The sequence below is a fragment of the Enterobacter cloacae complex sp. P6RS genome (assembly GCF_014982245.1).
Lineage (GTDB): Bacteria > Pseudomonadota > Gammaproteobacteria > Enterobacterales > Enterobacteriaceae > Enterobacter > Enterobacter bugandensis.
This window is the reverse complement of record NZ_JADCLB010000032.1, coordinates 16651-74321: the sequence shown is the minus strand read 5'-3', so window position 1 is coordinate 74321 and position 57671 is coordinate 16651. Positions and strand designations below refer to the sequence as shown.

The window sequence follows — 57671 nt, the reverse complement described above, 5'->3', positions numbered from 1 at the left end:
CACCCGCGAGCGCGTTGAGGCGGTCATGAATCAGCACGGTTTTTCCCCTTCCCGCTCCGCGCGCGCCATGCGCGGGCAGAGCGATAAAGTGGTTGCGATCATCGTTTCGCGTCTGGATTCCCTCTCCGAAAACCTCGCCGTTCAGACCATGCTGCCTGCCTTCTACGAGCAGGGCTATGACCCGATCATGATGGAGAGCCAGTTCTCGCCACAGCTGGTGGAAGAACATCTCGGCATGCTCCAGCGCCGTAACATTGACGGCGTGGTGCTGTTTGGTTTTACCGGCATTGACGAGGAGATGCTGAAACACTGGCAGCCGTCTCTGGTGCTGCTGGCGCGCGATGCCCACGGTTTTGCCTCCGTCTGTTATGACGATGAGGGGGCGATTATCACCCTGATGCAGCGCCTGTACGAAGAAGGCCACCGCCACATCAGCTATCTGGGCGTGCCGCACGCGGACGTTACCACCGGCAAGCGCCGCCACGAGGCCTATCTGGCCTTTTGCAAAAAGCACAATCTTCCTGCCGTGGCCTCCCTGCCGGGGCTGGGCATGAAGCAGGGCTACGAGCAGGTCGCCAGCGTCCTGACGCCGCAGACCACCGCGCTGGTGTGCGCCACGGACACCCTTGCGCTGGGTGCCAGCAAGTATCTGCAGGAGCAGTGCATTGATAACCTGCAGGTGGCGAGCGTCGGCAGCACGCCGCTGATGAAGTTCCTGCACCCTGAAATTATCACCGTCGATCCGGGCTACGCCGAGTCCGGCAGACAGGCCGCCGCGCAGCTGATCGAGCAGATCAACGGGCGGAGCGAGCCGCGCCAGATCGTTATTCCTGCCCGTCTCTCATAACCCCCCTGAATCGTTTATTGTGATCTTCGCCCGATTTCGGGAACGTTCCCATTTTCGCCGTCACGCTGAAGGAGTAGGCTTGCGCTCAGGTCATTACCCCCCTCAACATCTGTCATGAGGTTTCATGATGAGTAAAGTCAAACAAGCAGATATCGATCGGCTGATCGTCCTGGTCGGCGGCCGCGAAAACATCGCCACCGTCAGCCATTGCATTACCCGCCTGCGCTTCGTGCTGAACGATCCGGCCAAGGCCAACCCGAAGGCGATTGAAGAGCTTTCCATGGTGAAAGGTTGCTTCACCAACGCCGGACAGTTCCAGGTGGTGATTGGTACCGAAGTGGGCGATTACTATCAGGCTCTGCTGGCGACCACCGGACACTCTTCTGCCGATAAAGAGCAGGCGAAGAAGGCGGCGCGCCAGAATATGAAGTGGCACGAGCAGCTGATTTCCCACTTTGCAGAAATCTTCTTCCCGCTGCTGCCGGCGCTGATCAGCGGGGGCTTAATTTTGGGCTTCCGTAACGTCATCGGCGATGTGCCGATGAGCGACGGTAAAACCCTGGCGCAGATGTACCCGGCGCTGCAAAGCATCTATGACTTCCTGTGGCTGATTGGCGAAGCGATCTTCTTCTACCTGCCGGTCGGGATCTGCTGGTCCGCGGTGCGCAAGATGGGCGGTACGCCAATTCTCGGTATCGTACTGGGCGTCACGCTGGTCTCTCCGCAGTTAATGAACGCTTACTTACTTGGTCAGCAGGTGCCTGAGGTATGGAACTTCGGCCTGTTTACCATCGCCAAGGTGGGCTATCAGGCGCAGGTCATTCCGGCCCTGCTGGCGGGTCTGGCGCTGGGCTTTATTGAGACGCGTCTGAAGCGCATCGTGCCGGATTACCTCTACCTGGTGGTGGTGCCGGTCTGCTCGCTGATCCTGGCCGTCTTCCTGGCGCACGCTTTTATCGGTCCGTTTGGCCGCATGATCGGCGACGGCGTGGCCTTCGCGGTGCGTCATCTGATGACCGGCAGCTTCGCGCCAATCGGTGCCGCGCTGTTTGGCTTCCTGTATGCCCCGCTGGTGATCACCGGCGTGCACCAGACCACGCTGGCCATCGATATGCAGATGATCCAGAGCCTCGGCGGTACCCCGGTCTGGCCGATTATCGCCCTCTCTAACATCGCACAGGCCTCTGCGGTGACCGGCATCATTATCGTTAGCCGTAAGCACAACGAGCGTGAGATCTCCGTTCCGGCGGCCATCTCCGCCTATCTCGGCGTCACCGAACCGGCGATGTACGGCATCAACCTGAAGTACCGCTTCCCGATGCTCTGCGCGATGATCGGCTCTGGCCTGGCGGGCCTGCTGTGCGGCCTGAACGGCGTGATGGCGAACGGGATTGGCGTCGGCGGCCTGCCGGGGATCCTCTCCATCCAGCCTACTTTCTGGCAGGTGTTTGCCCTGGCCATGGCGGTGGCGATTATCGTCCCCATGGCGCTCACCACCGTGGTTTACCAGCGTAAGTTCCGTCAGGGCACGCTGCAGATTGTTTAACTTCATCTTTCGGGGCGCAATTGCGCCCCTTCGCATTTGCAGGAACGCACTATGAATACCCTTCCTCACTGGTGGCAGAACGGCGTCATCTACCAGATTTACCCAAAGAGTTTTCAGGACACCACCGGCAGCGGCACCGGCGATCTGCGCGGCGTGACGCAGCGGCTGGATTACCTGAAAACCCTCGGCATCGACGCCATCTGGCTGACGCCGTTTTATATTTCCCCGCAGGTGGATAACGGCTACGACGTGGCGAATTACACCGCCATCGACCCGTCCTTTGGCACGCTGGATGACTTTGACGAGCTGGTTGCCGAAGCGCACGAACGCGGCATTCGCATCGTGCTGGATATGGTGTTTAACCATACCTCCACGCAGCACGCCTGGTTCCGCGAGTCGCTGAACAAAGCGAGCCCGTACCGCCAGTTCTACATCTGGCGCGACGGCACGCCGGAGCAGCTCCCCAACAACTGGCGCTCCAAGTTTGGCGGCAACGCCTGGCGCTGGCACGCCGAGAGCGAGCAGTATTATCTTCACCTTTTCGCGCCCGAGCAGGCGGATCTCAACTGGGAAAACCCGGCGGTGCGCGCCGAGCTGAAAAAGGTATGCGAGTTCTGGGCCGATCGCGGCGTGGACGGCTTGCGTCTGGACGTGATTAACCTCATCTCTAAAGATCAAGATTTCCCGGACGACACCATTGGCGACGGTCGCCGCTTCTACACTGACGGCCCGCGCATCCACGAATATCTCCAGGAGATGAGCCGCGACGTCTTCACCCCGCGCAACCTGATGACGGTGGGCGAGATGTCGTCAACCTCGCTGGAGAACTGCCAGCAATACGCGTCGCTCGACGGGCGCGAGCTGTCGATGACCTTTAACTTCCACCACCTGAAGGTGGACTACCCCGGCGGCGAAAAGTGGACGAAGGCAAAGCCGGACTTTGTGGCGCTGAAAACCCTCTTCCGCCACTGGCAGCAGGGCATGCACAACAAAGCCTGGAACGCGCTGTTCTGGTGTAACCACGACCAGCCGCGCATCGTGTCGCGCTTTGGCGACGAAGGGGAATACCGCGTTCACGCTGCAAAGATGCTCGGCATGGTGCTGCACGGCATGCAGGGCACGCCGTATATCTACCAGGGTGAAGAGCTGGGCATGACCAACCCGCACTTCAGCCGCATCACCGACTACCGCGACGTGGAAAGCCTGAACATGTTCGCCGAACTGCGGGCCAATGGCCGTGAGCCGGATGAATTACTGGCGATTCTGGCGAGTAAATCCCGCGATAACGGCCGAACCCCAATGCAGTGGGACGCGTCGCACAATGCGGGCTTTACCGAGGGCGAGCCGTGGATTGGGGTCTGCGATAACTATGAAACCGTGAATGCCCGTACGGCGCTGGACGACCCGGATTCAATGTTCTACACCTATCAATCGCTGATTCGTCTGCGCAAAACCCTCCCGGTGCTGACGTGGGGAGATTATGAAGATCTCCTGCCGGAACACCCTTCCCTGTGGTGCTATCGCCGCCAGTGGCAGGGCCAGACGCTGATGGTGGTGGCAAACCTGAGCCGAGAGCGCCAGCAGTGGCAGCCGGACCCGGTACAGGGCGCATGGCAGGTCGCACTCAGCAACTATGAGGACGTCCCCTCTCGTCCCGATACGCTGCAATTGCGCCCGTTTGAAGCCATCTGGTGGGTGCAGGAATAAACGTCAGGAGATACAGCATGCTGTATCTCCTTTTTTTATGTTTAGCGATACGCTAAATGTACGACGATAACTTTTACATCACGGCGTACCGAAAATAAAAATAGTCCTGCCAATTAAATAACCTCGGCAGGACATGATGAACAAGACAATTATTAAAGTAACGTGTATTAGCGCATTATTATTGAGCACACAGGGATGGTGCGGAAATACGTCCGTCGACCTTCGCTTTGGCCATAATACGCGCTCTGACGTAAATGATTCTCGTATTAAGGTTATGCATCAGGCGGATAACGGTTTTTACTTCTCCGTTGAAGCCGCACAAAACCATAACGACACCTTTTTTGGTGATACCGACCGAAATAATCCCGATGACAAAGGATTAACAGAGGCGGCACAGGAGATTGAAACGCGCTGGCGCTTCAATCTGGGCAATGGCTTTGCCGTTGCGCCTGGCATGGTGACGGTTTTCACCCCCAGTAATACCCACTATCGCCCCTTCATTCAGGGCTGGAAAGCGTTTGATAACGGTCTGAACCTCTCTGCCCGTTACCGTTATAACACCATCAATGACGCGCACAGCGACAAAGAACTCGACGGCAGCGGCTATACCCGCCGTCAGTCACACCAGTTCGACATTTGGTTCGCGTACAATATTGGCAAATTCGGTATGTCCTACAACCCGCGCTTCCGCTGGCAGGATAATGTCGATCAGGGAACCGGGGATGATACCTACTGGGAGCATACCGTTGCGTTCAACTACCAGCTCGACGATGGCTGGACGCCTTACGTCGAGCTGGTGTCACTGGATAAAACCTATATCAACAATGACGGCAACCATGAAAATGATTATGCCGTACGTCTGGGGATAGTGAAGCAGCTCTGACGGCCTGACTACACCGTATCGTGCTGCAGCAGCCTGCAGCCGATACGGTCCACGGCGCTTAACAGTTCAAGCTGGCCCTCCCGCTGATACAGCGATACCGCGTTAATGTCGATCGATAACGGCCAACATAGCGTTGAGATCGACGCCAGCGTCGCCCCCTGACGGGTAATTGCAATAATCTTTAAGCCCTTGCGCAGCGCGTTTCGCGCCATTTCTATCAGCGACTGTGTCTCCCCGGATTTGCTGATCAGCACCAGCGTCCCCTTCGATACCCGTGTCAGCTGGTGCATGTCATTCAAAATAAGATGCGGCAGGCTCGCCAGCGATAAAAAGCGCGACAGGTAGTTGAGGCTGGTAAGCGAGGCGCCGCGTGCGTACAGATAGATATGGCTGGAATGGATGAGCAGCCTGGACACCTCCGCCACAATGTCGTCCGCCTGCGGACCCGCGTCGGGCACTGCAGGCGCCGGGGTAAAATGATCGCGTAAAAAACGATACCGAAGCTCGGTATAGCTTTTATACCCCATTTTTTTACACACACGATTAACGGATGTTGTCGTTGTAAAGGTATCACGGGCAATCTCTTTTGCCGAAATATTAGAAATATTACACGCGTGATGCTGAATGTATTCAAATATCAAGCGTTCACTTCCCTGGAATGAATTCATATATTACACCCTGTTTAATCCCGGCATGATATTAACACAACAGAAAAATAGTCTCTGGAAGGCGCTTCACACATTGCATTTACGCGTATCACGATACGTAATTAGTATTAGCAAACGTTAAAAACTGTTTTAGGTTCTCTTTATACTTTCCCTGTTTTCACATCCAGGGAATTATGACAATGACGAAACAGAAAGTTGTCGCGGTAACGGCGTGCCCGACGGGCATTGCACATACCTTTATGGCGGCGAATAAAATTATTGCATGGGCTAAAGAGCACAATATTGAGGTTAAGGTCGAAACGCAGGGCAGCGACGGCGTTAAAAACCGCTTAACGAAGCAGGATATCGCCTCCGCCACGGCCATTATTCTGGCAACCGACGTCCCCATTCAGGATGCCGAGCGCTTTGAAAACATTCCCCACCTTCAAACCCGCACGCAAGAGCTGATCAAGCATACCGATCGCTATCTGCGTCAGGCGCTTGCCATGGAAAAAAACGTCACGACTGTCGTACATGAAGACGAACTCCAGCCTTCGGCTTACCAGATTTTTATCGGCCATATCATGGCGGCCATCAGCTATATGCTGCCGGTGGTGGTCATGGGCGGGCTGATGATGGCAACGGCCAAAATTACCGGCCAGTTTATTAACATCGACCATTCGCCGTTCAGCGTGCTGGATAAAGTGGGCTTTATGACCATTAAGTTCATGTATCCGGTTTTCGCCATGTATCTGGCGTTTTCCATTGCCGGCAAACCGGCGCTGATCCCCGGACTTATCGGCGGCATCATGTCAGACGAGGTCTACAAGCGCTTCTTTGATATCGAAGGCTTTATGCCGTCCGGCTTTTTCGGCGCGATCGGCATTGGCTTTTTTGTGGGCTATCTGGTGCGCTGGCTGAATGATTCCATTCACGTCCGCCAACAGCTCACCACCATCAAGACCATGCTGGTCGTCCCGCTCATCACCGGCATTACGCTGGTGATGGTCATGGAATATTTGATTAACCCGATTTTCGGCTCGCTTAACCAGCTGATGGTGGTCTTTTTTACCTCGGCAGGTGACACCGGGCGCGGATTCTATTCCGCGATGATCGCCGCAGGCACCGCGTTCGACCTGGGCGGCCCGGTCAACAAGGCGGCAGGCTCAGTCGCGCTCGGCCTGAATGGCATGAGCGAAACGTTTGATCTCACCGCCCGCGAACTCTCCATCGTGATCCCCTCTATTGGCGTCGGCTTTGCCGCGTTCCTCAACGGCCGCTTTGGACTACCGGATGCTTTTAGCCGGGAAGAGAAAACCGTTGGCAGCACCTCGTTGCTGCTTGGCGTGATTGGGATCTCCGAAGGCGCGATCCCGTTCATCCTGAAAAACCCACGTCTGATCCCGGTGTTCATGACCGGTGCCGTTGCCGGCGCGCTGGTCGCCATTGCACTCGGCGTGAAGCAGACGCTGCCGCTGCCGGCCATCTGGGGCTGGCCGCTGGCAACCAACGTGGCGGGCTACCTGGCGAGCGTCTTTATTGGCGCACTGATTTGCGCCCTGGGCGTGCTTTACGTCAGCCCAAAGAACGCCAGCTAAGGGGAAGGTCATGAATCAGATCCACGTCATTGCCCATACGCACTGGGATCAGGAGTGGTATTTCACCCGTCAGGACAGCATGGTGCTGGCATCATATAACTTTGCGGACGTCATCGACACGCTGGAGCAGGACCCGGCTTACAGCTGCTATCACCTTGATGGACAGATGGCGGTGGTAGAAGACTTTCTCGCTATCAATCCCGAGTATCGCACCAGGCTGGAGACGCTGGTCAGAGAGAAAAGGATTTTTGTGGGGCCGTGGTATACCCAGACGGACACCTACAACGTGCATGGCGAATCCATTATCCGCAACCTCAAATACGGCATCTTCTCTGCCCGTAAGCTGGGGCACGCCATGCAGGTTGGGTATCTTCCGGATACCTTCGGCCACAATGCGCAGATGCCCACGATTTTGCAGGGCTGCAATATCGACAACATCGTCTTCTGGCGCGGCATCGATCACGACGGACAGGCGAAAAGCAGCCAGTTCCTCTGGCGCGCGCCGTCAGGGGCGACCGTTATCGCCTGCGCGATGGCGCTCGGTTATGGCGCGGCTAAAAACATCTCTTCAGACGCGAGCCATTTGCAGGGAAAAATCTTCCCGATGGTCAATCTCCTGCGCTCGCGGGCCGGAATAAATGACCTGCTGCTGCCCTGCGGCGGCGATCAGGTCAGCATCGACCCGGCGCTGCCGAAAATCCTGCAGGTCGCCAGCGCACGCTCCCCGGATGAGGACCGGTACGTCATCAGTTCGCTGGAGCGCTACGTCGACATTCTGCGCGCGCAGCGTGAGCAGTTTGAATTCTGGGAAGGAGAGCTGAAATCGCCGCGCTACACCCGCATCCATAAAACGATCGGCTCCGTGCGCTACGACATTAAAAAGAAAAATGATGCAGTTGAGCAGTTCATCCTGCGGCAGCTGGAGCCGACAATCGCCATGGCGCGTCATCAGGGGCTGCCGGTCAACCTCTCGGTGGTCGATACGCTCTGGAAGAAGCTGTTGCGAAGCCATGCTCATGACTCCATCGGCGGCTGTAACAGCGATGCCACCAACCGCGATATTCTGCATCGACTGGAGCAAACCGAACAGCTGTGCCACAGCCTGTGGAATCTGGTGGTGAAAACCCTGGCCGCCGCCTGCGCTCGGGAAGGCGATCTGCTGATTTTTAACCCGCTGGGCACGCAAACGCAGCGCGTGGTGAAAACCACTCTCTATAGCCGCGCTGAAAATATCGCCCTGATGTATCAGGGGCAGGCCATCCCCTTCGACGTCCTGAAAAGAGACGTTTTGCCCGGCGGAACGGCGATCTCCCTTAACGCCGAAGGCGAGTGTGAAACGCCCCTTCCCCCTTATTACCGCTGGCACGTTGCTGTGAAAACACCGGTTCTGCCGCCGGTCGGCTATCTCAGCGTTAACGTTGAAGATGACCCGGCGCCTTTCCGGCAGCCTGAACAGACAACGGGCAGCGAGATAGAGAATGCACATTATCGATTAACGCTGGACGACGGAACGCTAACCCTGCACGACAAACGCAGCGGCAGATGCATCCCCTCGTTCTTTACCCTTGAAGACTGTGCGGATGCGGGCGACAGCTACGATTTCTCACCGCTTGCGGGCGATACGCCGACGCGATGCGACCATTTCACGCTCGTCGGCTGCCTGAAAACGCCGCTTGTCGAAAAGCTGATCGTTGAAGCCACCCTGTTTCTTCCGCCAGATCTCGCCGGACGCCAGGATACTGCCCGAACGCCGTTATCCATTCGTCTGGAGTGCACATTACGCGAAGACGATCCGAACCTGTACGTCGAGGCTTCGCTGGAAAACAGCCACTGCGATCACCGGCTACGTTTACTGATCGGCAGCGATATTCGCACCCGTCATGCTATCGCCTCCCAGCCCTTCGCGATAATCCAGCGCGATACGGGGTGTGAGAGTGGAAACTGGCAGGAGCGCTATCGCGAGATGCCCGTGGATATCGAAACCACCGAAGGCATTATCGCTGTCGCTGAAGCGGGCAAAGCGCTGGTGGTGAATAGCCGCGGTATGAAGGAATTTCAGATTATCGGCCGCGAACCCGCGACGATTGCCCTGACGTTGTTTAAAGCAACGGGCGTGCTCGGGCGCAACGATCTCGACTGGCGACCGGGCCGTGCGTCCGGCATTAATAATACGGTGGTTAAGACCCCCGACGCCCAGTTACTGAAACCGCTGCACTTTTCATTTACCGTCGCGCTGGCCGACAGCGCCGATCATCTCACGCTTCGCCAGCTGGAAAACCAGGCTGCGGGACAGCCTTTCACCTACCAACGGCAATCGTTACACACGCTCGATCACCGTCTTGAGCGCTTTGCGTTGCGTCTGCCCGACCACAGGCTTCCGGCACAATTCTCATTATTGACCCTGCCGGAGCCGCTAGTCCTTTCTGCCCTGCCCCATGCGCAACGGTCGAATGGCACCGTCGTCCGGGTGTTTAACGCCGGGACGCAGCCGGTTCCCGTCCCGGAAAGTCTGGCGGGGCTACGTCAGATCAACTATCTGGAAGAGCCTGTGCCGCCGGTAACGGCAATCCCCCCTTTCGCAACCTGCGATTTTTTGATGGAGGCTTAATATGAACTTGCTTGCATTGACGCACCCCGATCTGGTTTTTATCAACCCGCCGCACCGTACGCCTGAAGCGCTGATCCGCTGGCTCGCTGAACCGCTCGCCAGGCGAAAAATCATCTGCGATGAAGAAACATTCATCCAGAGCGTGTTACAGCGCGAAAGCGAAGGCCCTACCGCGCTGGGTGAAGCGCTCGCCGTTCCGCACGGTAAAACCGAGGCGGTGCAGCAGGCGGCGTTTTGTCTGGCACTCTTTGACGACCCGATACGCTGGCCGGGGCTGGACGGTGATGAAGAGGTCAGAATGGTTTTCCTGCTCGCCATTCCGCCCGCGGAAGCAGGCAGTACCCATATGCAACTGCTGACGACGCTGACCAGTTTATTGACAGAAGATCGAGTGCGCGCGCAGCTTCTGGCGGCGCGCACCCGGGAAGAGGCGATGTCCGCCCTGAGTGCTGAAGAACCTCAAAAACAGGATGCGCCCCCTGACCGCTCCCTTCTCATTCCGGTGATACTGGGCAGTATCGCTACCGCAGCCTTTTTACAGGCAGCATTGAGCTGGGCCTGCGCGGTGAGTTAACCGAACGGCGCTCAGCACGTACCGCGCTGAGCGCTTGTTTTTGTTGAATAATTAATCAGATTTTTCCTGCGCGTATTTACAATTGCTCCAGCGCCCGCCGTTTGTACTCTCGTCTTTTTACTTTGTTCTGAATCAAAAAAATCGCAAACATGTTTGATGCAAATCACTATATGTAGAACTTAAAATGCACGCCGACCCAACATCTTGTATTAATCGTCTACTATTCCAACAACAAGACGGCGCTGACGCTGGCCGGAATTGTGGATAACACGAGCTGGGAACGGGGGAAGTCTTTGGCCTGGCGGGGAATACGTCCGGTGAATACTTCTCCACCTCTGTGGATAACCTGTTTTTAAAAATGGAGTGATCATGACACCGCATGTGATGAAACGTGATGGCTGTAAAGTGCCGTTTAAATCAGAGCGCATCCAGGAAGCCATTCTGCGTGCAGCTAAAGCAGCGGGAGTCGATGACGCAGATTATTGCGCCACCGTCGCAGAAGTCGTTAGCAGCCAGATGACTGAACGCAGCCAGGTCGATATCAACGAGATCCAGACCGCGGTTGAAAACCAGCTGATGGCTGGCCCCTACAAACAGTTAGCCCGCGCCTACATTGAGTATCGCCACGATCGCGACGTGCAGCGTGAGAAGCGCGGTCGCCTGAATCAGGAGATCCGTGGCCTGGTGGAGCAGACCAACTCTGCCCTGCTCAATGAAAACGCCAACAAAGACAGCAAAGTGATCCCGACCCAGCGCGATCTGCTGGCCGGTATCGTCGCCAAACACTATGCCCGCCAGCATCTGCTGCCGCGCGACGTGGTCTCGGCACACGAGCGCGGCGAGATCCACTATCACGACCTTGATTACTCGCCGTTCTTCCCGATGTTCAACTGCATGCTGATCGACCTGAAAGGCATGCTGACCCAGGGCTTTAAAATGGGTAACGCCGAGATTGAACCGCCTAAGTCGATCTCCACGGCGACAGCGGTAACGGCACAGATTATCGCTCAGGTGGCGAGCCACATTTATGGCGGGACCACCATTAACCGCATTGACGAAGTGCTGGCCCCGTTCGTGACGGCGAGCTTCAACAAGCATCGGAAAACTGCCGAAGAGTGGCAGATCCCGGACGCGGACGGCTATGCGCACTCCCGTACCGAAAAAGAGTGCTACGACGCGTTCCAGTCGCTGGAATATGAAGTGAACACGCTGCACACCGCCAACGGGCAGACGCCGTTTGTAACCTTCGGTTTTGGCCTGGGCACCAGCTGGGAATCACGCCTGATCCAGCAGTCCATTCTGCGCAACCGTATTTCCGGCCTCGGCAAGAACCGCAAAACCGCGGTGTTCCCGAAACTGGTGTTCGCCATCCGCGACGGCCTGAACCACAAGTTTGGCGATCCGAACTACGACATCAAACAGCTGGCGCTGGAGTGCGCGAGCAAGCGCATGTACCCGGACATTCTGAACTACGACCAGGTGGTAAAAGTCACCGGCTCGTTTAAAACGCCTATGGGCTGCCGCAGCTTCCTCGGGGTGTACGAGGATGAAAACGGCGAGCAGATCCACGACGGGCGTAACAACCTGGGCGTCATCAGCCTGAACCTGCCGCGCATCGCGCTGGAGGCCAAAGGCAATGAAGCTGAATTCTGGAAACTGCTGGATGAACGCCTGCAGCTGGCGCGTAAGGCGCTGATGACCCGTATCGCACGCCTTGAAGGGGTTAAAGCCCGCGTGGCGCCCATCCTCTATATGGAAGGGGCCTGCGGCGTGCGCCTGAAGGCGGACGATGACGTGTCCGAGATCTTCAAAAACGGCCGCGCGTCGATTTCGCTGGGCTATATCGGCATCCACGAAACCATCAACGCCCTGTCTGGCGACGCGCATATTTACGACAGCGCGGCCCTGCGCGAAAAAGGCATTGCGATTGTCCAGCGCCTGCGCGACGCGGTTGACCAGTGGAAAGAGGAAACTGGCTACGGGTTTAGCCTCTACAGTACGCCGAGCGAGAACCTGTGCGACCGCTTCTGCCGTCTGGACACCGCCGAGTTCGGGATTGTGGAAGGCGTGACCGACAAAGGGTACTACACCAACAGCTTCCACCTCGACGTGGAGAAAAAGGTAAACCCGTACGACAAGATCGACTTCGAAGCGGCCTATCCGCCCATCGCCAGCGGCGGGTTCATCTGCTACGGCGAGTACCCGAACATCCAGCACAACCTGAAGGCGCTGGAAGACGTATGGGATTATAGCTATCAGCACGTGCCGTATTACGGGACCAATACGCCAATCGACGAATGCTACGAGTGTGGCTTTACCGGTGAGTTCGAGTGTACGAGCAAAGGCTTTACCTGCCCGAAATGCGGCAACCACGATGCAGCCCGCGTGTCCGTGACCCGTCGCGTGTGCGGCTATCTCGGCAGCCCGGATGCCCGTCCGTTTAACGCCGGCAAGCAGGAAGAGGTGAAGCGCCGGGTGAAACATCTGGGGAATGGGCAGATCGGTTGAGCCACTGCCACATTTATGCCCGGTGGCGCTACGCTTACCGGGCCTACAATCCGCACTCACACTGTACCCGGCTTGGTTAACCGCTATGAACTACCATCAGTACTACCCCGTCGACATCGTCAACGGCCCCGGTACCCGCTGCACCCTGTTCGTTTCAGGCTGCGTTCATGAGTGCCCAGGCTGCTACAACAAAAGCACCTGGCGCGTAAATTCCGGCATGCCGTTTACCGCCGAAATGGAAGACCGCATCATCGACGACCTGAACGACACGCGCATCAAACGCCAGGGGATTTCGCTCTCCGGCGGCGATCCGCTCCATCCGCAAAACGTGCCGGAGATCCTGAAGCTGGTGAAGCGCATTCACCGCGAGTGTGCGGGAAAAGATATCTGGGTCTGGACGGGATATAAGCTGGAAGAGCTGAATGCTGCTCAGAGGGAAGTCGTGGATTTGATTAACGTGCTGGTGGACGGCAAGTTCGTGCAGGATTTAAAAGACCCGGCCCTGATCTGGCGCGGCAGCAGCAACCAGGTTGTGCATCATTTGCGTTAAACGCTAAAGCCGTTTATTTGCTTCATGATAAACGGCTGATTTCTCTCTCTTTCCGATAGCGATAACAAATACCGTAACTACGTTATCCTGAACCTGATAAACCAAACGATAACCCAGAGATCTGAGTTTTATTTTGTAGCAATCCGGCAGGCCGTGCAGGCGGGCCGATTCAATTCTGGGGTTCACTAAGACGTCAGCAAGTTTCTTTTTAAACTGGCATTTCACCGTATCGCCCAGCTTATGCCACTCCTTTAAAGCCCTCGGGTCGAACTCCAGTTCATAAATCATCCAGACTAACCTTAATTCCCTTTTGTGGATTCGCCAGTCGCTCCCGGACTGTCTGTATCAGTTCATCTTCACTGTCACTGATGGTGACAGTTTTCACCGGCATACGCCCTGTTTCCGCAACGTACTGAAACAGTAACCGCACGGCTTCCGTTGGGGTAATATTGAGTTTTTCCAGCACGGCATACGCCTCATTTTTGAGTTTGTCATCCAGACGGACGTTAAGCGTGGCCATTATGCCTCCAGTAAAATCGAATGTGTAATGCAGTTTAGCATTACATTCGCATTACATCGAATTCTGGATAACGCCTCTCAAAACCTGCTCAAACTCTCCATCGCCTCAGCCTTAAACGCCGCAAAATCCTCGCACTGGCACAGGCGCGTCATCGCGCGTTCTCGCAGGAAAGTGACGAAGATGTCGTAAATCGCCATCGCCTCTTCGTACTCGCTTTTGCTGATGGCGAGCAGGAAGATGACGTGCGCCGTTTCATCCCCCCACTGAATACCCTGCGGAGCCAGCACCGTATAGACCACCGTTTTCTGTGCCAGCAGGCCGAGGGAGTGCGGCAGCGCGATGCCGTCGCCGAGCATGGTGCTGACGATAGCTTCACGCTCAACGACCGAATCCAGAAACTCCGCGCCGACAAAGCCTTCGCGTTCAAGCTGGTCACACAGCTCGCGGAACAGCGTTTGCTGGTCAACAGGCTTGTAGAGAATGCGGAAATGGGCCGCGTCGAAGTATTTCTCCAGCATCCACGGGCGGGTGCGGTCCACCAGCACCAGCTTGCCGATCTGCTCCAATTGATAATCGGTCGGGAACGGGGCGATCGTCACCACCGGTTTAGATTTTTCACTCACGCGGGCGGTGGAGATGACAAAGTCTTCACCGATGGCATCCGCAAGCTCGTATTCGCGCAGAGTGAGCGTGCGCGTCACCTCGATCTGCGGGTATTTGCGCTGGAGCACCGCCTCGATCATGCGCACCATCGCATTACCGGCGTCGCACACCAGCAGCACGCGCGGCTGGCGCTGGTAGCCGATGTTGTAGTGGCGCTCGAGCCCCACGCCGATGTGCAGCACCAGAAAACCAATCTCATTCTCGCTGATCGCATACGGCGTGTATTTCCCCCAGCTCGACACCGCCGCGAGGGTCATGTCCCACGCCATCGGGTAGTGCTGCTTGATGTTGTCCAGCAGCGGATTGGGGATCATGATTTGATACCGCACGCGGGTGATCATGGTTTTGATGTGCGTGAGCAGATCGGCGTGCAGCTGCGCGTCGCTGAGCAGGTTGTAGTTATAGTGGGTGTTGATGTAGCGCAGGATATAGTTGACCAGCGCTTCGTCGTCGTCGGCGTTAATCGCGCTGGGGGCAATCTCCTGAATCTGCCGCGCCGCGATGTGGACGCACAGCCAGCTCTCTTCCGATGGCGCAAGCGCCTTGCCCGCCAGCTCCTGAATGGCCACCGCGATATCCTTCGCCGCCTCGCGCACGTTCTCTTCCACGTCTTCCGCGTGGAATTCCGGCAGCGGATACCCCTCGCTGATGCGCCGCACCGACACCGCGCAGTACAGGCGCAGGAACAGTTCGCCTTCGTCGGTCAGACGAATGTGATGGCGAGTGAGCGCGTCGTGAAGCACGACCACCATCTGCTCCGGTACCCCGGCGTTGAGCGCGACCTCCGTCACCAGCGGGTTAAGGCTGTCCTGCTGCGCCAGCTCCCACAGAAGATCGGTCAGGCAGGCGCGGACCGACATCTCGCTGCCAAACAGCTTCATGCCGTGGCGCGGGCGGGTTTCCAGCGTCAGGTTATAGCGCTGGAACCACTCGCGCACTTCCACCATGTCGCTCTGCAAGGTGGCGCGGCTGACAAACCACTCGTCGGCCAGATCTTCAAGCTTAAGTGAAAACGCCGACGTCAGGAAACGCACCACCAGATAGTGCACGCGCTCCGGTCCCGTTCGGGGAATACGCAGCGCGCGCGGGTGCGATGCCTGCAGCTGCTGATAGCGCTCGGCATCGTCAATTTTAAGCTGGTAGCCGTTACCCCGGCTCAGAATAAACTGCGCGCCGTGGCTCGCCAGCAGCGCGTTCAGGGCGGTGATATCTGCGCGGACGGTTCGCGTGGAGACCGACAGCCGCTGCGCCAGCTCGTCCTGCGGCAGCGTCTCGTTTTGCAACAGATCGAAAAGTTGCGCTAAACGTTGGTTCGGAAATCGCACGTCGTTGTCCTCTTACTGCTCAGGGTGAAATGACCATCTGGGATGGGCTGCCGACCGGGGTATAGTCTGGCTCGAAACTCAGCTTGCCGTCCTGCGCCACGCGGAAACGGGTAATGTTGTCGCTGCGCTGGTTCATGACGTACAGCCAGCGTCCCTGCTGATCGAGCGTCAGGGTGCGCGGGTAGTCGCCGCGCGTCCAGACATCCTCCTGATGCGTCAGCGTGCCCTCCGCTGTTACGGTAAAGTGCCCGATGCTGTTATGCAAACGGTTCGCCACATACAGCTGTTTACCATCGGCACTTAGCGCCAGCCCGGCAGCAAAACTGGTGCCTTTATAGCCGTCCGGCAGGGCAGAGACCGTTTTGCCCTCTTTCAGTCTGCCGCTGGTGTCCAGCGCATAATGGGTGAGCGTCGACGCCTCTTCGTTAATCAGCCACAGGGCATCGCCTTTCGGCGTAAAAACAAAATGACGCGGGCCGGCGCCTTTTGAGGAGGCGCTAATAAACGGCGGATCGTTCGGCGTAAGCTTTCCTGTTCGATCGTCAAAGCGGTACTGATAGATACGATCCAGCCCAAGATCGGTGGAAAAAACGTACTTCCCGCTCGGATCGGCGGCGATCATGTGCGCATGCGGGCCGTTGTGATCGCTGATGGCAAAGCTACCTTCGACAGCCGCTTCCGGCTTCGCCGCGCCCGGTTCGCCCTGGTCCTGATGTCTGTCCGTCGCGTCACCCAGGCTGCCGTCCGCGTTGACGGGCAAAACGGCAATCGATCCGCTGACGTAGTTCGCCACCAGCAGATGCTTGCCGTTTGGCGTTAGCGAAAGATACACCGGCCCGGCGCCACCGGAGGCCACCTGATTCAGCTCGCTCAGCTCACCGTTATCGCCGACGCGCAGCGCCTGCACCACGCCCTGCTCCACTTCGCTTGCCAGATACAGCGTTTTACCGTCTTGCGAAAGGGTCAACTGCGCCGCATTCGGCAGTTTGCTCACCAGCGTTTTATCGTCCAGCGCGCCGGTTTGCGGGTCGACGGTAAAACGGTACAGCCCTTCACCATTCGGATTATAGGTGCCCACCCAGGCGTATTGCGTCTGGGCGATGGCGGCGGTGGCGAGCATTGAGAGTGAAGCGACAAGCAGGTTACGGGTGTGCATGGTGGCTCCTTTATATGTGTGAGTTCTACTTCACCAGCTTCTTCGTCATCGCCAGCAGCGTACGCACATCTTCGGGACGCGTATCGCCGCTGGCTTTGTCGATAATTGAACTGTAGATATGCGGGATGATTTTGCTCACGCCCGCGTCGAGGGCGATCTGCAGGATCGCCTCATAGTTTTCCAGATCGATACCCCCCGTCGGCTCCAGCCAGAAGTCGTGACGGGCGCAGGCTTCCGCCACCGCCTGGTATTCGTCACGGCACTTGAGGCCGCCCATCGGGAAGTACTTGATCGAACTGCCGCCGAAGTCTTTCAGCAGGGCAATCGCCGTTTCAACCGGCACGATGCCATCCGGCGCTTTGCTGCTCAGCGGGCCGGTGGAGATTTTCACCATGCCGAGGGTACCGGTCGGAGAGACCAGGCCATTGACCACCGATTCATTCTGCCCCAGCAGCGCGCGGCTCGCGGCCACGCCGGTGAAGACCTGATTAACGTGCTGCGGCTGCACCTGGCGGGAGATCTCGCTCACCATCGCCGACTGGTTCGGATCGCCCGCGCCGAGGCCCACGGAGAGCGCGTTATCAATCAGCGCCGCGTACTCGCGCATATCCGCGACCGCGCTCGCCACGTCCGGGTAGTTTTTGGAGAGCACGCCCACCAGCACGTGACCTTCCGCCGCCTCATAAATGGCGCTGGCGTTGGCCTTTGAGCCAGCCAGCACGTTCAGGCAGACGCGGTCACGGTAAAAATTGGGGGTCAGTTTCATGCGTTTTTCTCCTGTCCTAATACTTCGCTAATGCGGCGGTAGACGATGTTCAGCTGGTCAGCACTTACGCTGCGCACGTCCGCTTCGATAATCCCTTCGTTGGCCTTGTAGCCACGGAAATAGATGGCGTACTCGCCCTGCTTGAGCGCGTTCACCAGATCACCCGTGCCGACGCCTGTGGTAGCTTCGTCGAACTTAATTTCGGTGCGGGCGATATCGCGACCCGCGCTGTCCCAGACCACGCGGGCGGTGACGCCGTTCAGGGTGTTGAGCGCGTCGATAAACGGCGTCATTTTCGCCACCATCTCGGCACCGCTTTCCTTGGTGGCCGTCAGGTAGTGTTCAATGGCGCAGGTCAGGCCGAGGATCCCCTCTTTACCCACCTTCATGGCGCGGCCAATGCCCGCCGTCTGGCGCTTCACCCACTCGACGTACTGGGTTTTGCCGATCACCAGGCCGCTGGTTGGCCCCTCGATCGCCTTCGCGCCGCTGTAAATCACCAGATCCGCGCCGGAGCGGTAGTACACGTGCAGATCTTCTTCCGCAGCGGCATCGACGATCAGCGGCAGGGAGTGTTTACGTGCGACGACTGCCGCCTGCTCGACGCTGAGCATGCTTTTCTGCACGCAGTGGTGCGATTTGATGTAGAGGATCGCCGCCGTGCGCGGGGTGATGGCCGCCGCCAGCTGGTCGGCGGAACATTCGTTGGCGTAACCCGCTTCCACCAGCTTGCCGCCGCCCAGCGCCACCATGGTGCCGACCGGCGCGCCAAAGTTAACGTTGTGGCCTTTCGGCAGGACGATTTCATTGTTCTCGATTGGGGTGACGTGCAGGTTTTCCAGCAGCCAGTCGCTGTCTTTCACCAGCACCGCCGCCACGGACTGGGCGATGCCCGCCGACGCGCAGGAGACCACCGTCGCGCCTTCCACATCCAGCAGCTTCGCGATGTATTCCCCGGTTTTATTGACCAGATCCTTCATCTCGAAGTAATGATTCATGCCGTCCATCGCCGCCTGCACTACTTCCGGGCGCGGCGTGGAGACGCCCAGCGCCGTCATGCGGCCAGAGGTGTTGATAACCTGCTTTAAATTATACTTCTCATAAATCGAAGGCATGTTCCGTGCTCCCTTGTTCGGTCATGTAGCCCTTGCCCGCGCGGATCGCGGCAAGCGGCACCAGAATGTGTTCAGCCTGCAGGCTGTCGTTTTCAGCGTCCGTCAGCACCGTTGGCTGGCGTTTAATCGTGAACAGCGTCAGGTCGGCATCGAGACCCGGCTGGATGCGGCCCTTGCGCGTCAGGCGCAGGCCGTCGGCGGCGTTCGAGGTCACGCAGTCAATCACTTGCGGCAATGACATGCCGATGGCGAGAAACTTCGACATCACGCTTGCCAGCGAGCCAACCGGGCCGTTGATGCGGTTGCGGCAGTAGATATCCGAGCTGATGGTGTGCGGCAGAATGCCCATCGCGATGGCGCGTTTCGCCACCTCAAAGCTGAAGCTCGCCGTACCGTGGCCGACGTCCAGACGCACGCCGCGCTTAAGGGCGGAGGTGATGGAGGCGCGCAGCTCGCCGGACGGCGTCAGAATGCGGTTAGGCTTGCCGTTATAGCAGTGGGTAATGATGTCGCCGGAGCTTAACAGCTCGGCGATTTCATCGAGGTTCGGCGGGTTATTGCCGATGTGCACCATCAGCGGCAAGTCGCCATTCTCTTTCTGGATGGCTTTGGCGCGCTCCAGCGGCGTAATGCCGTTTTCACCGACCACGCTGCTGCTCATGCGCGCCTTCAGGCCGACGATAAAATCAGGGTGGCGCTTCACCGCCTGCTTCACCGCATCGGCGTCAATGTTTGCCATGTTGGCCAGTTCGTTCTGGGCAATCAGCCCCACGCGGGAGATATTCAACAGGGCAAAGACGTCGGTGGAGGCTTTACGGGTGATTTCATAAAAATCGTCCACGTCGTCGGCCCCGGTACTGCCCGCGTCCACCACGGTAGTAACGCCGGTGGCAATGCCCACGCTGTCCGGCTCGTCGTGGTAAATCGGTGAGTTCGGGTAGCAGTGAACGTGGGAGTCAATCCAGCCCGCGCTAACGTACACGTCACCGTTAAGCTCAACCGTTTTACGGGCGGGAGCGTCAATTTCGCCCGTCGCTGCGATCTTCCCGTCCTGAATGGCGATATCGGTCAGGGTATCGTCGGCGAGGCGCGCACGGCGCAGGAGTAAATCAAACATGAGGATCTCCTGATAGGGCGGGCGCCGGAGCGCCCGCGGGTATTAAAGGGCGACCGGGAACAGCCAGCCCAAAATCATTGCGCCGAGGATGGCGCCACCGGTAATCGGCTTCTGCCAGATGTAGAACAGCAGCGCGCCTACCAGCGAACCGACGCCGATTGGAATGGAGGCGGTCATCGCGCTGAGGATAATCAGCGGCCCGAGGAAGCGCCCGGAGGCGTTACCCGCGCCCATCATCACGTCTGCGCCGTAGGTGGAGTTGCTCTGGTTGATGGTGAACTTACGCGCCAGGATGATGACGTAGCCAATCGCCAGACCAATCACCAGGCCGGTAATCAGCGAGGCAATGAAGTTGGTCACCGGGAACATGATCCCCGCGCCCAGCAGCAGCGCCGGTACGCCGAGGCCCACGCCGGTCTGGATCGCCCCACCGATGTCGAGAATACCCACCAGCGACCCTTCAATAATGCGGGCGAACAGGAAGCTCGCGCCGAACGCCGCCACCGCGCCGTAGACGCCGGTATCGATTCCCGCTTTCAGCATCGCCACGAAGGCCACTTCGTTAAACGCGCCGATGCCGTAGAGGTAGTACATGTGCGTCCCGGCGAAGACGCCGGAGGAGAGCAGGCCAACGAAGATCGGGAACGACCAGTCGGCATACCAAAAACCTTTATTCTGTTCCATTTAGAGGCTCCTGTTATTTACCGCTGAGCGAGTTGTGGATCATGTCGAGCCAGTTCGGCACGGTCAGATGGAAGGATTCGATCATCTTCATGTCGAAGCCGCGGAAGAAGCCGCTCAACACGAACAGCAGCACGATCGCCGCCATCATCACTTTGGTGACGTGGTTCCAGCCGCTCTCCTCAACGCCTTTACCGATCAGGATGCCGAGAACCAGACCCGGTACGGCGTTCCCCATGATCAGCTGCGCCGCGCCGCCGAAGATGGTGGCCCAGAAGCCCGATTTTTTACCCGCGTCGATGGCCGCCAGCCAGAAGATCACCGGCATCACGGTGTTAACCAGCAGGTTCGCGGCAGGCACCAGCACCTTCACGGCGGTGACCTGCAGCGCTGCCGGCACGGAGGAGGCGGTCAGGTTCAGGAAGGTGACGACGAGCATGCCAATCACGCCGCAGGCAATCGCCATTTTGCGGGGATCGTGCAGCGTTTCGCCGACGTTACGGTTTTTGATCATCAGTGCAGCAGCACCCCAGTTCGGGATGATGCGGTGGTCAACGTCCTGTGTGAAGGCACCTGCAGCCACGGAAGAGGCCCAGGCGTTAAAGAAGAAACCTAACCCAAAGGAGAAGTGGGACGCCGGATCCCCTTCACAGGAGTTCAGTTCCCCCAACGTACGAAACGCGCCCATACCCTGAGTGGTAGGCGCATGAAACATGCGTGCAGCCCCGGCTCCGACACCGACGCCAACCAGGCCGCCAATGATGAGCGATTTTATTAATATAATTAAGAACATCAGTCTGCCCTTTTATGAATAATCAGCGTTGCGTGACGAAATCCACCCGGTCAAGATTGATGGCGGTCACGTTGACGGTCACATCCAGCTCCACGCTGTAGGTGCGTCTTTCCCGGCGCAAAAAGAAGAACAGAAACGCTTCTTTACGCACCGCTTCTTGCGCCTGAACTACCTGCACATCCTGTGGCTCAATACGCAGTAAGATATGCGGTGAGGCTTTCATCACCGCGGCCTGAACGTGGTTGAGGGCATCGGCAAAGGCGCGCGCTTTGGCGTCGCCCTTTCCCTTCACTCTCACCGTGGTTGTGAACTGTTCTTTCATGCTTATGCGCCGTATTTCTTCTGCCACGCCTGCACCAGACGCTCGCCCAGCTCTTCTTTATCCATAAAGCCAAAGCCCAGCACGTTGCAGCCTTCGTTGATGGCGGTCACGCCCTCTTCCACGGAACGCATGCCGTATTTGGCCTTGTAGCCATATTTGGTTTGGGCGGTGATGGCACCCGCGCCGCCGCTGCCGCAGAAGGAGATGCCGAAGGTGGCGTTTTCCGCTTTCATTACGTCGCCGAGCTTCATGTCCGCCGCCATGCCCGGCACAACCACTGCGCGTCCACCTGCTTTTTCCACACCCGCAGCCACTTTCTGACCTTTACCCAGGCGATCGCCAATCACGACTGTAATCTGTTCCATGTGTTGCTCCTTAAAGGTTGTCTTTCGCGACTTCAAAGTGAACGGAGAGCAGCCAGGCCTCTTCATCAGGAAGGTTGCCAAACTGCGCCACCACTTCACGGGCAAGCTGCATTGAATCTGGTGAAATTTCGTCGAACAGCTCTGCTTCAACCTCCGGCAGCGGCTCGCCGGTCACGGACCGGTGCGCCATTGCGCGAACGTGGGAGGTGAGCATCTGCTCCTGTACCGCATTGGGGATGATGTTGTGCCGGGCCAGCAGGGCATAAACCTGCTGCAGCATGGTGTTCGCGAGCTGTTCTGTTTGTACCGCCTGTTCCCCAACGTCGTTCATTACCGCTCCGTTAATCACTCGTCTTACCCCGTTAATGGCTCTGGAATAAAACTAACGCTGGGCGTGAAGGGTTTGTAGCGAGTTGTTTTCCACTTCGAAGTGGAAAGGCGAGCCGCAGCAGTGATCTGTGCCACATAAATATGGTGAATCTGGATTAACGGCCGCATTTACGTGATGAATATCACGCTATTAAGCGGCACTAAACAGGTAAGCGGAGTGGAAAAGTTTACGAGCAGGCTCGTAGAAATGTGACGTGGATAAGGTTTTCTTATGGGGATTCGCTAGAGTGGCTGCGGGTGCTTGAGACTGACCGTCTCAGGCATGGGACGGAAAGTGGAAAGCCCCGCCTGATAGAAAATCAGGGCGGGGGCTCGAAACGACACGTCGGACCGTGGAGTTCGCTACCTCGCCCGCTTTAAAGCAAGGAGGCATCCATGAAACGCCAATCCCCAATTATCCGGGTTTCGATGATTGTTGCTTTGACAATAATCATCTTAACGCTGGTGACGAGGAAAACACTGTGCGAGATCCGTTTTCGAAACGGCTCGCTTGAAGTGACAGCGCGGATGGATTGTCGCTCCGGCCAGTAGGGAGCAAGGATGCGGGGGCGCTTAGTGCGCCTCCGCATACGGAGGAAGGACGTACAGCTCAGGCACCCAATTAACGGTATTTCTTGTGATACGTGTTGCGCGTCGCCACAAACTGGTCGGCCGCCGCCTGGGCTTCCTTCACTTTACCTTCGTTAGCCAGCTTCAGCGCGCCGTCGATCTGACCGACCAGCACGTCAAAGCCGTGGCGATAGTCTTTCATCTCTGCGCTGTCTGCCGCTTTGCTTTCCAGCTTTGGCGGCGTCGCTTTTTGCGCGTCCAGCGCCGCTTCACGCATTTTGGTCAGTGCGCCTTTCATTTCCGCCGCATTGTCCGTTTTCTGCACTACCTTCAGGTTTTGACTGAGGATGTCCATGTTGTCTTCGAGATCGGCAGCAAACGCAGAAGAGCCAAGAACCAGCGTTGAAGCCGCGACGATCGCTAACAGGTGTTTACGCATTGCTCACTTCCTTTTTTATTATTAAAACGCTTTTCGGGTATTACTGGCCGGCGATTTTCATTTCCGGCAGTAATACAGAACCACACTGTATATTGCTACGTGTTTCAATATCGTTACCGACCGTAACGATATTGCGCCACATGTCCTTCAGGTTACCGGCGATAGTAATTTCGCTCACCGGATACTGAATTTCGCCGTTTTCGACCCAGAAGCCTGCCGCACCGCGAGAATAGTCGCCTGTGATGCCGCTTACGCCCTGGCCCATCAGCTCGGTGACCACCAGACCGGTGCCCATCTCTTTCAGCATCTGCTCGAAGTTCAGGCCCTGACCGGCAATGCGCCAGTTGTGGATCCCGCCCGCATGTCCGGTGCTTTTCAGCCCCAGCTTGCGCGCGGAGTAGTTGGTCAGCAGCCACTGGGTCAGAATGCCGTCTTTAACGATATCGCGGCGTTCAGTGCGCACGCCTTCGCTGTCGAATGGCGTGGAGGCCAGCCCTTTTAGAAGGTGCGGATGCTCTTCGATGGTCAGCCATTCCGGCAGGATCTGCTTGCCCAGCGAGTCGAGCAGGAAGGTCGATTTACGGTACACCGAGCCGCCCGCGATAGCGCCCACCAGATGGCCAAACAGGCCGGTCGCCACTTCATTGGCAAAAATGACCGGGGCCTTCATGGTGGAGAGCTTACGCGGAGACAGGCGAGACAGCGTGCGTTCGGCACACTCTTTGCCCACCCACTCAGGAGACTGCAAATCCCCCAGCGCGCGGCCAATGGTGTAGGCGTAGTCACGCTCCATGTCGCCGTTCTCTTCGGCGATCACGCAGCTTGAAAGCGAGTGACGGGTGGAGCAGTAGCCCTGCAGCATGCCGTGGCTGTTGCCGAAGACTTTGATGCCGTAGTGGCTGTTGAAGCTGCCGCCTTCGGTATTCGTGATGCGCTTATCAGCCTGCAAAGACGCCTGCTCGGCGCGCGCGGCCAGCTCAATCGCTTCATCCGGCGTGACTTCAGCCGGATGGAACAGATCGAGATCCGGCGCGTCAAACGCCAGCAGATCTTTATCCGCCACGCCTGCGTAAGGATCCGGAGAGGTGTAACGGGCGATATCCAGCGCCGCCTGCACCGTGCGGGCGATGGCATCCGGGCTGAGATCGGTGGACGATGCGCTGCCTTTGCGGTTCTGGTGATACACCGTGATCCCAAGCGCACCATCGCTGTTAAATTCTACATTCTCCACTTCGCCATAGCGGGTGCTCACGCTAATGCCGGTGGTTTTGCTGACCGCCACTTCGGCGCCATCTGATTTACCTGAAGCGAGCGTCAGCGCGGTGGAGACGGCTTCTTCCAGAATCTTACGCTGCGCTTCAACTTGTGAGGTTACTTTCATCGCAAATGCCATACTGTAAGAGAGAGTTAAGTGAAGTCTAACAGAGAACCGTTTTTCAGTGCGCGTCTTAACTGGTAACATTAGCCTCTTTTTTTAAGGAGCCTGACATGACTAAGCAGCCCGAAGACTGGCTCGACGACGTTCCCGGTGATGACATCGAAGACGAAGATGATGAGATCATCTGGGTCAGTAAAAGTGAAATTAAACGTGACGCCGAAGAGTTAAAACAGCTTGGCGCAGAAATGGTAGAACTGGGTAAAAACGCGCTGGATAAGATCCCGCTCGACCAGGATCTGCGTGATGCCATTGAACTGGCACAGAAAATCAAGAAAGAAGGCCGTCGTCGCCAGCTTCAGCTTATCGGTAAAATGCTGCGTCAGCGCGACGTGGATCCGATCCGTCAGGCGCTGGACAAGCTGAAAAACCGCCACAACCAGCAGGTTGCGCTGTTCCATAAGCTGGAGCAGATCCGCGATCGTCTGATTGAACAGGGTGATGATGCGGTACCGGAAGTGCTGAACCTGTGGCCGGATGCCGACCGCCAGCAGCTGCGTTCTTTGATCCGCAACGCGAAGAAAGAGAAAGAGGGGAATAAGCCGCCGAAATCCGCGCGTCTGATTTTCCAGTATCTGCGCGAGCTGTCTGAAAACGCAGAGTAAGCCCCTCACCCCAAAGGGGAGAGGGAGAAGAGATAATGTAGGCCCGGTAAGCGCTAGCGCCACCGGGCTTTTTTTACTCTGCGGCCGCGGCTTTCTTCGCCAGACCGTCCAGCAGCTTCTGATGGATCCCACCGAACCCACCGTTGCTCATCACCAGAATGTGGTCGCCAGGCTGTGCGGCTTTCACCACCATATCCGCTAAGACATCCACGTCCGCGCTCCAGTGCGCAGGCTGAATGCAGGCGTCGGCCACTTCAGCCACCTGCCACGGAATATGCTGCGGCTGCAGCAGGAAGACTTCGTCGGCACGTCCCAGGGACGGCGCGAGGTCGTCTTTGCAGATGCCCATTTTCATGGTGTTCGAGCGCGGTTCCAGCACCGCCAGAATGCGCGCGGTGCCGCCAACCTTGCCACGCAGGGCGGCAAGCGTCGCCAGAATGGCCGTTGGGTGGTGCGCGAAATCGTCATACACCGTCACGCCGTTCGCTTCGCCGCGCAGCTCCAGGCGGCGGCGGGCGTTGATAAACGTCCCCAGCGCATTGGCCGCATCCGCAGGCAGCACGCCCACGTGGCGCGCCGCGGCGATCGCCATCAGGCCGTTGTGCATGTTGTGCTCGCCCACCAGGCCCCACTTCACCTCGCCCACTTTCTCACCGTCGAGCAGTACTTCCCACTCGGAGGCATCCGCGTTGAGTTTTTTCGCCTGCCAGTGGCCCTGCTCGCCCACCAGTTCCTGCTCGCTCCAGCAGCCCATCGCCAGGGTCTGCTTCAGGTTGATGTCGTTCTCCGGCAGGATAATGCGGCCCTGGCCCGGAACAATGCGCACCAGGTGGTGGAACTGTTTCTGAATGGCTTTCAGGTCGTCAAAGATATCCGCGTGGTCAAACTCAAGGTTGTTGAGGATCAGCGTGCGCGGGCAGTAGTGCACGAATTTGGAACGCTTGTCGAAGAATGCGCAGTCGTATTCATCCGCTTCAATCACAAAGAACGGGCTGTCGCCGAGACGCGCAGAGACGTCGAAATTACCCGGCACGCCGCCGATCACGAAGCCCGGCTTGTAGCCGCAGGCTTCGAGGATCCAGGTCGCCATGCCGGCGGTGGTGGTTTTGCCGTGGGTACCAGCTACGGCAACCACCCAGCGGTCGCGCAGCACGAAATCGTGCAGCCACTGCGGGCCGGACATGAACGGAATATTGCGTTCCAGCACCGCTTCAACGCACGCGTTACCGCGGGTCATGGCGTTGCCAATGATGACCAGATCCGGCTCGGGATCCAGCTGGCTGGCATCGTAGCCCTGAATTAAAGAGATGCCCTGTTTTTCCAGAAGCGTGCTCATCGGCGGATACACATTGGCGTCCGAACCTGTCACTTCATGGCCCAGCGAGCGCGCCAGCATTGCCAGTCCGCCCATGAAAGTGCCACAAATCCCCAATATATGAATGCGCATACGTCACTATCCTTCTTTAATGTGGCGCACATTTTACTCACATGTTAGCGGCTGTGAAACGCATTTCAGGTAAATCCGTATGTTGCTGGCGCGATTCACCTCTGCGCTACTATTTGAATATTTGTTAAGATTGTTGGGCTTTAGTCGTTTTAGTGAACATACAATCGCTCTACTCACAAAGATGCAGGGAAAGTGTTATGAAAACGTTAGGTGAATTTATTGTCGAAAAGCAGCACGAGTTCTCTCATGCTACGGGTGAACTCACTGCTTTGCTGTCGGCAATAAAGCTGGGCGCTAAGATCATCCACCGTGATATCAACAAGGCCGGTCTGGTCGATATCCTGGGTGCCAGCGGTGCCGAGAACGTTCAGGGCGAGGTTCAGCAGAAACTCGATCTGTTCGCAAATGAAAAACTGAAAGCTGCACTGCGCGCGCGCGACATCGTTGCGGGTATCGCCTCCGAAGAAGAAGATGAAATTGTTGTTTTCGAAGGGTGTGAACACGCGAAATACGTCGTACTGATGGATCCGCTCGACGGCTCATCCAACATCGACGTTAACGTTTCTGTCGGTACCATTTTCTCCATCTACCGCCGCGTCACGCCTGTTGGTACGCCGGTAACCGAAGAAGATTTCCTGCAGCCGGGCAGTAACCAGGTTGCGGCCGGTTACGTCGTTTATGGCTCGTCCACCATGCTGGTCTACACCACCGGATGCGGGGTTCACGCCTTTACCTACGATCCGTCGCTGGGCGTCTTCTGCCTGTGCCAGGAACGTATGCGCTTTCCGGAGAAAGGCAGCACTTACTCCATCAACGAAGGCAACTACATCAAGTTCCCGAACGGCGTGAAGAAGTACATCAAATTCTGCCAGGAAGAAGATAAAGCGACCCAGCGCCCTTACACGTCCCGCTACATTGGCTCTCTGGTCGCGGATTTCCACCGTAACCTGCTGAAGGGCGGTATCTACCTCTACCCAAGCACCGCCAGCCACCCGGACGGGAAGCTGCGCCTGCTGTACGAATGCAACCCGATGGCGTTCCTGGCCGAACAGGCGGGCGGCAAGGCGAGCGACGGTAAACAGCGTATTCTGGACATCGTGCCGGAAAGCCTTCACCAGCGTCGTTCGTTCTTCGTTGGCAACAACCATATGGTTGAAGACGTTGAACGTTTTATCCGTGAGTACCCGGACGCGTAATATCTCTCCCGGGGAGCCAGTCTGGCTCCCCAACACATTTATATATTTTACCGTATAAGTGTTTATAAAAATCACGCTTTAATCTTCACCCCTGCTCCTGCATTATTTCCATAACAGTTTGACATTTATTTCCTGGAGCAGAATTGCAATGAAAAATTATTCCCGGGCTAATACCGGCATTGATTTAAATCTTATCCCTGTATTTATTGAAGTTGTCCGCTGCGGCAGTATGGCAAAAGCCTCTTTGCGCCTGGAGATGTCCCGCCCTGCGGTGAGCCTGGCGTTGAAGCGTTTTAATCAACTTTTTGATGAGCCGTTATTTTTTCGCAAAGGTTTATATCTCGAGCCGACTGAAAAAGCGTTAGCGTTAACCAGCTCGCTGGAATTATTAATGGGTGATATTCACGATAATATTGCGGCGGTAAATTCCGCGAGAAATAAAGCCCCGGCACAGAACGCACCGGGGCTGGGTAATATTATGCCGCAGTCTGAGCCGTCACTTTGAATGATGACATGGCTTCCATCAGCTGACGCGACTGCTCCTCAAGGGAGCGGGTCGCGGCGGAGGATTGCTGCACCAGCGCCGCATTCTGCTGCGCGGTTTCATCCATCTGGTTCACCGCAATATTCACCTGCTCGATGCCGCGGCTCTGCTCCTGAGACGCGGTGGCAATTTCGCGCATCAGTTTGGTCATGCGCAGCACTTCGGTGGCAATCTCATCCATCGTTTCACCCGCCTGCTGGGCCAGCTCGCTGCCCTCGTTAACGTGGGCCTGCGAATCGCCGATCAGAGAGCGGATCTCTTTCGCCGCGTCGGCGCTGCGGCTGGCAAGGTTGCGGACTTCACCCGCGACCACGGCAAACCCGCGCCCCTGCTCGCCCGCGCGCGCCGCTTCCACGGAGGCGTTAAGCGCCAGAATGTTGGTCTGGAAGGCAATACCGTCAATCACGCTCAGGATGTCGGCGATGCGCGCCGAACTGCCGGAGATATCGCGCATTTTTTCAATCACGTAGCAGACCATTTCGCTGCCGTGATCGGCGGTGTCGGAAACAGACTTCGCCAGCTGGTGCGCCTGCTCGGCGTTGTCGGCGTTAAGCTTCACCGTGGCGGTGATCTGCTCCATGCTGGCGGCGGTCTGCTCCAGCGACGTGGCGGTGGATTCGGTGCGCTCGGCAAGATCCCGGTTCCCCGCCGTCAGCTCGCGGCTGCCGGTATCAATTTGCGAGCTGGCATCGCGAACCCGCAGAACCGAGCTCATCAGCGACTGACGCATCTCCTCTATCGCCGCGTTGAGGCGGTTAAACTCCTGGCTCGCCGGGGCATTCAGCGTGTGGGTTAAATCGCCCGCCGCCACGTTCTCCAGCTGCGCAATGGAGGCCGAGAGCGGCTTGAGCAGCATATGGCGCAGCGCCAGCCAGGCGAGCGCGATAATGCCCGCCGTCAGCAGCGCGGCGACAATAATCAGGATCAGCACGCGGGTTTTACTCGCCTGCACGGCGCTCACTTCCGCCTGACCTCGCGCTTCGCTCCATTTCTGAAACGCCTGCATGTCGTTATCGAACTGCTTCGCCACCGGAATCAGCGTGTTCTCCAGCAGATCGTAATAGCTGTCTGCGCTCTGGTCATTCAGGGTTTTCAGCATCGGGCCGATCCCCTGCTGGTTATACGTCGCCAGGCTGGCCGCGACTTTGTCGAGGAGCTGCTGCCCCTGTTCGTCAGCCACGCCGCCGTCAATCACGCCTTTTAACGTTTTCCGGGCCAGGGCGACTTCCTGATTGATGTTTTTTACCGCTTTGGCCGCATCGTCCAGCATGCCGATTTCCATCATGCGGACGGCCTGACCCGCCTCATTGCGCGCGCGCAGGATCAGCGTATAGCCGGTATTCAGCTGCACCATCTGCTCACCCTGAAGGTGATTAATGCGCTGCAGTGAGGAAGAACTCTGTGTGAGGGCATAAATGCCGATGCCGCTGACAATCAGCAGCAGAAGGGTCATAACGGCCAGTAAAGAGAGCAAGCCGGTACGAATCGATAGCGTTTTAAGCATGATATTATTTCCGGTAGCGAGATATTTCTGGGCATAAAAAAAGAGTATCGGCCGCTACCGGAAAATGTTTAGACTTTCAGCATGTTATCGCTCTGTTACCGATGTGTTCACGCGGGTAACAGGCGAGCTTTGACGGTTCTCCCAGAGCACCGTCAGGCCGCGCTGCAGGGCAATAAAAATAAACAGCAGAATGCCGATGGCGATCTTCGTCCACCACGAGCTGAGCGTGCCGTCAAAGTTGATATAGGTCTGGATCAGCCCCTGAATCGCCACGCCGAACAGCGTCCCCAGCACCGTACCCACGCCGCCGCTGAGCAGCGTGCCGCCGATGACCACAGAAGCAATCGCATCCAGCTCCACGCCAACGCCTGCAAGGGCATAGCCCGCCTGGGTATACACCGAGAAGACAATACCCGCCAGCGTTGCCAGGCCGGTCGAGAGCATATAGATGCGGATGGTGGTGCTGCGGGTCGAGATCCCCATCAGGTTGGCCGACGTGGCGTTGCCGCCAATAGCGTAAACCTGATTGCCAAACCGGGTACGGTGGGCGAGGAAGATGCCAATGACGACCACGCCCAGCATCAGCAGCCCCATCGCGCTCAGACGACCGCCGCCGGGGATTTTCCACGCCAGGCTGGAGAGCGTGTCGTACACCGGATGGTTAATGGGAATCGACTCTTCCGACACCAGGTAGCTCACCCCGCGCAGGAAGAACATCCCCGCGAGGGTAATGATAAATGCCGGAATTTTTAACGCGTCGATCAGCAGCCCCATAAAGGCGCCAAACGCGCAGCCCATCACCAGCACCAGCGGGAACGCCAGCAGCGGTGAGATGCCCCAGAAGCCGATCGCTTTCGCGAGGAACACGCCCGTAAACGCGATCACCGAGCCGACGGAGAGGTCGATCCCGCCGGAGAGGATCACAAAGGTCATGCCGACGGCGATGATGCCTAAAAAGGCGTTATCGGTCAGGATATTGCAGATCACGCGCGTCGAGGCAAACCCCGGGAACTGGGTCAGGCAGTAGAGATAGCCCAGCACAAACACGCCCAGCGTGATCATTAACGGCAAATTACGTTTTATCATGGCCACGGATCCCCTTAATGATGCTGACAAAGCGCGGCGACTGGACGATCAGCACGCAGAGCACGACCACCGCTTTCACCACCTGGTTGAGTTCCGGCTGGAATCCCGAAAGCAGGATCCCGGTGTTCATGCCCTGAATGATCAGCGCGCCGATCGCCGAGAGCAGCAGGTTAAAGCGCCCGCCCATCAGCGACCCGCCGCCGATCACCACCGCCAGGATCGCATCCAGCTCCAGCCAGAGCCCGGCGTTGTTGGCATCGGCTCCGCGAATATCGGCGGCGACGATGACACCGGCAATGGCGGCGCAGACGCCGCTCAGCACGTAGGTCAGCATCACCATCAGGCGGGTGTTGACCCCGGCGTTGCGCGCGGCGCGAATGTTGATCCCCACCGCCTCAATAAACATGCCGAGCGCCGTTTTGCGGGTGAAGAGCCAAAAGACAATAAGCGTGACCAGGGCAATAATCACTGGCGTCGGGAAGAACAGAAGGTTACCGCTGCCAAGCCATGCCAGGCTCGGAGAGTTGAAGGTAACAATCTGTCCCGAGGTGATCAGCTGTGCGACCCCGCGCCCGGCCACCATCAGGATCAGCGTAGCGACAAAGGGCTGAATTTTCAGCACCGCCACCAGAATGCCGTTCCATAGTCCGGCCAGCACGCCGGTGCCTAAGGCCGCCAGCAGTACCACCGGCAGGCTGTGACCGGCCACGGTCATTGAGGCTGCCGTGGCCCCGGCGATAGCCATCACCGCGCCGACGGAGAGATCTATTCCGCCGGTGGCGATCACCAGCGTCATCCCAATCGCCAGCAGCGCCACGGGCGCGGCGCGGTTTAAAATATCGATCGGGCTGCCAAACAGGCGGCCATCCTGAACAATAATCTGGAAGAAATGCGGTGCGACAAGGCTATCTACCAGCAGCACCACCAGCAGCGCTGCAATTTGCGGCGTGCCGGTTGGCCAGCTAAAGCGGCGCTTTGACTCACCGGTTTGCGAAAGCGAACGAGACATCACGATTCACTCCTTACGCCGCGATGGCATTCATGATTGCCGGAACGGACAGTTTATCCAGCGGGATCTCTGCCACCTGTTTGCGATCGCGCATGATGATGACGCGATCGGCATAGCCCACCAGCTCCTCCAGCTCGGATGAGATAACCAGCAGGGCCAGCCCGTCCGCACAGAGCGTTTCGATAAGCCGGATAATTTCGGCGTGCGCGCCCACGTCGATACCGCGCGTCGGCTCGTCAAGGATCAGGAACTGCGGTTTGGTCAGCAGCCAGCGAGAGAGCAGCACCTTCTGCTGGTTACCGCCGGAGAGAAATTCAATCGGCTGTTCCGCGCTCGGGGTGCGGATGCCGAGCTGGCGGATAAAGCGCTCGGCGATAGCGTTTTGCTCTTTACGAGGGATCGGGCGTAGCCAGCCGCGCTGGGCCTGCAGGGCCAGGATGATATTTTCCCGCACCGAGGCGGCGGCAATGATGCCGTCCGTTTTCCGGTCTTCCGGGCAGAAGCCAACGCCCAGACAGGAGGCCTGATGCGGCGATCGCAGGGTTTGCGGTTTGCCCTTGATCAGCGCGGTGCCGCTGTCGGCAGGCTTGATTCCGAAGATCACCTCGGCGGTTTCGGTTCGGCCCGAGCCCAGCAGGCCCGCCAGCCCGACAATTTCGCCGGGACGCACCTCAAGGTTAAACGGCGATATCACGCCTTTCTTGCCGTAATCGCTGAACGCGGCAACCGGTTTTTCGCTCAGCAGCGTGCGGCCCGCGCGCTGGAGCGCGTTGGTTTCCAGCTCGCGGCCCAGCATCATTTTCACCAGCTCGATCTGCGGCAGCTCGCGGGTTTCGCGGCAGCCGACAAAGCTGCCGTTGCGCAGCACCGTAATGCGGTCGCTCACCTCATACACCTGATCGAGGAAGTGCGTGACGAAGATCAGGCTCACGCCCTGATCGCGCAGCTGGCGCATCAGGGTGAAGAGCATCTCAACTTCCTGGGTATCGAGGCTGGCGGTGGGTTCATCGAGGATCAGCACCTTCGCAGAGAGATCGATCGCGCGACAGATGGCGACGATCTGCTGCATCGCCACGGAAAAGCGGTTCAGCGGCTCGCGAACGTCGAGGGAGAAGCCGTAGGACTCCATCAGCTTCGTGGCGCGCGCCTCCATCTCTTTTCGGCGCAGCAGGCCAAAGCGGCGTGGCTCGCGGCCAATAAACAGGTTGTCCGCCACCGACATATTCGGCAGCAGGTTCACTTCCTGGTAAACCGTCCCGATCCCCAGCTGTTGGGCGTGGGCGGTATTTTTTGGCGAAATGGCGTTGCCTTCCAGCCAGATGGTGCCGCGATCGGCGTGATAAACGCCGGTCAGCGATTTAATCAGTGTCGATTTTCCCGCGCCGTTCTCGCCCAGCAGCGCCATGATCTCACCGCGCCGCAGGCTGAAATCAACGCTATCCAGCGCCTTTACGCCGGGGAAGAATTTACTCAAGCCCTCTGTGCGGAGGATTTCCTGGTGTTGTTCAGTTTTCATATTCACGTCCCCGGCACGTTCCCGTAGGCCGGGTAAGCGCAGCGCCACCCGGCAATTTCACTGGATCAGTAGCCCATATTCTTCTTCTTCTCTAACTCTTCTTTCGCTGTATCAGGCAGGTAGAGCGTGGACTTGGTGACGGTCACCTTCTCAGGCATCGTGCCGTCTTTCTTGAATTTCTCCAGCGCGTCGAATGCCGGGCCCGCCATGTTCGGCGTCAGCTCGACGCTGGCATTGGCTTCACCGTCGATCATCGCTTTGTAGATGTCCGGCACGCCGTCGATAGAGCCGGTGAGGATATCTTTGCCCGGCTTCAGGCCCGCTTCTTTAATCGCCTGAATCGCCCCGATCGCCATGTCATCGTTGTGGGCGTAAACCATGCAGATATTCTTGCCGTTGTTTTCAGCCTTGATAAAGCTCTCCATAACCTCTTTACCCTTACTGCGGGTAAAGTCGCCGGACTGGGAGCGGATAATCTTGATGTTTGGCGCTTTGGCAATAGCCTCAGCAAACCCTTTCTTACGGTCGATGGCCACGCTCGCGCCGACGGTGCCCTGCAGTTCAACGACGTTACACGGCTTGCCGTCGACCTGTTTAATCAGCCAGTCGCCAATTAACTGCCCTTCAAGCACGTTATTCGCGGTGACGGTGGTCATATAGAGAGATTTGTCTTTAACATCGATGGAACGGTCGAGCAGGAAGACCGGAATTTCAGCGTCTTTCGCTTCCTTCAGAACCGGTTCCCAACCAGTCGCCACCACTGGCGCAATAAAGATGGCATCCACGCCCTGGGCGATAAACGAGCGCACGGCTTTGATCTGGTTTTCCTGCTTTTGCTGACCATCGGCGATTTTCAGGGTGATGCCGCGTTTCTGAGCCTCGCTTTTCGCAACGTTGGTTTCCGCCGCACGCCAGCCGGATTCAGAGCCAACTTGCGAAAAACCTACGGTTAAGGGAGCGGCCATCGCCATAGACGACATGGCTGCCGAAACTGCTGTGACAAGAAGTAAGCGCTTCCACATATGAGCGTCCTCGTAGGGGTGTTTATTGTTGGTTAAAAGATGTTCTGCGAAATGACTATAGCCAATGAAATATGTAACGAATTGCGTTACATCACACTTCAGGAAAGTGAATAAAATGTTAATCACAAGTTTGTAATCGCTTTCATTTCACCATTAAAAATGCGGCTGTGTTTATGGATTTTCCTGTCATGGAAACGGTCTGAAAAGTGGGTCTTGCGGGGAGAGAAAGCGAAAAGAGGCGGAGACATTCAGCGTGAGTTGGCTATAATACCTGCCACTTGTTTACCATCCATTTTAAAGGACACCGACATGAGCTTACTCAACGTCCCAGCGGGTAAAGAACTGCCAGAAGACATCTACGTTGTTATTGAAATCCCGGCCAACGCAGATCCAATCAAATACGAAATCGACAAAGACACCGGTGCGCTGTTCGTTGACCGTTTCATGTCTACCGCCATGTTCTATCCGTGCAACTACGGCTACATCAACCACACCCTGTCTCTGGACGGTGACCCGGTTGACGTGCTGGTTCCAACGCCATACCCACTGCAGCCAGGCTCCGTCATTCGCTGCCGTCCTGTTGGCGTGCTGAAGATGACTGACGAAGCGGGTGAAGATGCGAAGCTGGTTGCGGTACCGCACACCAAGCTGAGCAAAGAGTACGATCACATTAAAGATGTGAATGACCTGCCAGAGCTGCTGAAAGCGCAGATCGCCCACTTCTTCGAGCACTACAAAGACCTCGAAAAAGGCAAATGGGTTAAGGTTGACGGCTGGGACAACGCAGAAGCAGCGAAAGCGGAAATCATCGCCTCTTTCGAACGCGCTGCTAAGAAGTAATTCTTACTGCCAGACACAAAAAACAACGCCACCTCACGGTGGCGTTGTCGTTTTTCAGTACTGGTCTCTGTCTAACCAGTTACCGCTTACAATCCGCGTTAACCCGTCGACCGGACGCTGGTAGACATACATCCACGCGCTTCCGTACGGTGTCTGGATCAACTGGCGAGCGTATTCACCGCCCCTGGTGCGCAAGGCATCAAGTTCGGCAAGTGTAGCATTATCAATACGATAAACTTCACCCTGTACTGTTCCTTCGCCGGGAACCGCGCCTGGATAGTGGCCCAGGCTGTACAACTGGTAGTTCTCGATATTGTAATTCCCCAGTAGCTGGGCATTGGTCATCCAGTGACTGTTGCCTTGCCTGGTTCGTAAACTGCCGTAGACAAATATTCGCATTGCTAAAACTCAAACTGATAGAGCAGATCAAGTGCCTGGTCTACGCCGGACACTGCTTCCAGATATAGCTTAGGCATCAGGCGATAGCGTAACGTGAGTGTTGCCAGTGAGTCAAAGATCCCCACACCATATTTTACCTGCAGACCCGGCAGTACATAGCCGCTGACCACCACCTGCGAGGAGTCACCCACGCCCTGGGTGTCCAGCGCCAGATTGCTTACGCCGAACGTCTCGCCGATTTTACCCACAACCTGCCCACTTTGTGCAACCCCCAGACCGACCAACATTGAGGTCATCGCCGCACTGTCGCTTTGTCCGCTGTCCAGACCTTGTCCGCGCAGCAGATAAGAGAGGGCTTCCTGCTGCGACATCGCCGGGTCGGAGAAGATCTCCGCCTTCGGTTCGTCGGCAGAGCCAGTGACGCGTACGCCAGCAATGACGTCGTTTTCCGTCGCTTCCGGGTTACGAATCGCTTCGATGTTCAACAGCGGTTGATCCGGTGGGCCGGAGAACAGCAGCTCGCCTTTACGGACAATCAGATCCTGACCATAGGCATGGAAACGCCCTTCAGGAATATTGATCTGCCCATTGAGGCCAAGCCCTTGTTTATCCTGCGCCACTTTCAGGTCGCCCGTGAGCCTCGCCTTCAGCCCAAACGCATCCAACCGCACGTTATTTCCCACGTGCACGATAAGGTTACTATTAATCGGTATACCAGCGCTCTTCTCTTCGGCAGGTTTCAGATTTTCATTGAGCATAACTTCATCACTGGAGACGCCGACCGCGCTTTCCGGCACCTCGTGAACCACGATGCGCGCCCACGGCACGTCCACGCGGCCATCCAGGGTGAAGAGGCTTGGCGTCGCCTCAAAGACCACGTCCGGCGAGACGTCCAGGCGCACCATTGGCGGTACGGTGATGCGCACCTTACTGCCTTTCGCGGCAATACGGGCGCGCCAGTTGTCGAGCTGGCTCCAGTCCGCGTCGCCGCTCAGGTTGATTTGCCCCTGCTGAGTTAATACCGAGCCGTTCAGCATCGAGCTCATGCCGTTGAAGTTCATCGCAATCTGGCTGGGCTGCATATCGAATGGCATAAAGTTACCGTCGATATCCACACCGCTGAGCCGCAGCTGGCCGAACAGCTGAGGGCTTTGCGCGTTGCCCGCCAGGCGCAGGTTGGCATTCACCATGCCCTCGGCTTTTTCCCCGCGGGCGAAGATCGGGTTGACCATCGCCAGGTTGAAGTTACGAATATTGACGTTGCCGCCCAGATTGCGCCGCCCCTGCGGATCGGTAATCTGTATCTGCCCATCCATCTGGCCGTTGTTGGTCAGACGGATAAGCCACCCCAGCTCCGCACGGTTGTTATGCAGGTCTGCACTCACATTCAGGGTGTCGAAGGCCACCGGCAGCGTCGCATCGTTCACCTCCTGCGTTACCTTCACGTTGCGCCCGGAAAGCGTGACGCTGCCCTGCGGCAGCCCCTCTTTGGTGGTGTCCCAGGCGACATCGGCTTTCCCGCTGAAGACGCCGCTGGCCTGCGTGGTGTCCGGCATAAACGGTTTCAGCATCGCCAGATCGAAGCGGTTCAGGTTGATCTGCGCGCGCCCTTCCGCCCCCGCATCAATGGTCTGCGGCACGCACAGCTCCGCGTTCGGGTTGGTCCAGCAGTGAGGCCCGATGCTGATCTTCTGCTCGGCGTTGCGGTAGTCCAGCGCAATGGAGCGCGAGAGCGCCAGCGGCCCCACCGGGGTGTTGAAGCGGGTGTTGTCCAGCGTTCCTTTCCAGCGCGTTTCCTTCCGGTCGAAGCTGCCGGTCAGGTGAAGCTGGCCGGAGACGGGCTCGCCCTGCACGCGCAGCTGGAGGTCGTGCTGTTTCTCGTTACCTTTGGCGTCCAGAGTCACCAGGCTGATGTTCACGTCCGGCTGGGAAATGCGCTCCACGCGCAGGTTCAGGTTGCCGCCGATCTGATCGGTGGATTTCACATCCCCTTCCACGCGGACGCGGGCAACGCTCAGCTCCTGCCAGCGCAGATTGTTAGCGGTGATATCTGCCAGCAGCTGCGGCGCGTCCACGGTGCCGCGCACTTTCACGAGTCCTTTCGCCGTACCGCCCAGACCCGGCAGGGCGTTATCCAGATTCGGCGCGTCGATGGTGGCGTCAAGATTGAGATCTTTTACCCCCAGCTCGCCTTTGATATCCGCCGTGTTGCGGCCCAGCGCCACGTGCAGTCCCGGGATAATCCACTGCAGGTAGCTGTTGCCCTTCACCGAGCCTTCAACATTCACCTTGTTCTGCTTCACGTTCCCGGTGAGCTTGATTTCCGGCACGTCCATCTGCCACGTGCCGCCGTAGAGGCTGCCGCGGGTTTTGATCAGCCCGTCCAGCTTCGACGGCCAGTCCGGCACCTCTTTGGCGGTGTTAATTCCCGTCAGCTTCAGCTCGCCGCGCCAGCTGATCGCCTGCTGCCAGTCGAGCAGCGCGGTCAGTTCCGTTTTGCCTTCCAGCGCCGCGACGGTCAGCTTGTCGAGGTTAACCTGCTGTTCGTTGCCTTTTGCATCCAGGGTGATGGTCGCGGGCGGCACGCCCTGCCCCTTCACCGCAGTGCGGAACGAGAGCGTGTAGTCGGTCATCTTGCCGCTCAGCTTCAGCTTCAGATCGTCGGCCTGATACTGTTTTTCGCCGGTAAACGGCCAGTAAAGCTGCTTGCTGACAACCTCCAGATTGAGCGGCAGCCCGGCTTCCGCCAGCTGGGTTTGCGCGCGCAGGGCCATGTCTACCGGGCCGGAGAGATTCACCCCGATATCCAGCTTCTCGCGCAGCGCCCCGCCCACTTTAACCTTCACTTTTTCGCCCTTCAGCGGGTCGATATTCAGGGCGCTATTGAGGGTGATATCCACCGGCCAGCTGTCGCGCAGCAGGGCGTTGCCTGACGCGTTCACCGAACCCTGGTTGGTATCGATATCCAGCGCGTCGAGCTTCATGTTGCCGTCAATGCTGCTGACTTTCAGCAGCATGTTAAAGACCGTCAGATCGGTGTCGCCGGTCAGGCGCAGCTGCTCGCCTTTGAACTCCTCAATGTTGAGGTTCAGCGGCAGATGCACGTCGGTCATTTCAGGCAGGACAGGCTTCGAGAAGAGTTCTTTCAGCGTTTCGCCCAGCGGCTTTTCTTCCGGCTGCGGGTTCTGGATCTTCGGTTCGACGATCTCTTCCTGCGCCACGTCGGCCACTTTCGGCAGCGCGATGAGTAAACCCTGCAGCGATGTAGGCGTCAGGGTCAGGTTTTTCTCCTGCCAGCGCAGGCCGGAGGTGAAATCCATCACCGAAACGGTGGTGTCGTCGATTTTGATGTTGACGTTATCGAGCGCCACCCGATAGAGCGCGATCGGGTACGGGGTAGAGAGGTTCAGCGGGCCGCTGTCCTCTTCCTCCACCGGCGCAGACTTCGGCATTTTCTTCGAATCTATCGCCACGTTGACGTCTTTAAGCGACAGATCGTTGACGCAGAGTTTGCTGTCGCGCAGGCAGCCCAGCTTCACCGCGAGGTGAAACTCCCCGGCGTTAACCGCCACGCCCGGCTGCGCATAGCGGATGTTCTTCAGACGCAGGTCGCGCCAGCCGCCCGTTACCTGACCAATTTCCAGCCCCGGCACCCAACGGTTCGCGGCGTTAAACAGCAGATGCAGCCCGGTCGTCGTTCCCACCAGAAACGCCACCGTACCGAGCAGCAGCACGATAAAAATCAGCACCCCGAGGCTTATTTTCTTCCATAAACTCATAATTCAGGCCCCAGACCGATGTAAAACTGTAATCCGTGTTCATCTTTGTCGCCCACCGGCACGGCGAAATCGAGCTTGATGGGCCCGACGGGTGACTGCCAGCGTACGCCCACGCCTGCACCGGTTTTAAAGTCGCTGCGGCGGATATCGTTCACCGCTTCACCACCGTCAACAAACATGGCGCCCCACCACTTGCCGCTGACGTTGTACTGATACTCCAGCGATCCGGTCGCCAGTTTAGATGCCCCGGTCAGCTGGCCTTTTTCGTTTTCAGGTGAGATCGATTTGTACTTATACCCGCGAATGCTGCGGTCGCCCCCGGCGAAGAAGCGCAGGTCCGGCGGAACGCGCTCGAAATCACCCGTCTCAATCCAGCCGAGATTGCCGCGCATCACAAAGCGGTGTTTGTCATACAGCGTGCGGATCCAGACGTTTTGCGCCTGCACCACCGTGAAGTCGACGTCAGAGCCCCACATCGTATTGGAGTAGTCGATAGAGTAACGCTGTGAATCACCCCAGGTTGGCATCAGGCCGCCGCGCGAGCGGGTGCGGCTGATCATCACGCCCGGATAAAGCAGCATAGTGGTGTTGGTGACGTTTGCCTGGGTAAAGTGATCGAGGCTCCAGCGCAGGTTAATGGCGCGCTGCCAGCCGCTGGAGAGATCCCAGAAGCGTGAAACCGCAAGCGTCGTCGAGTCCTGCTCGGTATCGTTCAAATCGGTACGCTTAAAGCCGCCCTGCACCAGGTAATATTGCTCAAGCGGGTTTTTCAGCAGCGGTATTTTATAGCTGAAATCAAGCTGCTGTTCCGGTGCGGAAATGCTGGCGCTGGTGGTCAGGCTGTGGCCGTAGGAGTTCATCCACGGCTTTTTCCAGGAGGTCTTCACGCGCGGACCGACGTCTGTCGAGTAGCCAACACCGGTCTCAATGGTGTTCTCGGTGCGCGGCGAGACAACGCCATGCAGCGGCAACACCTTGGTTTTGCGAGACTTATCAAATTCCGGTGCGACAACCACGGAGTTAAACCAGCCGGTAGCGGAGAGGCGTCGGTTCAGCTCTCCGAGGTCGCTCGACTGGTAGTAGTCCCCTTTTTTGAAGGGCACGAGGTTTTGCAGATACTCTTCACGAATTTGCGAACCTTCAAACGTTACATCGCCAAAGCGGTAGCGCTCACCGCTGTCGTAGTCAATATCCCAGAAGGCCTGACGTCGCTCCAGCGCAATGCCCAGCTGGCTTTTATTGAACTGGCTGTCGAAGTAGCCCTTGCGCAGGGAGACGCTCGTCAGCTCTTTTTTGAAGTGGTCGTAGTCACCGTGGTTGAGCACGGTGCCGATTTTCGGCCGCGTACTGAGCAGGTCCAGGTAGTCGCGGTCGGTACGCGCGCCGCCGCGCAGGATGACGTTCGTGCCGCCAATCAGCACCGGCTCGCCCGGCGAGACGCGGGCAATAAGCACCTGACGCCCCTTCTTTGGCGGCGGGCGAAGATCGAAATCAATGGTGGGTTCGTAATACCCCAGCGCTTTTAGCCCTTCACGGATCGCGTCATCCACGCGCGCGCGAAAACGCCGGTCCGGCGTCACCTCATCGCTCTGGATGGTCGACAGCTGCGCACGCACGTTTTTTTCCAGCGTCCCGGATAACCCCTCAACCTGCAAACGGACATTCGCCGCGCTGGCAACCCCGCTTGTCAGCAATACACTGACTAAACATAACTGGCGGATTTTTGTCACGTTTTCTCCTGAATATCCCTTTTCCACCCTGGAAGCAAATGAAGCGCCGCCGTGCGGCAAAATACGGCCCGGAAGCCAAAAACCCAAAACGTGGGTTGAAAACGGGTGTAACACCCAAATATTTCTTATGATTAAATCTAGTCTCATTCAGCGCATTTATTGTGTTCAATTAAACGCTTCGTGACAACCTTAACCGAAACATCGCACCCCGGGAGGCCCCATCGTGAGTTTATTCGACAAGAAGCATCTGGTTTCACAAGCTGATGCATTACCGGGACGCAACACCCCTATGCCTGTGGCGACCTTACACGCCGTCAATAACCATTCAATGACCAACGTTCCTGATGGAATGGAAATCGCCCTGTTCGCCATGGGCTGCTTCTGGGGCGTTGAGCGCCTCTTCTGGCAACTGCCCGGCGTTTACAGCACCGCGGCCGGCTACACGGGCGGTTATACGCCGAATCCAACCTACCGCGAAGTCTGCTCCGGCGAAACCGGCCATGCGGAAGCGGTACGCGTGGTATATGACCCGACGGTCATCAGCTACGAACAGCTCCTGCAGGTCTTTTGGGAAAACCACGACCCGGCGCAGGGCATGCGTCAGGGCAACGACCACGGCACACAGTATCGCTCGGCCATTTATCCGCTCACGCCTGAGCAGGACGCCGCCGCGCGCGCCAGCCTTGAGCGTTTCCAGCAGGCCATGCGTGAAGCAGGCGATACGCGCGAGGTGACCACGGAAATCGCCACCGCGAAGCCGTTCTACTATGCCGAGGACGATCATCAGCAGTATCTGCACAAAAACCCGTACGGCTACTGCGGCATCGGGGGCATCGGCGTCTGCCTGCCGCCACAGCTGGCCTGATTATTAACCGTTAAATCGTCACCCGTACCGGACAGCGCACGCTGTCCGGTCTGTTTTATGCCAAAAATGTGACCTCTGGCAGATTTACATCTCTTTACGCTATACTACCGCTGAAATAATCGGCTCAACGCTACGAGCTGACGTTCTACGTGTTTTCACACAAATGGTATCAACTCCCCTTCTGAGGATCTGGCGAGAAGCCGGATAAACTATGTTAAACAGTATTTTAGTAATACTTTGTCTTATTGCCGTCAGTGCATTTTTCTCGATATCTGAGATCTCGCTGGCCGCGTCCCGTAAAATCAAACTGAAGCTGCTTGCCGACGAGGGCAACATCAATGCCACCCGCATCCTGAAAATGCAGGAAAATCCCGGCATGTTCTTCACCGTGGTGCAGATTGGCCTTAACGCGGTCGCCATTCTCGGCGGTATCGTGGGCGATGCGGCCTTTTCTCCAGCGTTTTATAGCCTCTTTGTCAAATACATGTCCGCTGAGCTTGCCGAACAGCTGAGCTTTATTCTCTCCTTCTCGCTGGTAACCGGCCTGTTCATCCTCTTTGCAGACCTGACCCCGAAACGCATCGGTATGATTGCGCCAGAAGCTGTAGCTTTGCGTATCATCAACCCGATGCGCTTCTGTCTGTACGTGTTTCGTCCGCTGGTGTGGTTCTTCAACGGCCTGGCGAACGTGATTTTCCGCATCTTTAAGCTGCCAATGGTGCGTAAAGACGACATCACCTCTGACGACATTTATGCGGTGGTGGAAGCCGGCGCGCTGGCCGGAGTGCTGCGTAAGCAGGAACACGAGCTGATTGAGAACGTATTTGAACTGGAATCCCGTACCGTGCCCTCTTCCATGACGGGCCGCGAAAACATTATCTGGTTCGATTTACATGAAGATGAGCAGAGCCTGAAGAACAAAGTAGCGCAGCATCCTCACTCCAAGTTCCTGGTCTGTAATGAAGATATCGACCACATCATCGGTTACGTCGACTCCAAAGACCTGCTGAACCGCGTGCTGGCAAACCAGAGCCTGGCGCTCAACAGCGGCGTGCAGATCCGCAATACCCTGATTGTGCCGGACACCCTGACGCTCTCCGAAGCGCTGGAAAGTTTCAAAACCGCCGGGGAAGACTTCGCGGTGATCATGAATGAATACGCGCTGGTGGTGGGTATCATCACGCTGAACGACGTGATGACCACGCTGATGGGAGACCTGGTTGGCCAGGGACTGGAAGAGCAGATTGTTCAGCGTGACGATAATTCATGGCTGATCGACGGCGGTACGCCGATTGAAGACGTCATGCGCGTGCTGGATATCGACGAGTTCCCGCAGTCCGGTAACTACGAAACCATCGGCGGCTTTATGATGTTTATGCTGCGTAAAATCCCGAAACGCACCGACTCGGTGAAGTTCTCCGGCTACAAGTTTGAGGTGGTGGATATTGATAACTACCGCATCGACCAGCTGCTGGTGACGCGTATTGACAACAAGCCGACCGTACTGGTGCCGAAGCTGCCGGACGCGGAAGAGAAGGTGTCGGCATAACGTACCTACCCCCACAAACATCAACGGCTCCCATCGGGAGCCGTCTTTTTAACTACCTACTGCATAGCACGTTGGTTAAGCCATCTCAGTTTGCAGACGCATAACCTGACGGTTGACTTCGGACATCACAGACAGGTGCTGTTTGTCCTTCACTTTTGGGACAAGGATCTTGCCCTTATCAAACTCAAAAGCGCCAACATCCTTGATGTACAACCGTCCACGGAACAGGATCTTCACGTACTTCGCCACCTGAAGCGGGTTGTAGCGTTGGAAAATTTTCATTCTTGTATCTCCTGCGAATCATACGCTCTTGCGGTGCCACAATCGGCCCGACTGTCCTGAGCGCAAATTTTGATGCCCAATGACTATAGACCAGAACTACGGTGTTACCCAGTGTGCATAAGTTTATTTACCGTTTGATTACAATTATTCAGAATAATCTTTGCAAAGCGTGAGAGAGAGCAGTATAAGCCGTCGTTTTTTCATGGATATGTGCGTTCACCCGCAAACTGGCACTCGGATTGCGGGAAAACCACATTGATCGCACTTATGATTAAAAGCGTATGACCAAGTGGTCGGATCACCTGCAAACAATAAGGAAACGCCATGACCCTACGTAACATCCTTGCGGCAGCCTGCCTGCTGCTGCCCCTGTGGGCTTCCGCTCACAGCATTGAAAAAGGACAACGTGTACCGCCAGTCGGCATTGCTGACCGGGGAGAATTGATTCTCGACAATGAGAAGTTTAGCTATAAAGCCTGGAATAGCGCGCAGCTCGCGGGCAAAGTGAGAGTTGTACAACATATTGCCGGTCGTACATCCGCAAAAGAGAAGAATGCCAGCCTGGTGGAGGCGATCAAGGCCGCAAAATTCCCCCATGACCGCTACCAAACCACCACGATTGTGAACACTGATGATGCCATTCCTGGCTCCGGGATGTTTGTGCGTTCAAGCCTTGAGAGCAATAAAAAGCTCTACCCGTGGTCGCAGTTTATCGTCGACAGCAACGGCGTGACGCGTAAGGCCTGGCAGCTTGAGGAAGAGAGCTCCGCGATTGTCGTGCTGGATAAGGACGGCCGCGTGCAGTGGGTGAAAGACGGCGCGTTAACTCAGGAAGAGGTGCAGCAGGTTGTCGCCCTGCTGCACAAACTGCTGGCTCAGTAAAGAGAGACGCGGAAGCCGGGGTTGAGGAATGATTCGCGCGGGGTATAGTCCAGCGGCTTGCCCTGCCAGTCATGGACATGCGCCCCGGCGGCCGCGGCAACGGCATGGCCTGCCGCGGTATCCCAGACGTTGGTTGGCCCAAAGCGCGGATACAGCTGCGCCTGACCTTCCGCCACCAGGCAGAATTTCAGCGACGAGCCAATCGAGGTGGTCTGGTGTTCACCCAGCTGTTGCAGGTATTCCTCCAGCTCGCTGTCGCTGTGCGAGCGGCTAATCACCACCAGCGGTGGACGGGCATCGCGCACCTGGATCTGCTTGCGTACGCCGCACTCCTCCTTCCAGGCCTTCCCTTCTGCAGCGCTGTACATCACCTTCATTACCGGCGCGTAGACCACGCCGAGCACCGCTTTACCCTTCTCAATCAGGGCAATATTGACGGTGAACTCACCGTTGCGCTTGATGAACTCTTTTGTCCCGTCCAGCGGATCGACCAGCCAGTAGCGCTGCCAGTGCTGGCGCTCGTCCCAGCTTTGCGGCGCTTCTTCAGACAGAACGGGGATATCCGGCGTTAAGGCCTGCAGACCTTGCAGGATCACCTTATGCGCCGCGATATCGGCCGCCGTGACCGGGGAGTCGTCCGCCTTGCTGACGACCTCCATCGGTTTAACACCGTCATACACCTGCATGATGGCATCTCCCGCATCCCGTGCGAGCTGACAAATCTTATCTAGCATTTTCCACCTCTTTGTTAACGCAGTGAGGTTAACTCTTTGTTTTAGTTATATCGTAATGTGAACAATTCCGCTATCTGTGAAGCAATTCCGGTTTCAGGTCGCTTTTTTCTGTCAGGATTCACATTTCTGTAAGCAACAAACGATAGATACATACTCTTTTGTGGAACGGATCGAAAAAAGGACTCCTCTGATGATTAAGTTTAGTGCAACGCTTCTGGCGACGCTGATTGCAGCGAGCGTGCAGGCGGCGACGGTAGATCTGCGTATTCTGGAAACGACCGATCTGCACAGCAATATGATGGACTTCGATTACTACAAAGATACCCCTACGGAAAAATTCGGACTGGTACGTACAGCAAGTTTGATCAACGCCGCGCGGGGTGAAGTCAAAAATAGCGTGCTGGTGGACAACGGCGATCTCATTCAGGGCAGCCCGCTCGGCGACTACATGGCGGCGAAAGGTCTGAAGAAAGGCGAGATCCATCCCGTTTATAAAGCGATGAACACGCTGGACTATGCCGTCGGCAACCTGGGCAACCACGAATTCAACTACGGCCTGAAATACCTGCACGATGCGCTGGCCGGCGCGAAGTTCCCGTACGTTAACGCCAATATCATCGACGTTAAGACGCAAAAGCCGCTCTTTACCCCATACCTGATTAAAGAGAGTGAAGTTGTCGATCGGGACGGTAAAAAGCAGACGCTGAAAATCGGCTATATCGGCTTCGTACCGCCGCAGATCATGACCTGGGATAAAGCCAACCTCGACGGCAAAGTGACCGTTAATGACATTACCGAAACCGCGCGCAAGTACGTGCCGGAAATGCGTGCGAAAGGTGCGGATGTCGTTGTCGTGGTGGCTCACTCAGGCCTGTCAGCCGACCCGTACCAGGCCATGGCGGAGAACTCCGTTTATTATCTGAGCGAAGTCCCGGGCGTTGACGCGATCCTGTTCGGCCACGCTCACGCCGTTTTCCCGGGCAAAGATTTCGCCAGCATTAAAGGGGCGGATATCGAGAAAGGGACGCTCAACGGCGTGCCGTCGGTGATGCCGGGCATGTGGGGCGACCACCTTGGCGTGGTGGATCTGGTGCTAAATAACGACAGCGGCAGCTGGAAGGTGACGCAGTCAAAAGCCGAAGCGCGCCCGATTTACGACGCGGCGGCTAAAAAATCCCTGGCAGGTGAAGATAAAAAGCTGGTCGACGTGCTGAAGCACGACCACGACGCCACCCGCGAATTCGTCAGCAAGCCGATCGGCAAATCCGCCGACAACATGTACAGCTTCCTGGCGCTGGTGCAGGACGATCCGACCGTTCAGGTGGTCAACATGGCCCAGAAAGCCTATGCCGAACACTTTGTTCAGGGCGATCCGGATCTGGCAAAGCTGCCGGTGCTGTCTGCCGCAGCGCCATTCAAAGTGGGCGGACGCAAGAACGACCCGGCAAGCTATGTTGAGGTCGAAAAAGGCCAGCTGACCTTCCGTAACGCCGCCGATCTCTATCTCTACCCGAATACCCTGGTGGTGGTTAAAGCCACGGGGAAAGAGGTGAAGGAGTGGCTGGAGTGCTCCGCCGGGCAGTTTAACCAGATCGACCCGAAGAGCAGTAAACCACAGCCGCTGATTAACTGGGACGGCTTCCGCACCTACAACTTCGACGTGATCGACGGCGTAAATTACCAGATTGACGTCACCCAGCCGGCGAAATATGACGGCGAGTGCCAGGCGATTAACCCGCAGGCCGAACGCATCAAAAACCTGACGTTCAACGGCAAGGCGATCGACCCGAATGCAACCTTCCTGGTGGTGACCAATAACTACCGTGCCTACGGCGGTAAGTTTGCCGGTACGGGCGATAGCCACATCGCTTTTGCGTCACCGGACGAAAACCGCTCGGTGCTGGCGGCGTGGATCGGCGCGGAGTCGAAGAAGGCGGGCGAAATTCACCCGGCGGTGGATAACAACTGGCGTCTTGCGCCAATCCACAGCGATGCGAAACTGGATATCCGCTTTGAAACGTCACCGTCCGATAAAGCAGCCGCGTTTATTAAGGATAAGGCGCAGTATCCGATGAAGAAGGTTGCGACGGATGATATCGGGTTCGCGATTTATCAGGTGGATTTAAGCAGGTAGCGGTGATTGTGCCGGGTAAGGCGAAACCGCCACCCGGCTTTTACGCCGCACGCTCATCCCGATTCGCCATCACCTTCGGCGTATTGACTTCAATCCAGTCCGCCAGCGCGGCGACTTTCTCGCTCACCTCAATGCCCATCGGTGTCAGGCTATACTCGACGTGCGGCGGCACGACCGGATACGACACGCGATCGACAAACCCGTCCTGCTCCAGCGCCTGAAGCGACTGGGACAGCATCTTTTCGCTCACCCCGCCCATTTTATGGCGCAGCTCGCTAAAACGGTGCGTTCCTCCGCGCAGAGCCAGCAGAATCAGCACGCCCCAGCGGCTGGTAACGTGTTTAAGCACCTCCCGTGAAGGGCACTGTTCCGCGAAGAGATTGCCATCGCGCATTTGCTCGCTGAGCGTTGGGATCGTTTTTTTCATACTTACCTTTTTGTGCGTACTTACTAAAAGTTAGCTATGGTGATAGTGTGCCACAACACCAGACAAACACGAAGGAGATTTATCATGATCGCGATTACCGGCGCTACCGGCCAGCTTGGCCAGCACGTTATTGAAGAACTGCTGAAAACCGTTCCAGCAAACCAGATTGTTGCCATTGTTCGTAACCTGGCGAAAGCTGAAGCGTTAAGCAACCAGGGTATTGTGGTTCGTCAGGCGGATTACACCGATAAGGCCGCCTTTACTGCCGCGCTGAGCGGCGTGGAAAAGCTGCTGCTCATCTCCTCAAGCGAAGTGGGCCAGCGCGCGACCCAGCACCAGAACGTGATCAACGCCGCCAAAGCGGCAGGCGTGAAATTTATCGCCTACACCAGCCTGCTACACGCGGATAAATCACCGCTGGGTCTGCACGTTGAACATGTCGAAACCGAGAAAGCGTTGGCAGAATCTGGCGTGCCATACGCCCTGCTGCGCAACGGCTGGTACACCGAAAACTACCTGGCGAGCGCGCCGCCTGCGCTGGAACACGGCGTATTCATTGGTGCCGCAGGCGAAGGCAAAATTGCCTCTGCCACCCGCGCAGACTATGCCGCGGCGGCAGCCAAAGTGATCGCTGAAGAGGGTCATGCGGGCAAGGTATACGAACTGGCAGGCGACCACGGCTGGACATTGAGCGAGCTGGCGGCGGAACTGAGCAAGCAGAGCGGTAAACCTGTGGCGTATCAAAACCTGAGCGAAGCAGACTTTGCAGCCGCATTGAAGAGCGTGGGTTTACCCGCCGGGCTGGCGGATATGCTGGCGGACTCCGACGTGGGCGCGTCCAAAGGCGGTCTGTTTGACGACAGCCGTACCCTGAGCAAGCTGATTGGCCGCCCGACTACACCGCTGGCGGAGAGCGTCAAAGCCATTCTGTAATTGTTACGGATTGGTTATTTTTTGTGGCATCCCCTCGGGTCATCTCTGATAATGTAGTGATGACCCATGAGGAGGCTCATCGTGCAAGGCGTACCGGAACAGTTTACTGACGAGAGAGACAGCGCGCGCTTTCGCCATCTGGCGCAGCTGCCAGGCCTTGAGCTGTATCACGCGCACATTTCTGACTACGCCTTTGAGCCCCACACCCATGAAGCCTTCGGCATCGGCACCATCGAAACCGGTGCCGAACGCTTTCGCTATCGCGGCACCCAGCATCTCGCACCTGAAAAATCCGTTGTTACCATGAACCCGGACGAGATCCATACCGGGGAGTCCGCGACCGAAGACGGCTGGCGCTACCGGATGGTCTACATCGAACCCGATCTTCTGGAAGAGGTAACCGGCCTGCGCCACTGGTGGTTCAGCGACGTAACCCGTTACGACCCGCAGCGCTCTCAGCAGATCGGCAGGCTAATTTACGGCCTGTGGCATACGGACGATCCGCTGGCGCAAAAAGGCTTATTGCTGGATCTGATCGAGACCTTTCAGCCGCTAGCCCATCACGCGCCGGTGGTTCAGGAAGGCGCACACCGTTTCGAGCGCGTGCGCGAGTATTTGCACGACAACTATATGCACGCCCTGACGCTGGACGAACTGGCGAACGTTGTCTCGCTCAGCCCGTACCATTTCCAGCGCCAGTTCAAAGCCCATTTTCACGTTACGCCGCACCAGATGTTGATGGCTATCCGCCTGTGGCGCGCCAAGGCGTTTCTCACCCACGGTATGCCCGCCGCCGAAGTCGCCGCCGCAACGGGGCTGACCGACCAGTCGCATTTAACCCGCGCCTTCACCCGCCGCTACGGCATTACGCCCGTGCGCTACCAGAAACAGGTCGCCCGGCGCTAATGCGCAATCTCATACAATACGCGCGCGTTTCCCCCTTCTAGACTGAGTGCAGAGTAAATCAATGTGGATGGAAAAATGATTAGCGGCGTGTTGTATGCCCTGCTTGCAGGTCTGATGTGGGGGCTGATCTTTGTCGGCCCTCTGATCGTGCCGGAATACCCGGCGATATTGCAGTCTACCGGACGTTATCTGGCGCTCGGGCTGATTGCCCTTCCTCTGGCATGGCTGGGGCGTACGCGCTTGCGACAGCTCAGCCGTCAGGACTGGGGCACCGCGCTGGCGCTGACCATGATGGGCAATCTCATCTATTACGTCTGCCTGGCAAGCGCCATTCAGCGAACCGGAGCGCCGGTGTCGACCATGATTATCGGCACGCTGCCGGTGGTCATCCCCATCTTCGCGAATCTGCTTTATAGCCATCGGGACGGCAAGCTGGCGTGGTCGAAAATGATACCCGCCCTGGCCTGCACCGCCGTGGGGCTGGTGTGCGTCAATATCGCCGAGCTGCGCCACGGCCTGGCAGACTTCAGCTTATGGCGTTACGGTTCGGGGATCGTTTTAGCGTTCATCTCGGTCGCGTGCTGGGCCTGGTACGCCCTGCGCAATGCGCGCTGGCTGCGGGAGAACCCGGATAAACACCCGATGATGTGGGCAACGGCGCAGGCGCTGGTCACGCTCCCCGTCTCGTTAGTGGGGTATGCCGGCGCATGCCTCTGGCTGGGTCATCAGCAGCCGGAATTTGCCCAGCCCTTCGGGCCAAGACCCTGGGTCTTTATTGGCTTAATGGTTGCGATTGCGGTGCTGTGCTCCTGGGTGGGCGCGCTGTGCTGGAACATTGCCAGCCAGAAGCTGCCGACGGTGATCTTAGGGCCGCTGATTGTGTTCGAAACCCTGGCCGGGCTGCTGTACACCTTCCTGATGCGCCAGAGCGTGCCGCCGCTGTTAACGGCCTGCGGGATCGCGCTGCTGGTGGTGGGAGTGGTGATGGCGGTAAGAGCGAAGCCGGAAAAACCGAGGGTCGTTCCGGCTTCGGAGATGTGAGTAATGCCCAGCGGCGCTACGCTTGCAGGGCCTACAAAACAGTAGGTCTGGTAAGGCGTAGCCGCCACCGGGCAAGCCTTTAAAACGTTTCCCAGTTCGCTTCAGACGCCGTCGCTGCTGGCTGCGCTTTTGGCACATAGGTTTTCACCGGTGCCGCTTTGACCGCCTGATTACGCGTTATTTTGAACACCGCTACCGCTTCGTTCAGGCGTGCGGCCTGATCTTCCAGCGCCGCCGCTGCCGCCGCAGACTCCTCCACCAGCGAGGCGTTCTGCTGGGTCACGCGGTCCATCTCGGCTACCGCCTGACCAACCTGGTCTATACCGCGGCTCTGCTCGTCAGAGGCAGAGGCAATTTCGCCCATGATGTCGGTCACGCGGGTAACCGCGTTAACGATTTCCGCCATCGTCGCGCCCGCTTCGTTCACCAGCTGCGAGCCGGCGTTCACGCGCTCGCCGGAATCATCGATCAGCGCCTTAATCTCTTTTGCCGCCTGGGCGCTGCGCTGGGCAAGCGTGCGTACTTCTCCTGCAACCACCGCAAAGCCACGGCCCTGCTCGCCCGCACGCGCCGCTTCCACCGCCGCGTTCAGCGCCAGAATGTTGGTCTGGAAGGCAATGCCGTCGATAACGTTAGTAATTTGTGCGATTTTGCTGGAGCTGGTGGCGATCTCGTCCATGGTGCGCACCACGCCTTCCACCACGTTACCGCCCTTCTTCGCGGTTGAGGAGGCATCCAGCGCCAGACGAGACGCCTGACGCGCGTTATCCGCGTTCTGCTTCACGGTGGCGGTCAGCTGTTCCATGCTGGCTGCCGTCTCTTCCAGAGACGCGGCCTGCTGCTCGGTACGGGAAGAGAGGTCGTTGCTGCCCGCCGAGATTTCACCCGCACCGGTATAGATGGTGTCTGCGCCTTCACGCACCACGCCCACGGTGTTCGCCAGCGAGGTTTGCATCTCCTGCACGTTGCGCGCCAGGATAGCCATTTCGTTTTTGCCTTCAGCCTGAATCGGCTGGGTTAAATCCCCTGCCGCGATGGCGCGGATATGGTTGATCACCTCTTCCAGCGGCAGCAGCAGCACCCGGCGCATGGCGATCCAGCTGGAGATAATCACCGCAATGACGAGGATCATGACGGCAGAAAGGATCCACAGGATGCGCTTGTAGTCGCTTTCGTTATCCTGAATGCCTTTACTGGTGAGCGCAGCCTGCGCCTCGCGCCACTCGCGATAGACCTTTTGCATTGCCGTCTGCTTCTGTTCGGCATTCTGTTTGAACATATCTTCCAGGTTGCCCTGGCCCAGCAGAACGTTCATTTGCGTCAACGTGGCGGAGTAAATGCGGTACTGCTCTTCCAGCCGATCGGCCAGGTTCTCATCCAGACCCGGGGTATTCGGCAGGGCGTAGTATTTGTCGTAATGGACCTGCGCATTGGCCAGCAGATTTTTCGCGGTGTTAACCAGCTCGTTCAGCTGTCCGCCGTTAATCTGAGAGGCCATGCTGCTTTGCAGACGCAGCATCCCGCGGTTTAGCGTGACGCGCGCCTGGTTCAGGCTGATCCAGGCGTCGGTAAATTCCGCCACGTTCTGGCTGGAAAGCTGCGACACGGTGAAGTTGTCTTTATCGTTATTCAGCGCGTTGATAAAGATACCCGCGGAAATCACTTGCATGATGCCGAGCACAAGCAGCACCGAAATAAGAAGAGTAATGACTTTTATACGTTTAAACATGCGTTGCCTTTGTTATATGCAGGTTTGTCTGACGTGTATCTATCGGCACGCGCGGCGGGTTGTTTACTGTTTCTCCACCTTTAAAAACTTTCTAAACCACTTTCCTAAATCCATTCAGGGAGTTAAACGGGACATTTTTTTGTGATCCGTGTCGCACTTTCTCCCTTCCCTCTAAAGGGTTATAGCGCCGCCTTAAAGATGCATTTAATATGCATCTTATATTCTTGATGACGAGGTAACTGCTATGGCCTTTCGCGACCACCCCCTCGGCGAGCTGGCGCTCTCCATCCCTCGCGCTTCCGCGCTGTTCCGTAAATACGATATGGATTACTGCTGCGGCGGTAAGCAAACGCTGGCGCGAGCGGCCTCGCGCAAGGAACTGGACGTGGAGGCTATCGAAGCGGAGCTGGCGCTGCTGGCCGAACAGCCTGTTGAAAAAGACTGGCGCACCGCCCCGCTCACGGAAATCATCGACCATATCATCGTGCGTTACCACGACCGCCACCGTGAACAGGTGCCTGAGCTGATCCTGCAGGCAACGAAAGTTGAGCGCGTACATGCCGACAAGCCTTCCGTGCCGCGCGGTCTGGCAAAATACCTGACCATGCTGCATGAAGAGCTTTCCAGCCACATGATGAAAGAAGAGCAGATCCTCTTCCCGATGATTAAACAGGGAATGGGAAGCCAGGCGATGGGACCTATCAGCGTAATGGAAAGCGAGCACGATGACGCGGGCGAACTGCTGGATGTGATCAAACACACCACTAACAACGTCACGCCGCCGCCGGAAGCGTGCACCACCTGGAAAGCGATGTACAACGGCATTAACGAGATGATTGACGACCTGATGGAGCACATCAGTCTTGAGAATAACGTGCTGTTCCCGCGGGCATTGGCGGGGGAATAAAAAAGCCCGGTGGCGCTAGCGCTTACCGGGCCTACAACGTCCTCGAACATAGGCCGGGTAAGCGTCAGCGCCACCCGGCAATATGCTTAACGCATGCCTGCCATCCGTTTCTTACCGATAAACAGCCAGCCCAGCCCCAGCGCGATAAACCACAGCGGCGTGACGACCAGCGCCTGACGGGTGTCATCTTCGAGCGTCAGCAGCACCAGCACGAACACGAAGAACGCCATGCACACCCAGCACATCAGCTTGCCCAGCGGCATCTTGTAGATCGACTTCTCATGCAGGTGCGGACGCTGTTTGCGGTACACGAGGTACGAGCACAGGATAATGGTCCAGACGAACATGAACAGGATCGCCGACACCGTGGTGATCATAGTAAACGCGCCAATTACGCTTGGGTTTACGTAGAGCATCACCACGCCACCCAGCAGGCACATGCAGGAGAAGGTCAGCCCTTTCGCCGGTACCGCACGTTTAGAGAGTTTCGCAAAGGCGCTCGGCGCTACGCCCTCCTGCGCCAGACCAAACAGCATACGGCTGGTTGAGAACACGCCGCTGTTCGCAGACGATGCCGCAGAGGTCAGCACCACGAAGTTAATCAGGCTCGCCGCAGCAGGCAGCCCTACCAGCACGAACAGCTCAACGAACGGGCTCTTGCTGGGCACCACGGAGCTCCACGGCGTCACGGACATGATGATGATCAGCGCGAAGACGTAGAACATGATGATACGCACCGGTATGGAGTTGATGGCGCGCGGCAGGGACTTCTCCGGATCTTTGGTTTCCGCAGCGGTCGTTCCGACAAGCTCAATCCCCACAAACGCAAACACCGCAATCTGGAAGCCCGCAAAGAAGCCGCTGATGCCTTTCGGGAACCAGCCACCGTCATTCCACAGATGGGTGAAGGACGCCTGAACGCCCGTTGGCGACTGGAAGTGCGTCAGGACCATCACCAGGCCCACCACAATCAGCCCCACGATAGCGACAATCTTGATCATCGCGAACCAGAACTCCATCTCACCGAACATTTTCACGGTGGCGAGGTTGAGGCTCAGCAGCAGAATAATCACCGCCAGCGAGGCGACCCAGTCCGACAGCCCCGGGAACCAGAACTGCGCGTAAGCGGTAATCGCCACGACGTCCGCCATGCCGGTGACCACCCAGCAGAACCAGTAGGTCCAGCCGGTAAAGTAGCCCGCCCACGGGCCGAGCAGGTCCGACGCGAAGTCGCTGAAGGATTTGTATTCGAGGTTCGAGAGCAGCAATTCACCCATTGCGCGCATCACGAAGAAGAGCATAAAACCGATGATCATATAAACGAAGATGATCGACGGCCCGGCAAGACTGATGGTTTTGCCGGACCCCATAAACAGCCCGGTGCCTATGGCACCGCCAATGGCGATAAGCTGTATATGACGGTTTGTGAGATTGCGCCGTAGCGACTGTTCAGACGACGCCTCTTCTGCAGCGGCGACTTTGACCTGATCTACCATGTAATTTTTCCTGTTTATGCCTGTCTGTGTTGTTAAGGCTCTTCTGGCCTTTAAAAACGTCAAATAAATGACGGTCCCTTCGTAAGGGTTTATCGATATTAGGTAAGAATCGGCGGGATGAATACTATGATTTAGATATTATGTTAATAATATGTTGAAAGTGAGTGTCATATCACTCATACAGCGCGAAACAGCTCACAAAAATACACGCAACAGTTTCGTTTGCAAGATAAAATGTTGATTCCGTCGTAACTATGGGTTTTATCACTATTTTCCCCTCCCCTGACGGGGAGAGGAAATAAGAAAAGTCGATTACAGAATTTCCAGCAGCTCGACTTCAAATACCAGGGTGCTGAATGGCGGGATGGACGCACCAGCGCCACGCTCGCCGTAAGCCAGGTTGTGCGGGATGGTCAGTTCCCATTTGGAACCCACTGGCATCAGGGTCAGGGCTTCGATCCAGCCTGCGATAACGCCGTTGACCGGGAACTCAGCCGGTTCGCCGCGCGCCACGGAGCTGTCGAACACGGTTCCGTCGATCAGCTTACCGGTGTAGTGCACGCGAACGTGGTCGGTACGCGCCGGGATAGCGCCGTCGCCCTGGTTGATCACGCGGAACTGCAGGCCGGATTCGGTGCTGTTCACACCTTCGCGCTCGCGGTTCTCTTCCAGATATTTAACGCCTTCAGCTGCCATCTCTTCGAAGCGCGCGCGACGCACGGCGTCAGCACGTTCGTGGATTTCACGCAGCGCACGATGCACAACGTCAACCGGAACGGCAGGCTGTTTACCTTCCAGCGCATCAGCGATACCCGCCACCAGCGCTTCAGGTAACAGACCTTCCAGGCCGGATTCGCTCAGCTGCTGTCCTACCTGCAAGCCGATACCGTAACTTGCCTGCGCTTCGATAGTGTCAAAAGTCGGGGTGGTCATGGGTTTTCCTTCCATCACATTTAAAGTAGCGGGCAGCATATCAGCCATGCCCTTATGGGTAAAACTTTGTCTGAAGTTAAGGTGACAAACCGCGACGAAACAGAAACAATAGAGACAACCAGGATTAATCCCGAACTGATGTCACGGATGTCCGGTTTGCTACGTCGTTCAGGCAGTTAGCGAACTATACTTCGAAGCACAGGATATAAAAGACGCGGAGCAGGAGGAGAGCCATGCCCGGGCGATTTGAACTGAAACCTACCCTGGCGAAAATCTGGCAGGCGCCGGACAATTTTCGCATTATGGACCCGCTGCCTCCTCTGCACCGCAGGGGGATCATCATTGGTGCGCTGATGGTGATCGTGGGCTTCCTGCTTCCTTCCGGCGGTGATGATGTTGATACCGCGCCGGTCACCCGCAATGCGCAGCTGGATCTTCAGTCGCAAACGCGGCCGCAGCCTGACGCGCAGCCGATGCAGACGCAGCTGGTAACCCCGTCTAACGATCCGGGTCAGGTCGCGCCTGTTGAACCCGAACCCGTTCAGGATGAACAGGAGCAGGCCGCAGCGCCGTCTGAGCCGCAAACCCAGCAGCCGACCGGCATTGAGCAGCAGTGGCGTTCCTATCGCGTGGAGCCGGGCAAAACCCTGGCACAGCTTTTCCGCGACCACAACCTGCCGCCGACCGACGTGTATGCCATGGCAAAAGTGGAAGGCGCAGGTAAACCGCTGAGCAACTTACAGAACGGCCAGATGGTGCAGATTCGCCAGAACGCCAGCGGGGTGGTCACCGGGCTGACCATTGATACCGAAAATGGGCAGCAGGTGCTGTTTACCCGCCAGCCGGACGGCAGTTTCATCAGAGCACGTTAATGGCGTATGCCGGGTAAGGCGAAGCCGCCACCCGGCACTTTTGTTCTCAGGCACTCCGTTTATTCACCCACCAGATCCCCGAGCAGACCAGCACCAGCGCAATCGCGTATTTGATATCCAGAATGTTTTCGCCGAGGAAAATGGCGGAAAGTACCGTCCCTGCAACAGGAATGACAAAGTTGAACGGAGCAATCATGCTT

The 57671-nt window shown here is 57.3% G+C and carries 53 protein-coding genes and 1 pseudogene (1 of these 54 running past the window's edge); 23 read left to right on the top strand and 31 right to left on the bottom strand.

All coding sequences use genetic code 11. The features are described from left to right. The 4 genes from treR to INF73_RS20705 form a co-directional block, all read left to right on the top strand. On the top strand, window positions 1-847 hold the 3' portion of the coding sequence (treR, locus tag INF73_RS20720) for a trehalose operon repressor TreR (protein ID WP_193541692.1). Its footprint begins 101 nt before the window's first position; only the last 847 of its 948 coding nucleotides appear in the window; its start codon lies beyond the left edge, outside the window; it ends in the stop codon at window positions 845-847. Window positions 848-974: 127 nt separating this feature from the next. Further along, a complete protein-coding gene (gene treB, locus INF73_RS20715; protein ID WP_045259643.1) occupies window positions 975-2393 on the top strand; it encodes a PTS trehalose transporter subunit IIBC in 1419 nt (472 codons plus the stop codon). A gap of 51 nt (window positions 2394-2444) precedes the next feature. Further along, a complete protein-coding gene (gene treC, locus INF73_RS20710) occupies window positions 2445-4100 on the top strand; it encodes an alpha,alpha-phosphotrehalase (protein ID WP_193541694.1) in 1656 nt (551 codons plus the stop codon). Between the two features lie 136 nt (window positions 4101-4236). Then, on the top strand, window positions 4237-4983 hold the full coding sequence (locus INF73_RS20705; protein WP_193541738.1) for an oligogalacturonate-specific porin KdgM family protein: 747 nt from the start codon (window positions 4237-4239) through the stop codon (window positions 4981-4983). 8 nt (window positions 4984-4991) lie between these two features. Here the strand turns inward: INF73_RS20705 and INF73_RS20700 are convergent, their stop codons facing one another. After that, window positions 4992-5651 (bottom strand): MurR/RpiR family transcriptional regulator, encoded by a 660-nt coding sequence (locus tag INF73_RS20700; RefSeq protein WP_041911449.1) that lies wholly within the window; start codon window positions 5649-5651, stop codon window positions 4992-4994. Window positions 5652-5830: 179 nt separating this feature from the next. Between INF73_RS20700 and INF73_RS20695 the strand changes: the two genes are divergently transcribed. From INF73_RS20695 to nrdG, 5 genes are all read left to right on the top strand, one after another. Next, window positions 5831-7228, top strand: a complete 1398-nt coding sequence (locus INF73_RS20695) for a PTS fructose transporter subunit IIC (RefSeq protein WP_193541696.1) — start codon at window positions 5831-5833, stop codon at window positions 7226-7228. A 10-nt stretch (window positions 7229-7238) separates the two neighbouring features. After that, window positions 7239-9836, top strand: coding sequence for a glycoside hydrolase family 38 C-terminal domain-containing protein (locus INF73_RS20690; RefSeq protein WP_193541698.1), 2598 nt, complete (start codon window positions 7239-7241; stop codon window positions 9834-9836). A 1-nt stretch (window position 9837) separates the two neighbouring features. Then, window positions 9838-10410 (top strand): PTS sugar transporter subunit IIA, encoded by a 573-nt coding sequence (locus tag INF73_RS20685; protein ID WP_193541700.1) that lies wholly within the window; start codon window positions 9838-9840, stop codon window positions 10408-10410. 369 nt (window positions 10411-10779) lie between these two features. Beyond that, on the top strand, window positions 10780-12918 hold the full coding sequence (nrdD, locus tag INF73_RS20680; protein WP_193541702.1) for an anaerobic ribonucleoside-triphosphate reductase: 2139 nt from the start codon (window positions 10780-10782) through the stop codon (window positions 12916-12918). An 85-nt stretch (window positions 12919-13003) separates the two neighbouring features. Then, complete coding sequence (nrdG, locus tag INF73_RS20675) at window positions 13004-13468, top strand: anaerobic ribonucleoside-triphosphate reductase-activating protein (protein WP_060573503.1); 465 nt, start codon at window positions 13004-13006, stop codon at window positions 13466-13468. A 3-nt stretch (window positions 13469-13471) separates the two neighbouring features. Here nrdG and INF73_RS20670 read toward each other — a convergent pair whose 3' ends face one another. The 12 genes from INF73_RS20670 to INF73_RS20615 form a co-directional block, all read right to left on the bottom strand. Further along, a complete protein-coding gene (locus tag INF73_RS20670) occupies window positions 13472-13756 on the bottom strand; it encodes a type II toxin-antitoxin system RelE/ParE family toxin (RefSeq protein WP_041911453.1) in 285 nt (94 codons plus the stop codon). Further along, the gene (locus tag INF73_RS20665) at window positions 13746-13988 is read right to left on the bottom strand and encodes a type II toxin-antitoxin system RelB/DinJ family antitoxin (protein ID WP_023331889.1); all 243 of its coding nucleotides are present in this window, start codon (window positions 13986-13988) and stop codon (window positions 13746-13748) included. Before INF73_RS20665 ends, INF73_RS20670 begins: the two co-directional genes overlap by 11 nt. A 77-nt stretch (window positions 13989-14065) precedes the next feature. Beyond that, window positions 14066-15976, bottom strand: a complete 1911-nt coding sequence (locus INF73_RS20660) for a PRD domain-containing protein (protein ID WP_193541704.1) — start codon at window positions 15974-15976, stop codon at window positions 14066-14068. 19 nt (window positions 15977-15995) lie between these two features. Then, window positions 15996-17132 carry a lactonase family protein gene (locus tag INF73_RS20655; RefSeq protein ID WP_193541706.1) on the bottom strand — a complete coding sequence of 379 codons (1137 nt, stop codon included), beginning with the start codon at window positions 17130-17132 and terminating at the stop codon, window positions 15996-15998. A gap of 25 nt (window positions 17133-17157) precedes the next feature. Continuing rightward, window positions 17158-17898, bottom strand: coding sequence for a KDGP aldolase family protein (locus tag INF73_RS20650; RefSeq protein WP_059357784.1), 741 nt, complete (start codon window positions 17896-17898; stop codon window positions 17158-17160). Then, window positions 17895-19013: a DgaE family pyridoxal phosphate-dependent ammonia lyase gene (locus tag INF73_RS20645; RefSeq protein ID WP_028015299.1), complete on the bottom strand. Its 1119-nt coding sequence runs from the start codon at window positions 19011-19013 to the stop codon at window positions 17895-17897. The genes INF73_RS20650 and INF73_RS20645 overlap by 4 nt, the downstream gene beginning before the upstream one ends. Further along, window positions 18997-20130 (bottom strand): amidohydrolase/deacetylase family metallohydrolase, encoded by a 1134-nt coding sequence (locus INF73_RS20640; RefSeq protein WP_028015298.1) that lies wholly within the window; start codon window positions 20128-20130, stop codon window positions 18997-18999. The genes INF73_RS20645 and INF73_RS20640 overlap by 17 nt, the downstream gene beginning before the upstream one ends. Window positions 20131-20172: 42 nt before the next feature. Continuing rightward, complete coding sequence (locus INF73_RS20635) at window positions 20173-20814, bottom strand: DUF4310 family protein (protein ID WP_003856081.1); 642 nt, start codon at window positions 20812-20814, stop codon at window positions 20173-20175. 13 nt (window positions 20815-20827) lie between these two features. Further along, window positions 20828-21604: a DUF4311 domain-containing protein gene (locus INF73_RS20630; protein WP_023310182.1), complete on the bottom strand. Its 777-nt coding sequence runs from the start codon at window positions 21602-21604 to the stop codon at window positions 20828-20830. Between the two features lie 22 nt (window positions 21605-21626). Next, window positions 21627-21926, bottom strand: a complete 300-nt coding sequence (locus tag INF73_RS20625; protein WP_008501409.1) for a DUF4312 family protein — start codon at window positions 21924-21926, stop codon at window positions 21627-21629. A gap of 2 nt (window positions 21927-21928) precedes the next feature. Then, window positions 21929-22291: an SFCGS family glycine-rich protein gene (locus tag INF73_RS20620; RefSeq protein ID WP_023293430.1), complete on the bottom strand. Its 363-nt coding sequence runs from the start codon at window positions 22289-22291 to the stop codon at window positions 21929-21931. 10 nt (window positions 22292-22301) lie between these two features. Continuing rightward, window positions 22302-22640: a PRD domain-containing protein gene (locus INF73_RS20615; RefSeq protein WP_026080657.1), complete on the bottom strand. Its 339-nt coding sequence runs from the start codon at window positions 22638-22640 to the stop codon at window positions 22302-22304. A 416-nt stretch (window positions 22641-23056) separates the two neighbouring features. Between INF73_RS20615 and INF73_RS20610 the strand changes: the two genes are divergently transcribed. Continuing rightward, window positions 23057-23212 carry a Hok/Gef family protein gene (locus INF73_RS20610; RefSeq protein WP_041911460.1) on the top strand — a complete coding sequence of 52 codons (156 nt, stop codon included), beginning with the start codon at window positions 23057-23059 and terminating at the stop codon, window positions 23210-23212. A 70-nt stretch (window positions 23213-23282) separates the two neighbouring features. Here the strand turns inward: INF73_RS20610 and cybC are convergent, their stop codons facing one another. Together cybC and pmbA are read right to left on the bottom strand one after the other, a co-directional pair. Next, complete coding sequence (gene cybC / locus INF73_RS20605; protein WP_028015297.1) at window positions 23283-23669, bottom strand: cytochrome b562; 387 nt, start codon at window positions 23667-23669, stop codon at window positions 23283-23285. Window positions 23670-23709: 40 nt separating this feature from the next. Beyond that, window positions 23710-25062, bottom strand: a complete 1353-nt coding sequence (gene pmbA, locus INF73_RS20600; protein WP_032644960.1) for a metalloprotease PmbA — start codon at window positions 25060-25062, stop codon at window positions 23710-23712. A gap of 95 nt (window positions 25063-25157) precedes the next feature. Here pmbA and yjgA point away from each other — a divergent pair, with 95 nt between their 5' ends. After that, window positions 25158-25709 (top strand): ribosome biogenesis factor YjgA, encoded by a 552-nt coding sequence (gene yjgA, locus INF73_RS20595; protein WP_028015295.1) that lies wholly within the window; start codon window positions 25158-25160, stop codon window positions 25707-25709. A 73-nt stretch (window positions 25710-25782) separates the two neighbouring features. On the opposite strand, the gene mpl is transcribed toward yjgA, so the two are convergent. Further along, on the bottom strand, window positions 25783-27156 hold the full coding sequence (gene mpl, locus INF73_RS20590; RefSeq protein ID WP_193541708.1) for a UDP-N-acetylmuramate:L-alanyl-gamma-D-glutamyl-meso-diaminopimelate ligase: 1374 nt from the start codon (window positions 27154-27156) through the stop codon (window positions 25783-25785). Window positions 27157-27353: 197 nt separating this feature from the next. Between mpl and fbp the strand changes: the two genes are divergently transcribed. Both fbp and INF73_RS20580 read left to right on the top strand, forming a co-directional pair. After that, a complete protein-coding gene (gene fbp, locus INF73_RS20585) occupies window positions 27354-28352 on the top strand; it encodes a class 1 fructose-bisphosphatase (RefSeq protein WP_028015293.1) in 999 nt (332 codons plus the stop codon). A gap of 148 nt (window positions 28353-28500) precedes the next feature. Further along, entirely contained in the window at window positions 28501-28857 is a 357-nt protein-coding gene (locus INF73_RS20580; protein ID WP_048958953.1) for a LysR family transcriptional regulator, read from the top strand. Here the strand turns inward: INF73_RS20580 and INF73_RS20575 are convergent. From INF73_RS20575 to ytfQ, 5 genes are all read right to left on the bottom strand, one after another. After that, complete coding sequence (locus tag INF73_RS20575; protein WP_045631253.1) at window positions 28829-30400, bottom strand: methyl-accepting chemotaxis protein; 1572 nt, start codon at window positions 30398-30400, stop codon at window positions 28829-28831. The genes INF73_RS20580 and INF73_RS20575 overlap by 29 nt on opposite strands. 84 nt (window positions 30401-30484) lie before the next feature. Beyond that, window positions 30485-31486, bottom strand: a complete 1002-nt coding sequence (gene yjfF / locus INF73_RS20570) for a galactofuranose ABC transporter, permease protein YjfF (protein ID WP_008501419.1) — start codon at window positions 31484-31486, stop codon at window positions 30485-30487. Beyond that, window positions 31473-32498, bottom strand: a complete 1026-nt coding sequence (gene ytfT / locus INF73_RS20565) for a galactofuranose ABC transporter, ATP-binding protein YtfT (RefSeq protein WP_193541710.1) — start codon at window positions 32496-32498, stop codon at window positions 31473-31475. The genes yjfF and ytfT overlap by 14 nt, the downstream gene beginning before the upstream one ends. Before the next feature lie 10 nt (window positions 32499-32508). Further along, on the bottom strand, window positions 32509-34011 hold the full coding sequence (gene ytfR, locus INF73_RS20560; RefSeq protein WP_041911465.1) for a galactofuranose ABC transporter, ATP-binding protein YtfR: 1503 nt from the start codon (window positions 34009-34011) through the stop codon (window positions 32509-32511). Between the two features lie 65 nt (window positions 34012-34076). After that, the gene (ytfQ, locus tag INF73_RS20555) at window positions 34077-35033 is read right to left on the bottom strand and encodes a galactofuranose ABC transporter substrate-binding protein YtfQ (protein WP_021240696.1); all 957 of its coding nucleotides are present in this window, start codon (window positions 35031-35033) and stop codon (window positions 34077-34079) included. A gap of 309 nt (window positions 35034-35342) precedes the next feature. Here ytfQ and ppa point away from each other — a divergent pair, with 309 nt between their 5' ends. Beyond that, a complete protein-coding gene (gene ppa / locus INF73_RS20550; RefSeq protein WP_041911466.1) occupies window positions 35343-35873 on the top strand; it encodes an inorganic diphosphatase in 531 nt (176 codons plus the stop codon). Window positions 35874-35927: 54 nt separating this feature from the next. Here ppa and INF73_RS20545 read toward each other — a convergent pair whose 3' ends face one another. Genes INF73_RS20545 through tamA form a run of 3 tightly spaced genes read right to left on the bottom strand, consistent with a single transcriptional unit; the run spans window position 35928 to window position 41781 of the window. Continuing rightward, complete coding sequence (locus INF73_RS20545; protein ID WP_008501424.1) at window positions 35928-36272, bottom strand: gamma-glutamylcyclotransferase; 345 nt, start codon at window positions 36270-36272, stop codon at window positions 35928-35930. Window positions 36273-36274: 2 nt separating this feature from the next. Then, complete coding sequence (tamB, locus tag INF73_RS20540; protein ID WP_193541712.1) at window positions 36275-40051, bottom strand: autotransporter assembly complex protein TamB; 3777 nt, start codon at window positions 40049-40051, stop codon at window positions 36275-36277. Further along, window positions 40048-41781, bottom strand: coding sequence for an autotransporter assembly complex protein TamA (gene tamA / locus INF73_RS20535; protein WP_193541714.1), 1734 nt, complete (start codon window positions 41779-41781; stop codon window positions 40048-40050). The genes tamB and tamA overlap by 4 nt, the downstream gene beginning before the upstream one ends. Window positions 41782-42004: 223 nt before the next feature. Between tamA and msrA the strand changes: the two genes are divergently transcribed. Both msrA and INF73_RS20525 read left to right on the top strand, forming a co-directional pair. Beyond that, window positions 42005-42646 carry a peptide-methionine (S)-S-oxide reductase MsrA gene (gene msrA, locus INF73_RS20530; protein WP_028015284.1) on the top strand — a complete coding sequence of 214 codons (642 nt, stop codon included), beginning with the start codon at window positions 42005-42007 and terminating at the stop codon, window positions 42644-42646. A gap of 211 nt (window positions 42647-42857) precedes the next feature. After that, window positions 42858-44195 carry a hemolysin family protein gene (locus INF73_RS20525; protein ID WP_028015283.1) on the top strand — a complete coding sequence of 446 codons (1338 nt, stop codon included), beginning with the start codon at window positions 42858-42860 and terminating at the stop codon, window positions 44193-44195. Window positions 44196-44270: 75 nt separating this feature from the next. On the opposite strand, the gene INF73_RS20520 is transcribed toward INF73_RS20525, so the two are convergent. Then, window positions 44271-44477: a DUF1107 domain-containing protein gene (locus INF73_RS20520; RefSeq protein ID WP_008501430.1), complete on the bottom strand. Its 207-nt coding sequence runs from the start codon at window positions 44475-44477 to the stop codon at window positions 44271-44273. A gap of 324 nt (window positions 44478-44801) precedes the next feature. Between INF73_RS20520 and INF73_RS20515 the strand changes: the two genes are divergently transcribed. After that, on the top strand, window positions 44802-45359 hold the full coding sequence (locus INF73_RS20515; RefSeq protein WP_193541716.1) for a YtfJ family protein: 558 nt from the start codon (window positions 44802-44804) through the stop codon (window positions 45357-45359). Here INF73_RS20515 and cysQ read toward each other — a convergent pair. Then, on the bottom strand, window positions 45353-46093 hold the full coding sequence (gene cysQ, locus INF73_RS20510; protein ID WP_028015281.1) for a 3'(2'),5'-bisphosphate nucleotidase CysQ: 741 nt from the start codon (window positions 46091-46093) through the stop codon (window positions 45353-45355). The two genes, INF73_RS20515 and cysQ, sit on opposite strands and share 7 nt — an antisense overlap. Window positions 46094-46283: 190 nt before the next feature. Here cysQ and INF73_RS20505 point away from each other — a divergent pair, with 190 nt between their 5' ends. Then, window positions 46284-48227, top strand: a complete 1944-nt coding sequence (locus tag INF73_RS20505; RefSeq protein WP_193066889.1) for a bifunctional 2',3'-cyclic-nucleotide 2'-phosphodiesterase/3'-nucleotidase — start codon at window positions 46284-46286, stop codon at window positions 48225-48227. A gap of 40 nt (window positions 48228-48267) precedes the next feature. On the opposite strand, the gene INF73_RS20500 is transcribed toward INF73_RS20505, so the two are convergent. Further along, window positions 48268-48654: a helix-turn-helix domain-containing protein gene (locus INF73_RS20500; protein ID WP_028015279.1), complete on the bottom strand. Its 387-nt coding sequence runs from the start codon at window positions 48652-48654 to the stop codon at window positions 48268-48270. 84 nt (window positions 48655-48738) lie between these two features. On the opposite strand from INF73_RS20500, the gene INF73_RS20495 reads away from it, so the two are divergent. The 3 genes from INF73_RS20495 (at window position 48739) to INF73_RS20485 (ending at window position 51534) form a co-directional block, all read left to right on the top strand. After that, the gene (locus INF73_RS20495) at window positions 48739-49587 is read left to right on the top strand and encodes an SDR family oxidoreductase (RefSeq protein WP_193051135.1); all 849 of its coding nucleotides are present in this window, start codon (window positions 48739-48741) and stop codon (window positions 49585-49587) included. 81 nt (window positions 49588-49668) lie between these two features. Beyond that, window positions 49669-50493, top strand: coding sequence for an AraC family transcriptional regulator (locus INF73_RS20490; RefSeq protein ID WP_028015277.1), 825 nt, complete (start codon window positions 49669-49671; stop codon window positions 50491-50493). Between the two features lie 75 nt (window positions 50494-50568). After that, window positions 50569-51534 (top strand): DMT family transporter, encoded by a 966-nt coding sequence (locus INF73_RS20485; RefSeq protein WP_041911471.1) that lies wholly within the window; start codon window positions 50569-50571, stop codon window positions 51532-51534. A gap of 79 nt (window positions 51535-51613) precedes the next feature. Here the strand turns inward: INF73_RS20485 and INF73_RS20480 are convergent, their stop codons facing one another. Next, on the bottom strand, window positions 51614-53263 hold the full coding sequence (locus tag INF73_RS20480) for a methyl-accepting chemotaxis protein (protein ID WP_045259627.1): 1650 nt from the start codon (window positions 53261-53263) through the stop codon (window positions 51614-51616). A 244-nt stretch (window positions 53264-53507) separates the two neighbouring features. On the opposite strand from INF73_RS20480, the gene ytfE reads away from it, so the two are divergent. After that, a complete protein-coding gene (ytfE, locus tag INF73_RS20475; RefSeq protein ID WP_193541718.1) occupies window positions 53508-54170 on the top strand; it encodes an iron-sulfur cluster repair protein YtfE in 663 nt (220 codons plus the stop codon). 86 nt (window positions 54171-54256) lie between these two features. Here ytfE and cycA read toward each other — a convergent pair whose 3' ends face one another. Both cycA and fklB read right to left on the bottom strand, forming a co-directional pair. Further along, window positions 54257-55666, bottom strand: a complete 1410-nt coding sequence (gene cycA, locus INF73_RS20470) for a D-serine/D-alanine/glycine transporter (RefSeq protein ID WP_049138539.1) — start codon at window positions 55664-55666, stop codon at window positions 54257-54259. Window positions 55667-55978: 312 nt separating this feature from the next. Further along, on the bottom strand, window positions 55979-56599 hold the full coding sequence (gene fklB / locus INF73_RS20465; RefSeq protein WP_008502892.1) for an FKBP-type peptidyl-prolyl cis-trans isomerase: 621 nt from the start codon (window positions 56597-56599) through the stop codon (window positions 55979-55981). Between the two features lie 233 nt (window positions 56600-56832). Here fklB and INF73_RS20460 point away from each other — a divergent pair, with 233 nt between their 5' ends. Further along, window positions 56833-57471 carry an OapA family protein gene (locus INF73_RS20460; RefSeq protein ID WP_193541720.1) on the top strand — a complete coding sequence of 213 codons (639 nt, stop codon included), beginning with the start codon at window positions 56833-56835 and terminating at the stop codon, window positions 57469-57471. A 46-nt stretch (window positions 57472-57517) separates the two neighbouring features. Here the strand turns inward: INF73_RS20460 and INF73_RS22160 are convergent. Continuing rightward, window positions 57518-57671: pseudogene (locus INF73_RS22160) on the bottom strand (EamA/RhaT family transporter); the annotation flags it as partial.

Bases quoted from the DNA above. Each gene is read 5' to 3' on its own strand.
- treB (WP_045259643.1), top strand. From the start codon at position 975: ATGAGTAAAGTCAAACAAGCAGATATCGATCGGCTGATCGTCCTGGTC.
- treC (WP_193541694.1), top strand. From the start codon at position 2,445: ATGAATACCCTTCCTCACTGGTGGCAGAACGGCGTCATCTACCAGATT.
- INF73_RS20705 (WP_193541738.1), top strand. From the start codon at position 4,237: ATGAACAAGACAATTATTAAAGTAACGTGTATTAGCGCATTATTATTG.
- INF73_RS20700 (WP_041911449.1), bottom strand. From the start codon at position 5,651: ATGAATTCATTCCAGGGAAGTGAACGCTTGATATTTGAATACATTCAG.
- INF73_RS20695 (WP_193541696.1), top strand. From the start codon at position 5,831: ATGACGAAACAGAAAGTTGTCGCGGTAACGGCGTGCCCGACGGGCATT.
- INF73_RS20690 (WP_193541698.1), top strand. From the start codon at position 7,239: ATGAATCAGATCCACGTCATTGCCCATACGCACTGGGATCAGGAGTGG.
- INF73_RS20685 (WP_193541700.1), top strand. From the start codon at position 9,838: ATGAACTTGCTTGCATTGACGCACCCCGATCTGGTTTTTATCAACCCG.
- nrdD (WP_193541702.1), top strand. From the start codon at position 10,780: ATGACACCGCATGTGATGAAACGTGATGGCTGTAAAGTGCCGTTTAAA.
- nrdG (WP_060573503.1), top strand. From the start codon at position 13,004: ATGAACTACCATCAGTACTACCCCGTCGACATCGTCAACGGCCCCGGT.
- INF73_RS20670 (WP_041911453.1), bottom strand. From the start codon at position 13,756: ATGATTTATGAACTGGAGTTCGACCCGAGGGCTTTAAAGGAGTGGCAT.
- INF73_RS20665 (WP_023331889.1), bottom strand. From the start codon at position 13,988: ATGGCCACGCTTAACGTCCGTCTGGATGACAAACTCAAAAATGAGGCG.
- INF73_RS20655 (WP_193541706.1), bottom strand. From the start codon at position 17,132: ATGCACACCCGTAACCTGCTTGTCGCTTCACTCTCAATGCTCGCCACC.
- INF73_RS20650 (WP_059357784.1), bottom strand. From the start codon at position 17,898: ATGAAACTGACCCCCAATTTTTACCGTGACCGCGTCTGCCTGAACGTG.
- INF73_RS20645 (WP_028015299.1), bottom strand. From the start codon at position 19,013: ATGCCTTCGATTTATGAGAAGTATAATTTAAAGCAGGTTATCAACACC.
- INF73_RS20640 (WP_028015298.1), bottom strand. From the start codon at position 20,130: ATGTTTGATTTACTCCTGCGCCGTGCGCGCCTCGCCGACGATACCCTG.
- INF73_RS20635 (WP_003856081.1), bottom strand. From the start codon at position 20,814: ATGGAACAGAATAAAGGTTTTTGGTATGCCGACTGGTCGTTCCCGATC.
- INF73_RS20630 (WP_023310182.1), bottom strand. From the start codon at position 21,604: ATGTTCTTAATTATATTAATAAAATCGCTCATCATTGGCGGCCTGGTT.
- INF73_RS20625 (WP_008501409.1), bottom strand. From the start codon at position 21,926: ATGAAAGAACAGTTCACAACCACGGTGAGAGTGAAGGGAAAGGGCGAC.
- INF73_RS20620 (WP_023293430.1), bottom strand. From the start codon at position 22,291: ATGGAACAGATTACAGTCGTGATTGGCGATCGCCTGGGTAAAGGTCAG.
- INF73_RS20610 (WP_041911460.1), top strand. From the start codon at position 23,057: ATGAAACGCCAATCCCCAATTATCCGGGTTTCGATGATTGTTGCTTTG.
- cybC (WP_028015297.1), bottom strand. From the start codon at position 23,669: ATGCGTAAACACCTGTTAGCGATCGTCGCGGCTTCAACGCTGGTTCTT.
- pmbA (WP_032644960.1), bottom strand. From the start codon at position 25,062: ATGGCATTTGCGATGAAAGTAACCTCACAAGTTGAAGCGCAGCGTAAG.
- yjgA (WP_028015295.1), top strand. From the start codon at position 25,158: ATGACTAAGCAGCCCGAAGACTGGCTCGACGACGTTCCCGGTGATGAC.
- mpl (WP_193541708.1), bottom strand. From the start codon at position 27,156: ATGCGCATTCATATATTGGGGATTTGTGGCACTTTCATGGGCGGACTG.
- fbp (WP_028015293.1), top strand. From the start codon at position 27,354: ATGAAAACGTTAGGTGAATTTATTGTCGAAAAGCAGCACGAGTTCTCT.
- INF73_RS20580 (WP_048958953.1), top strand. From the start codon at position 28,501: ATGAAAAATTATTCCCGGGCTAATACCGGCATTGATTTAAATCTTATC.
- INF73_RS20575 (WP_045631253.1), bottom strand. From the start codon at position 30,400: ATGCTTAAAACGCTATCGATTCGTACCGGCTTGCTCTCTTTACTGGCC.
- yjfF (WP_008501419.1), bottom strand. From the start codon at position 31,486: ATGATAAAACGTAATTTGCCGTTAATGATCACGCTGGGCGTGTTTGTG.
- ytfR (WP_041911465.1), bottom strand. From the start codon at position 34,011: ATGAAAACTGAACAACACCAGGAAATCCTCCGCACAGAGGGCTTGAGT.
- ytfQ (WP_021240696.1), bottom strand. From the start codon at position 35,033: ATGTGGAAGCGCTTACTTCTTGTCACAGCAGTTTCGGCAGCCATGTCG.
- ppa (WP_041911466.1), top strand. From the start codon at position 35,343: ATGAGCTTACTCAACGTCCCAGCGGGTAAAGAACTGCCAGAAGACATC.
- INF73_RS20545 (WP_008501424.1), bottom strand. From the start codon at position 36,272: ATGCGAATATTTGTCTACGGCAGTTTACGAACCAGGCAAGGCAACAGT.
- tamB (WP_193541712.1), bottom strand. From the start codon at position 40,051: ATGAGTTTATGGAAGAAAATAAGCCTCGGGGTGCTGATTTTTATCGTG.
- INF73_RS20525 (WP_028015283.1), top strand. From the start codon at position 42,858: ATGTTAAACAGTATTTTAGTAATACTTTGTCTTATTGCCGTCAGTGCA.
- INF73_RS20520 (WP_008501430.1), bottom strand. From the start codon at position 44,477: ATGAAAATTTTCCAACGCTACAACCCGCTTCAGGTGGCGAAGTACGTG.
- INF73_RS20515 (WP_193541716.1), top strand. From the start codon at position 44,802: ATGACCCTACGTAACATCCTTGCGGCAGCCTGCCTGCTGCTGCCCCTG.
- cysQ (WP_028015281.1), bottom strand. From the start codon at position 46,093: ATGCTAGATAAGATTTGTCAGCTCGCACGGGATGCGGGAGATGCCATC.
- INF73_RS20505 (WP_193066889.1), top strand. From the start codon at position 46,284: ATGATTAAGTTTAGTGCAACGCTTCTGGCGACGCTGATTGCAGCGAGC.
- INF73_RS20500 (WP_028015279.1), bottom strand. From the start codon at position 48,654: ATGAAAAAAACGATCCCAACGCTCAGCGAGCAAATGCGCGATGGCAAT.
- INF73_RS20495 (WP_193051135.1), top strand. From the start codon at position 48,739: ATGATCGCGATTACCGGCGCTACCGGCCAGCTTGGCCAGCACGTTATT.
- INF73_RS20485 (WP_041911471.1), top strand. From the start codon at position 50,569: ATGATTAGCGGCGTGTTGTATGCCCTGCTTGCAGGTCTGATGTGGGGG.
- INF73_RS20480 (WP_045259627.1), bottom strand. From the start codon at position 53,263: ATGTTTAAACGTATAAAAGTCATTACTCTTCTTATTTCGGTGCTGCTT.
- ytfE (WP_193541718.1), top strand. From the start codon at position 53,508: ATGGCCTTTCGCGACCACCCCCTCGGCGAGCTGGCGCTCTCCATCCCT.
- cycA (WP_049138539.1), bottom strand. From the start codon at position 55,666: ATGGTAGATCAGGTCAAAGTCGCCGCTGCAGAAGAGGCGTCGTCTGAA.
- fklB (WP_008502892.1), bottom strand. From the start codon at position 56,599: ATGACCACCCCGACTTTTGACACTATCGAAGCGCAGGCAAGTTACGGT.
- INF73_RS20460 (WP_193541720.1), top strand. From the start codon at position 56,833: ATGCCCGGGCGATTTGAACTGAAACCTACCCTGGCGAAAATCTGGCAG.